Genomic DNA, 57,671 nt, shown 5'->3' with positions numbered 1-57,671 from the left:
ATAACCATATTAACCTCGTTACTTGCACCCTAAGTGGCGCCTTTAGTGCTCGGCAATAAGTGCTCGGCAATTTTGCGACAACACATGATCTGTCGTCTGAGTTTGTCGCATAAACCACGGGCAACGCATTAAATGGGTTGCTTTAATGGCTCTTACAGCGGGTTGTCGGCGGCAGTTTGTAGAACTTTAGTATTTTTTTCACCTTTTTACCTCGTTTCAACGGCTTATGGCTGGGCTGTTATGGGTTCCGACCCCTAAAACGGGACTTCAACATGGCCCTGTGCGATCACCTTGGCGCGCAATTTTCGGTTTGAACGGTCATTGCTGATGGGAATTTGCTCGCCCAGGCGCCCATTGCGCAACGCCGTTCCTGTCATCAGTACCTGAAGGCCCTCTGCGCGTGCTGCTATTTGCACTCTATCGCCGCGTTTAATGACCATGGGCTCAATTAGGTCTCTGATTTTGATAGGTTTTCCGGCCTCAAGGCCACGTCGTAGTTCTTTGCCGTCTGCGTCATCTGGGCGGTAAAGAACACCGGAACGGGCTTTGGTGATATTGATTTTAGTCAGTGTCATGTCGCTAGCTTGGAGCCGATGGCCGCGGGGTAGGGTGTGTCGAGCCACTAATATCGCGGTCCAAATGTTGACCTCGCCTTTCAGGTAGATTGCCCACGGGGTTTCGCCCGAGCAGCGCACGTGAATGGACAAATTTCCGCCGTTTTCCGGGGGATTGGAGAGGTCGATAGTCAAATTTTTGTCGCAGGCGCTTAGTTTGAGTCGGTCATCGGGCGCGCTAACTTTCAAGTCGATGTCGGCGGCGGGGTGTTGTCGTTTGTAGTATTGCGCCACTGTGGTTTCTGCCGAATCGACGACCGGTGTCCAGTCCTGCCACGGCCCCGCGGCGCTGGCGGCGGATGCGATCATTATCAAAGGTAAAACCCATCTACGTTTCATTCGGATTAGCCTATGCTTTTGTTAATGCTTGAGGTTCGGTGGCCGATAAGGGGTAAGTTGACCGTTGAGCCGGGCTTTAAGAAGAGTGACTGCAACATACATGCCGTCAGGCGAAGTAGCCCAATGTGGGCTATGTTTAGAGGCAGGCAATTGACTCAGTGCGTTTAAATGGGGGCCGCAATGGCAGGTGTGTTAGACAGTGTTAACCAGCGTACGCAGCTTGTTGGGCAAAATCGCCTTGAGTTGTTGCTATTCCGTCTGGCTGGCAAACAGTTGTACGGAATTAACGTATTTAAGGTTAAAGAAGTTCTGCAATGTCCTCCCCTCAATGAAATTCCCAAGCGCAACCCGGTAGTTCGCGGCGTAGCCCACATTCGGGGCGGCACCATTTCTATCATGGACATGAATCTAGCCACGGGTCACGGCGCGCTAAAGGATATCGAAAACTGCTTTGTGATTATTACCGAGTACAACCGTTCGACTCAGGGCTTCTTGGTCAAAAAAGTCGAGCGGATTGTCAATATGAACTGGGAGGATATACACCCGCCACCCAGAGGTTCCGGTAAGGCCAACTACTTGACCGCAGTGACTGAAGTCGAAGGGCAGTTGGTAGAAATTATCGACGTGGAAAAAATCCTGGCGGAAGTGTCACCGATCAGTGAAGAGATTTCTGCCGGTGTCATCGAGGACGGCATTGCTGAACGCGTGGTGCAGAAGCATGTGTTGATCGCTGATGATTCTACTATTGCACGCAAACAAATTCAGCGTGTGATCGAGTCCATGGGGCTTAAAACCACGCTGTGCAAGGATGGGCGGGAGGCATTGGACTTTTTAAATGGTCTTGCTGCATCTGGAAAAAGTGTCACGGAAGAGCTGTTGCTGGTGATTTCCGACATTGAAATGCCAGAAATGGACGGCTACACCTTTACGGCGGAAGTGCGTGCTACGCCTGCGCTTAAGGATTTGCACATTATTTTGCACACTTCGCTGAGCGGTGTGTTTAACCAAGCCATGGTTAAAAAGGTTGGCGCCAATGACTTTCTTGCCAAGTTCCACCCTGACGATTTGGCTCGGCGCGTCAACGATCGTGTGAAATCCATGTGCGGCGAAAGTATGCTCGACGAAGAATGATCCCAGTGCATGGAGGGCTTGTTGGTTGCAAAATCAGGTGGTCACAAAATTCGATGCCACGCAAGGTGCTTGCATGAATGCGTCATCTAGCAGTGGGCAGTCTGTACTTCAGGCTGCCCACTTTACCGCTTTCCGAGATTTTCTTGAGCAGGCTTGTGGCATTTATTTAGCTGAAAACAAGCAATATTTAGTGACAACGCGCATCATTCCCTTACTGAGCCACCACGGGCTAAAAGATCTTGGTGAACTGGTTCAGCAACTCACTGCTAATCGCTACACGGCGTTACGAGAGATAGTCATTGATGCAATGACGACTAACGAAACATTCTGGTTTCGCGATACATACCCCTTCGAACTGTTAAAACATCAAATATTGCCCGAACTCGCCGAGCAAAAAAGTAGTTTGAGTATTTGGTCAGCAGCCTGTAGCTCAGGTCAAGAGCCGCTGTCTATCAGCATGGCCATTGAAGAGTCTGCAAGAGCGAAGGGTGGCCGGCTAGGCTGTAACATCGATATTCTGGGCACAGACCTATCGCCTAGCATGTTAAAGTCGGCGCGCGAGGCGACCTATGACCGAAGCACGGTGATGCGAGGTCTTTCCAGCGAAAGGCTAAACACCTATTTCGATCAGTTGCCTGATGAGCTCTGGCGCGCCAAGCCACAAATATCCCAGCGAATTCGGTATAAACCGTTAAACCTTCAGGAAAGTTTTGGCGGTCTCGGTAAGTTTGACGTTGTATTCTGTCGCAACGTTTTGATCTATTTCAGCAATGAATTGAAGTTAGATATATTGACGCGCATCCATCGCGTGCTCAACCCAAATGGTGTGCTTTTTTTAGGTGCCTCAGAAGGGCTAGGTGGCGCGTCCGATTTATTTGAAATGGTGCATTGCAATCCTGGTATTTTGTACCGCGCAAAATAGCCTTCCCGTTTCCCGTTTCCCGTTTCCCGTTTCCCGTTTCCCGTTTTTTCATTTTTAGATTTATTTAGCTGTTGGCCTTTGCCGCACCGGACATTTGTTGCCGCTTAGGTTGCAGGTCGATGGTGATACTGAGTTGCTGTAAAAATATATTCCTTATAAATCAGTATGTTAAGTAAGTTTATGGAAGTGGCACAGCTATTGCTCTAGTCAATTGACGAAGTGAATAAGCCGCTCTTTGGCGATTACCCAGCAGTTGAGGTCAACATGGCAATCAGTTTTGCAGAAACCACCGGATTCTTTGAAAAGACATTGGATTTGCGTGCCCGTCGGGCCGAGGTCTTGGCGAACAATTTGGCCAATGCGGATACGCCTCATTACAAGGCGAGGGATATCGATTTTAAAGCGGCACTCCAACGTCAAATGCAAGGGGCAGAGCGCGGTTCATTTAACCTTGCGCGGACCCAAGGAACGCACATTGAGGGCCAATCTTCTGTTGGCCTGGAAGACTTACTGTATCGAACGCCCAATCAGCCCTCTGTGGATGGCAATACCGTTGAGGAGCAGGTTGAGCACAGCGCCTATATGCGCAACGCCCTGGCGTTCCAAGCGAGTTTTACCCTGTTGAATGGCCGCTTTAAAGGCCTGATGACAGCAGTAAGGGGAGAATAATCATGTCTTTAGATGCCATATTCGGAATTGCCGGCAGTGGATTAAACGCGCAAAGCCTGCGCTTGAACACCACGGCTAGCAACATGGCTAATGCCCAATCCGCGGCCTCCAGTACGGACGAAGTGTACCGCGCTCGCCATCCGGTCTTCACGACCGCTCTGAATCAGGCGCGGGGTGGCTTGATGCCCTTGTCAATGACCGAAGAAAGCGGGGCCGGGGTTCAGGTGCTTGGCATTGTAGAAAGCGATGCGCCACTTCAGCAACGGTACGAACCCAGCCATCCACTGGCAAATGCCGATGGCTATGTATTTTATCCCAATGTGAATGTTGTTGAAGAGATGACCAACATGATTTCTGCGTCGCGCAGTTTTCAAACCAATGTCGAAGTGCTAAATGCGGCTAAGCAAATGATGCAGCGCGTTTTGACAATGGGCCAATAGGAGGAATAGATCATGTCTGGTATAGGCAACATTGGCGGTGTGTTAGATCACTTAGATATTGGCAGTAAAAATAAAGAAAAGCCGAAGAGCAATGAACTTGGTCAGGCTCAATTTCTTGAGCTGCTGATGGTCAAAATGCAAAACCAAGATCCATTGAACCCACAAGATGACACCGAGTTCATTGCGGAGTTGGCCCAATTTAGCGAATTGGAAGAGATGGAAAAGCTCAACACAAATTTCTCTAGTTTTTCCAATGTGATGATGTCCAATCAGGCATTGCAGGCGTCCTCTCTGGTTGGTAGATCGGTAACCGTACCCTCGGAAACTGCACAACTAGCAACGGGTAATGTCATCAGTGGCAGTGTGGCGGTGCCCGCCAGCACCGGGGACGTCAAGGTCAATATCTATGGTGAAAACGGTGCGCTCGTCGAATCCATACCGCTTGGCTTTCAAAGCAAAGGCGAAATGGTGTTTCGGTGGGATGGGATGTACATGGAGGTCAATGGCGAGCTGACTGATTGGCAAAGCCAATTGCCCAGTGGCGCTGCACCCGGGCAATACAAATTTGAAGTGACAGCGAGTATTGACGGTGAGCCGACTCAGCTGGACACAGCGCTCAGTGCCAATGTCAACAGTGTGACAATTGGCACAAACGGAACCTTGACGTTGAACCTGGCAGGTATCGGGCCGGTCTCCATGTCGGATGTAAAACAGTTTAACTAGCCTAACAGCAGGGGATTACAATGCCATTCAATACAGCGTTAAGCGGCATTCGTGCAGCAAACTCCGATCTAAAAATCACGGGCAATAACATTGCCAACGCCAGTACAACGGGTTTCAAAAGCTCCCGAGCAGAATTTGGCGATGTGTATGCAACCACTATTTTGGGGTCGGGCGTCAACACCATTGGTGGCGGCGTGCGCCTGCAAGAGGTGTCTCAACAATTTAGCCAAGGCAATATTAGCTTTACAGAGAATGAATTAGACCTCGCCATCAGCGGCGCAGGGTTTTTTATTCTCAACCAAGGCGGTGACCAGCTGTACACGCGCGCGGGCACCTTTGGTTTGGATAAAGACGGGTATATTGTCAACAACACCAATGGGCGCCTGCAGGGCTTTGGCGCCGACATTAATGGTGTGATTGGTGGCGTAGTTGGCGACATGCAAATACAGACCGGCAATCAGCCTCCCCGGCAGACAACATCTGTGGAGTCGGCACTCAATTTGGATGCCAATGCCCCGGTTCTGCAACGATCCGGCACCACCATAACCACCGATGGTAACGCCATTGGCGTTACGCAAGTTGGGCTGCAAACAGCCACGACGTCGACGGCCAGTTCGGCAAGTTTCACGTTGCCCGGGGGCGGTTTTGATTTTAACGCGAACACCATTACTTTTGATTTACAGCTGACGGGCGCGAGCTCGGGTAATAACGGCACAGTGTCAATTACCTTGAATACGGCCAATGGTGTGCCGGCAAACATTAATAACTTTAATGACCTTCGCACACTAGAGGGGGTTATTAATGGTCAGATTTTCTCGCCAACGTCACCACAAACGCCCATTGATGTTTTAGCCGTGGCTGTCGATGACGGCGGGGGTAATTACCATCTTGAATTTCAAGCATTGCAGGATGGCGAGCCCGCTCAGGTGACGGTCACCAACGGCAGCGCCAATGCTGGCACTATAGGCTTGGCAGGTGCCATCGGCGCCGGGACAATCCAAGACAATTCCGGTACGCCCGCGGTAAGCAATGGCTATCCGCTGCAGTCCATTGATGTGGTGGGCCCCAATCAAACCATTACCTATACCAGTGCGGCGGGGCAGACGGCCTCCGAAATCGCCTCTGAAATGAATGGGCTTGCAGGGGTTACGGCTACCGCGACTACGGAGGCCCGCTTGCTGGCTGGCGGCTACAGTAATGTTGCTGGGAATATGGTGCTCACGTTAAATAATGTTTCCTTAAACGCGAATGATTTAGCAAGCCTCGAAATTGAGATTAATAATCTCTCTACGTCATCGTTGCCGGGCATAAGCGCCAGCTTAGATACCACCACCGGTGATTTGGTGGTGACCTCCAATATCGGTGACGATTTGTTGTTCACGATGACATCGACAGACGATGGTGACACGGTGGAAGTGCAGGGTAATCCTGCGGTGCCATCGCAAACCTTGGAGGCCGACCCGAGCAATGATGGCATTGGCGCCGGTAATTCATTGGCGTCACTCAACGGCATTGTGGTGGGTGGAGAAATTGATTTAGTGTTAGATGAAGGTTACATCATCAACAACCCAAATCCGCCTGCTATTGGTCTATACAGCCCCTTTACCACGACGTCCTTTCAACCGTTTGTGATTAATCAATTCGATCCCAGTGATCAAGGCACATACAACCATGCTACTTCTGTGACTGTTTACGATTCGCTCGGTAACAATCACGTAATGACACAGTATTTTGTGCGTCAAAATTTCGATCCCAACGATCCGCTTACGTCGCCAAATCATTGGTTGATGTATGTGCAAATCGATGGCGAGGATGTTGGTGACCCCGACACAACCTTGCCGCCACCCGGCAATCTTGCGCCGACGCGCGCTGGTTTCAATCTGCATTTTGATTCGAACGGTGCCCTGGACGCCCTATTAAGCGATGATATTCTTATCTCCAACTGGGTGCCCCTGGACCAGAATGGCAATCCCAACGGTGCCCAAGGCCCATTGAATCGATTGCAGGGCGGGGCATTGCCAATTGTGACGCCGCCGATGAATTCAAACTTTGAAATCTCCATGGACGGCACATCGCAGTTCGGTAGTGATTTCGCGGTGAACAACGTCGATCAAAATGGCTACGCTACCGGACGCCTGTCGGGTGTCGATTTGGATGATGAAGGCATTTTGTTTGCTCGGTTTACCAATGGTGAAGCGCAGGTACTGGGGCAGCTGGCTATTGCCGACTTTGCCAATGTGCAAGGGCTGCAGCCCGCGGGTGACACCATGTGGGCGGAAAATTTTGAATCTGGGATACCCCAGATAGGTACGCCGGGTACCGCCGCACTGGGTGTGATTAATGCCGGCGCGCTGGAGGATTCCAACGTGGATTTGTCTGAGCAGTTGGTCAATCTCATCATCGCGCAACGCAACTTCCAGGCCAGTGCCAAAACCATTGAAACCGCCGATGCGGTGACGCAAACCATCATTAACCTCCGTTAATCGGCTCCACCCAAAAAATAAAAAGGGCAGCAACGGCTGCCCTTTTTCATGTCTGGCATCTATTTTGCTCTTATTACCTCAATAGTAATGATTAACGATTTTTTGTCGTATTGAGGACGTGAGTATGGACAAGGCGCTTTATTTGTCGATGACGGCTGCCAAGCACAATATGCGAGCCCAATCCGCACATTCGAACAATTTGGCCAATATCAATACCCATGGCTTTAAGTCTGATTTTGCGCAGGCTCGGGCGATGCCGGTGTTTTATGGTGAAGGCCATCCCACCCGTGCCTACGCACTGACAGAGTCCCCGGCCACGGATTTTAGCCACGGTGCTTTTATGGAGACGGGCAGTGAGTTGGATGTGGCGATCAATGGCGATGGTTTTTTGGCGGTACAACTGCCCGATGGGCGGGAGGTTTACACGCGCGCGGGCAATTTGCAGATTGATGCTACAGGCATACTCCGCAACAGCGAGGGACTGGCCGTCCTTGGAGACGGAGGGCCCATAGCCTTACCGCCACAGGAAAAAGTGGAAATCGGGCTCGATGGCAGTATTTCCATTATCAACGCGGGCGAGGGGCCACAAACGCCCGCTCAAATCGCGCGCCTGAAACTGGTCAACCCAGATAGTGCGAACTTAGAGAAAGATGAAAGCGGCTATTTTGTTACCCGTGATGGTGTGCCGGCACCGGTAGATGCCACCGTTCAGGTCACCTCTGGGTTTTTAGAGGCCAGCAACGTCAACGCCATGCATGAATTTACCTCGGTGTTAACGCTCGCGCGGCAGTACGAACTACATATCAAGATGATGGGCAACGTACAGCAAAACTCGGAGGCTTCGGCCCGACTATTGCAAATAAGCTAACCCCGCATTGTATGAACCCAATGGATGATCAGATTATTTAGGTCTGAAATCTACGATTTTTTGCCAATTGATCGGTCTGATATATCGGCCGAAGGAGAGTCACCATGCACGCAGCACTCTATATCAGCAAAACCGGCTTAAGTGCGCACGATAAGCAACTCACGACCATATCCAACAATCTGTCTAATGCATCCACAGTGGGCTATAAGCGCGATCGCGCGGTATTTGAAGATTTGTTATACCAAGTGCAGCGTCAACCCGGGGCCCAGACCACCCAGGATACCCAGCTTCCCTCTGGCTTACAGTTAGGCACCGGTGTGAGAGTTGTTGGCACGCAAAAACAATTTACCACGGGTAGTTTGCAGGTCACTGATCAATCGCTGGATGTGGCGATTAATGGTCGTGGTTTCATGCAAGTGTTACAGCCCGATGGCAACATTTCCTATACCCGAAATGGCCAGCTGCACCTTAATTCAGATGGCCAAATCGTCAATGCGAATGGATTGCTGCTGGAGCCCGCTATTACCATTCCCAATGATGCCAATCGAATTACCATCGGTACAGACGGTGTGGTGAATGTCTTTATTCCGGGGGATCCAAACCCCCAGCAGGTGGGCAACTTACAATTGGTCGACTTTATTAACCCGGCGGGCCTGGAGGCGATTGGCGGCAATCTGTTTTTAGAGACTGCTGCCAGTGGCAACCCTCAGGCGGGTACGCCCGGTGAAAATGGGTTGGGCGAAGTGCTTCAAGGCACGCTGGAAAATTCAAATGTCGATATCGTGGAAGAAATGGTCAACATGATCACCACCCAGCGCGCCTATGAAATGAACTCAAAGGTTGTGTCCACTGCTGATCAAATGCTGCAGTTTATTACGCAGAATCTATAGCGCTTAAACGGAGTCGCGATCATGTATAAGCTGATATTTACCGCATTGTTGAGTTGCTATCTAACCGGTTGCGTCATATCTCAACCGGCGGCGCCCAATGACCCATTTTATGCGCCGGTATTAGGCAACGGCCCCGTGCCGCCGGCCCCCACAGATGGCTCTCTCTATCGGGGTGATTACAGTTTGTCGTTTTTTGACGATCGCAAGGCTACCCGAATTGGCGACATCATCACCATCGTGCTTTCTGAGCGCACCGTGGGCAGTAAAAAATCCGGTGTGAGTGTCAAGAAAGAATCAGATAACAGTTTTACGGGCACCATTTTAGGGGTCGAACCGCGTGTGGGCGAGTATTCATTGGACACCAGTACGCAAATTGACCGTGACTTCATCGGTGAATCTGACGCCGATCAAAGCAATAGCCTGCAGGGGAATATTACGGCGACAGTCACGGACGTATTGCCGAACGGAAATTTGGTAATACGGGGTGAGAAATGGATCACTCTCAATAAGGGAGAGGAGTTCATTCGTGTGAGTGGCATGGTGCGCCGAGAAGATATTAACTTGGATAACAGCGTACTTTCGACGCGGTTGGCCAATGCGCGACTGAGCTATGCAGGTAGCGGCGCATTGGCAGATGCGGGTGAAATGGGTTGGTTATCACGATTTTTTAATTCAGCGGTATGGCCATTATGAAATCTTTAGCGCTATTTTTGTGTTTGATGATGGCCGCTCCGCTAGTTGCTCATGCAGAGCGGGTTAAAGATATTGCCAGTGTAGCGGGGGTGCGCACCAATCAATTGGTGGGTTACGGGTTGGTTGTCGGTCTCAATGGCACGGGTGACCAAACGAACCAAACACCGTTTACCGTGCAATCCTTCCTCAATATGCTCAATCAGTTTGGCATAGCCATGCCGCAGGGCATCAAGTTGCAACTCAAAAATATTGCCGCCGTTACTGTTCATGCAGAGATGCCTGCGTTTGCTAAGCCGGGCCAAACTCTGGATATCACGGTGTCTTCCATCGGTAATGCGAAAAGTCTACGCGGTGGCAGTCTAATTATGACGCCTTTAAAGGGAATTGACGGAAAAGTGTATGCCATCGCACAGGGAAATCTGGTTGTGGGTGGTTTTGGGGGCGAGGGCAACGACGGCTCGAAAGTGACTGTGAATGTGCCCAGTGTTGGTCGCATTCCTTCGGGCGCGATGGTAGAGCGTCAAATTGCCACGCGGTTTGATGAAGGCCGCTCAATTGTTTTTAATCTGCATCGGCCTGATTTCACAACGGCCAAACGCCTAGCAGAGAGCATTAATAATATGCTTGGGCCCGATGTGGCTGCACCGGTGGACGCGGTATCTGTGTCTGTACAAGCGCCGGTAGATCCAGCTCAGCGTGTAAATTACTTGTCGTTACTTGAAAACATTGATGTAACGCCAGGGCGAGAACCCGCGCGCGTGGTGATAAATTCCCGAACCGGTACCATTGTTGTTGGCCAAGATGTTCGCGTCTCACCCGTGGCAGTGACCCACGGTAGTTTGACTGTAACCATTTCTGAGGCGTTAACGGTGAGCCAGCCCAATGCATTAGGTGAAGGGCAAACTGTTGTGGTGCCCCAAACTAATGTGGGCGTTGAGGAAGATATTAATCCAATGTTCAAGTTTGATACAGGTACCAGCCTCGACGACATTGTTCGCGCTGTGAATCAAGTCGGCGCGGCGCCTGGCGACCTCATGGCGATACTTGAGGCACTCAAGCAGTCTGGTGCACTGAAAGCAGAACTTATAGTGATTTGACTATGGAAACGCTCCCACCAAGACAAGCGGTTTTAGACAATTACACCGATCTAAATTCGCTCGACAGCGTTAAAAAAATGGGCCGCGAGGGCGATGAACAATCGCTGCGTGAAGTAGCGCGCCAGTTTGAAGCCATGTTTGTGCAGCAGTTGCTTAAAACAATGCGTGCTACCGAGGACGTTTTTGCTGACGGAAATTATACCCAATCCAGTGAAATGAAATTTCACCGAGATTTATTGGACCAGCAAATGTCCCTTTCTATGACCCATGGTAAAGGTATGGGGCTAGCCGAGGCGCTATTTGAACAAATGCGGACGCAATACGGCAAACTATTGCCGCAGGGCGCTGCCGGTACAGCAGCGGAACCGGCAATGGAAAAGCGTTCAATGACCTCGATTGAAGCCAGTCCGCTAGACGCTGTTCAGCCCGCTAATGAGATGCAGCGTTCGAGCGAAATTGCAAACAACCCAGAATCAAAGATTCGCCAATTCGTCGAAGGTGTTTTTGACGCGGCTAATGCTGCAGCGAAGGCGTTAGGTGTGGCTGTGGATGGCGTTATCGCTCAGGCGGCTCTTGAAACCGGTTGGGGCGAGCATATTTTGACGGATAGCCAAGGCGATGTGAGTAATAATCTATTTAACATCAAAGCCGACGCACGCTGGGCTGGGCCCACGGTAACCAAGGAGGTATTGGAGTATAGCGACGGAAGGCCGGTACAGATGTTTTCGGATTTTCGGAAATATGCGTCGCTTGGTGAAGCATTTGAAGACTTCACCCAGTTTCTTCAGTCCTCTAGCCGATATCAATCTGCGCTAAACAGTGAAAGTGTCAAAGAATACGCAAACGCACTACAGGCAGGCGGTTATGCCACTGATCCAAAATATGCCCACAAGATTGTGCAGATTGCTGAAAGTCCGCTTCTAAAAAAGATATTGGCTCAAAAATTGCTCTAATTATGTTATTCAATACACCTTAGTATTTTAGCGGTGTTACAGTTTTAATAGCATGGTAGAAAACGATGGCCGATCTTTTAGGAATCAGTATCAGCGGGCTTAAATTCAGCCAGTCCGCGTTAAAAACTACCAGTCATAATATCTCCAATGCGGATACCGCGGGCTATTCCCGCCAGCGTGCACTGGCCGGCACAAATAAAGCCACCTTTTTAGGCGGCAGTTTTGCAGGTAATGGCGTTCATTTACAAACCATTGAACGCATCGCTAGCCAGTTTGCAATCGACCAGCTCCGCTCAGATACCACTTTATACAATCAACTCGAAACCTTTAACGACAATATTCTGCAGGTCGATTCACTACTTTCAGACCCGGCTACCGGTGTTGCGGCCGCCATGCAATCCTTTTTTGCATCAATGCAAAATGGCGCAAACGATCCGACGTCAGTGCCTTCCAGGCAACTGATAGTCAGTGAGGCTCAAAACCTTGCAACCCGGTTTAATACCTTGTTCGACCGATTTGATGCCCTAAATGATGGTGTTACCCAACAACTTACAACTGCCGTCGCACAGGTGAATTCGCTAGCTGAAGTGATTGCAGAGTTAAACAGTAAAATTGCGCTAGCTTTTGGTGAGGGGCAGGGTGCAGAACCCAATGATCTGTTGGATCAACGGGACGAAGCGATGCGCCAGCTATCAGAGTTCGTGTCGGTGAGTACCTTCGACCAAGGTGATAATCAAATCAATGTGCTTGTTGGCAATGGCCAGCCGCTTGTAGTGGGGCATGACGCTCGCACATTGCGGGTTGAGGGTGGGTTATTAGACGCCTCAAAATCAGAAATTATATTTGATTCAGCAAAAGGCCCACAGCGCATTACCGAACTCATTAACGGCGGTAAAATTGGCGGGCTATTGGACTTTCGCGATGACGTGCTTGATCCCGCTATCAATGAAATTGGTCGTCTTGCCATTGCGTTGGGTGAATCCTTTAACGAGGTGCATAGGCAGGGGCTTGATTTAAACGGCGATTTCGGCGCGCGATTTTTTACTGATGCAAATGATGCGAATGTTGCACAATCTCGGGTAAAAGGCAGCTCTGGCAATATCCCACCTGATGATCGCAGATTGTCACTGGAAATCGTTGATAGCACAAAAATTACCGCCTCTGATTATGAGTTAGACATTGGCGCTAATGGCATCTATACCGTAACCCGCAATTCTGACGGTGTTATTGCGGCAAAAGGCATTATGGCCAGCAGTTTTCCCTTTGCCGTTGAATTCGATGGCTTAAGTCTCTCATTTGAGGGCGGTAGTTTTACTAATGGCGACAAATTTCTATTGCAACCCACACGATTGGGGGCGAGGGCATTTGGGGCTGAAATCAGTCGTACCGAAGAAATTGCCTTCGCGTCACCGCTGTTGACGGATGCCAGTCTTGCAAATCAAGGCAACGGCGCGATCACTGCGGGTGAGGTATTATCCGTGCATGATGCAAGTGGTAATCTGTTGCCGCTGTTTAGCCAAGGCGGCCAGTTTTCTCCACCTTTAATCGTAAAGTTCAATACCCCAACCAGTTACGATATCTTGGACAACAGCGATCCAGGAAACCCCATTCAGCTGAGTCCGCCAATCCGGAACCAGGTTTTTGTACCGGGGATGTCTAACAAGTTATTTTCCGAAGACCCCGGTTCTACACAGGTCAGCAGCGGCGGTCGTGCCATCGGGTTGCCTGTGGGCAGTCGGCCACTCCTGCAGGCGTCACTTAAGCCTACAGGGGCAACTACACCCAATTACGCGGTAACAGATTTTTCTGGTTCGGCCAATCAATTTTCATTTGATGTTGTGGTCAGCAATACGCTGAATGGATTAAATGATGCAACCTTGACGGTGACCATCAATAGTCCGGGCATCGTCGATGATACGACTTTGCTTGCCGATATTAACAACGACCTTGCCGGTTCCAATGTCGTGGCGTATATGGACGAAAATGGCGAGCTTGCCTTTCGGCTTCAGTCACTCGGCTACGGTGATATAACCGTACAAAACTACAACGCGGACCCCGATGGTGGTGCGGATAATGCACCTGTCGGCCAGGCCAATACACTGCTCGGGTTTAATGTGGAGGGCGCCAGTTTCACCACTGTGGCGGGAGCTAGCGGAACCTCTGGTCAGGGTGTGGTTGGCAATCGCTACCCATCTGAAATCGTACGCATTAGTCACTTAGATAGCAGTACTGGCTTGCCTGTCACAAAATCTGTTACCACCAGTCCAAACGGTAGCGCGCGTTTATTGGCAAGCACATTGTCGAATCTTGACGGTGTCAGTGCTAAGGCCTATACCACTGCCAAAATTGATAATTTTAATCTGACGCGCACAGAGCCGTTACAGCTGCAGTTAAATGGTGAAAATCTACTGGCCTACGAAATCGATCCCATTACAGGCGCCAACCTTTTGTCAGCAGAAGTGCCTGATCCGGCCATAGATTTTGACGCCTTTGTTAATTATGTGGCGCAGCAAATAAATGAAAATGGCAGTTTGAAAAATAACGGTATGTTTGCAACGGTTTATCAAGATGCTGCTACCGGCAGGAAAAGTATTTCGATAACCTCCAATCTGGGTGACGATATAGATATTCGCCTGACGGCACAGCCCGGTGAATCTGTAGATGTGGGGGATACCCTCAACCCCCAGCTACGCCTTTCAGCCAATGGGCCGGGCGTGCAAACGGGCGTGGTGATTGGTGGTCGCGTCGATGTCACGCTAGCGGAGGGCTTCACAATGGCGACCCTGCCGTCTACCAGTCAATTATTTGGTGATAGCAAAGCAGCGGATTATCAAAAAAGTAAGTACATGGGTATTCAAGCGGCCATCGATGGTCACCCTGTTGTTGGCGATCTATTCACACTTGACTTCAACCATGACGCCTCGGCTGACAATCGAAATGCGCTTAAAATGGTTGATCTAGAGTTAGCGAAAGTGGTCGATGGGGGTAAAAATACGTTTTCGGGAACGTATGGCAAGGTGGTAGAGGAGGTGGGCACGAAGGCTTCATCATCGCAAATTAACCGCGATGCCTCAGAAAAGATCTTGGCCCAAAGTCAAACGTTGCGGGATTCTATTTCTGGCGTAAACCTAGAGGAAGAAGCTGCGAGCTTGATTCGTTTCGAGCAGCTATACAACGCCAATGCTCAGGCAATTTCTGTTGCACGTGATTTGTTTGATCGTTTACTTAACAGTTTTTAGGTGATTTATGCGAGTTTCTACCAGTGAAATGTTCAATGTGGCGAATCGCGGTATTGGTAATGCCAACGCTGCAATGGTTAAAACACAGCAGCAGTTGAGCACTGGACTGCGCGTACTCACGCCTTCGGATGATCCCGTAGCCGCAACTAAAATCATGCAACTCAATGAAAATATCGCTCGTATTTCACAGTTTGGTAAAAACATCAATTCTGCCGAGAATGATTTGCAGCTTGAAGAAACGACCCTAAACGGTGTTTTGTCGCTCATACAGCGTATGCAGGAAATCAGTATTCAGGCGGGTAATACCGCCACACTCACTGCCTCTGACTATCTCGCTCTGGCAAGTGAGGTGGACGCAAGGTTGGATGAGATGTTGAATTTGGTTAATACGCGCAACGCAAACGGCGATTACATCTTTGCTGGCTATAAAGGCTCGACCCAGCCATTTGAGCGCTTAGGCGAAGGGCAGTTCGAGTATCGTGGGGACGACGGTCAGAAATTCGTTAAAATTTCAGAAAGTGTCAAAATAGCAGTTAGCGACAATGGTAAAGCGCTTTTTATGGACCTTGCTAGCGCAAACCCAACCATTCGCACGCGCATTAGCTCTGCCAATACGAGTAACCCACCCATCGGCATTAGCGTTGGGCAGGTTGTTGATCAAGATGCTTACAATGCGTTTTATCCTGCAGATATGGCAGTCTCGTTTAACGCAGACTCCGCAGTAACGCCGCCGGCAAAAAATTTCACCGTCACCAATCGAGCAACGGGTGAGGTATTGCTCGCCAATCATCCATTCGTCAGTGGACACGCAATTGAAGTAGCCGGGGTGTCATTCTCAATAGTGGGTGAGCCCAAATCGGGATTGCCTGCGGTTGCAGCAACTCGCCCCTTCGGTGTAGACGCTCCAGTTGCTTTCCCGTTCGATTTTAGCCCGCCCAATGATGAAACGTTTGAAGTCAATGTTGATGGCCGTGTTGAAAGTTTCGTGTTAGACGCCAATGTGACCAGCACGGCGGATCTCGCCACCATCCTCAACAGTGTTGGCAATGGCAATGCCGCTAAATTGGCCAATCTTGGGATATCTGTGGATGCTACGGGTTTTAGAATGCCCGCCGGCGTCAATTTTACGGTGCAAAGTGGTTCAGCCAATATCAATGGTGTGATGGGGATTGACACCGTCGCGGGCAGTGCTTCCTCTAACGGTGTGATCGCCAAGGTTGGTGATCAGGCATTTATTGAAGCCACTGATAACCAGGATATTTTGTTGACACTTGCGCGCCTATCAGATGCTATGAAGAACGTCACCAATAATTCGGAAAGTAAGATGATTTTGAAGGGCGTTGTTGATAGCACCCTGATCAACCTTTCCAATAGTCAAACGCGAATTCTAGAGAACGTAAGTCAGTTGGGTGCGCGTTTTAATACCGTTGAGAGTACCAAAGAGCTGCATTTAGACACCGAGTTAGTCAGTAAAGAAGTTTTGTCAGAATTACAGGATCTTGATTATGCTGAAGCCGCTAGCCGACTTTCTAAACAAGAATTGATTTTGCAGGCCGCTCAGTCCACTTTTGTTCGAATCAGTCAGTTAAGCCTATTTGATAGGTTGTAATGTCTAAGTGAGTGGGTGTGGAGTTGTTGCGTGGCAGAGCTAAGTAGTGCCAGTATTTTCAATTGTTCAGGTCAGCGCTGATATTTTTCGCTGATCTTTTTACGCTGGGCTTTCTCCAGTGAGGGTTGATTGAAATCACTCTTCGTGTACTGTTCCTGTACCTGTTTTGCCATCGTTTGTAGTGACGTATCAATTGCTGCGATTGCGGCCAGCGTCACGGCATGTCTTTTTTTATCGATATTTTCCCAGTCGATCAGACGAATCGCCTCGTCACGGGCGGTTGCCATTTTAGCGGCATTATCTAGATCGCTGGACATCAACGCGTCCTCTACGGATTTCGACAAGCTAATTAAGTGAAGTAGTTGTTTTGATGTTGCGGAATCTACTTCTGGATCGAGTATTGTTTTATTAATCATATTGCGCTCTGATCTTTTGAAATTTAAGCCAGTTAGTGTCGTAGAGTATAGCGCAATGACCGCGCCTGCGATTTATGCCAATGCGGCAACAGATTGCCGCAATGGGTGTCAAGATAGTACCAATTTTTTGCCTCCACCCTGAATGATCATGTCCATTGCACAGTAACGGGTTGAAAAACCGCATAAAAACAGCGGATTACGAATAAAATCCAATGTTGGCACAGCAGTTGCTCTAACACCTATGAGTTTTATATGGCGAGTCGAAACCAGCGTTTTGACAAGCTGGTTGGCAAAATACTCTGGGTAGAGGAGAAGCAAAATGCCATTAGTCATTAATACCAATGTGCAATCCCTGAATGCACAACGACAGCTGGTGAAGTCTGGCAACGATTTAAGTCAGGCAATGGAGCGGTTGTCCTCCGGCAAGCGCATCAACACCGCGGCGGACGATGCGGCGGGCTTGTCCATTTCAAACCGGATGACATCTCAGGTGCGAGGCCTTAATCAGGCGATTCGAAATGCTAATGATGGTATTTCGTTGATCCAAACGGCTGAAGGCGCGCTGGATGAGACCACCAATATTTTACAGCGTATCCGAGAGCTATCGATTCAATCGTCAAACGGAATCTACGATGACAGCAACCGCAAAACGCTAGATGCGGAAGTTCAGCAGCTTAAGCAAGAATTAGATCGCATTGCTGAGACCACATCCTTTAACGGCCAAAAATTATTAAATGGCAGTTTGGGGGATGTGACTTTGCAAGTGGGGTCGGCTGCGGGTGAGTTTATTGACCTGCGTGTGGGTGAGCTTAGTACCAATACCTTAGGTGCGGCCCTGGATGCGGGCTTAAGTAACACTAGCCGCTATTACGATGTGGTTGTCGCGGGGCCCACAGGCATTACCTCCGGTGATATTACGATCAACGGTGTCGCCGTCGGCGGTACCAGCTCCGCGGACGACTCGTCTTCAACATCTTTTGCCAATGTAAGTTCCATTGCGCTGGCGGCAGCAATCAATAATGTTTCCGATATCAGTGGCGTCGAAGCTACCGTGAATGCAACCACCATGGCCGGTGCCTCAATGGCCGCTGCCGGTGGTGTTACCGGCACGTTTACTATCAATGGCGTAACTACCGCATCGGTGACCACTTCTGCCGATGGTGCTAATACGCGCTCGGCCATTGTTTCGGCCATCAATGCCATCGCGTTGCAAACCGGTGTGTCGGCAGTCGACACCGGTGAAGATGCCACGGGTATTCGATTGGTGGCGGAGGATGGACGCAATATTTCTATCGCCGCGAGTGCCGCTGGTCTTACTGGCGCTGAAACGGGCTTGCGGCTTGCAGCAGTACCCACGGGCGAATCCTTACAAATTGGTTCCGTTACGCTGCTATCTGTCGATGGTTCTGATGTCACCATCAGTGGTGATGCCAGTTTAACTACGGCTACGGGATTTGTTGCCGGCGCTTTCTCTGGTGAATTGGCGCAAGCCACCAGCGCATCGCACGGTGGGGCAGACACCGCCACCACACAACTGCAAGCCGGTGATTTAGTCATTAATGGCATCTCTATTGGTGGTGCCAAGTCTACGGACGATACTGCGAGTTACCAAGGTAAAACGGGAAGCGCGATCGGTATTGTGGCATCAATTAACCGAGTGTCTGAGGCCACGGGCGTTACGGCAGAAGTTACTGGCACGACCATCACTGGTCAATCCAACACCACGGCTGCAACCCTGGGCGATACCCTTGACTTCGATATCAATGGCATTTCCATTGCAACGGTCACGTCTGTTGGCGAGTTATCGGCGGATCGCGTGGCACTGCGCGATGCGATCAATAAGATTTCGGGTCAAACCGGCGTTGTGGCGCGCGACACCGGCAGCGGTCTTGAGTTACTTGCAGAAGACGGGCGCAACATTAGCCTCGAAAGTTTGGTTGGTAATGCGTTTAACTTTGGACTCGGCGATGAAACGGGTGCGGCTGATAGTCAGGCCTTTACTGATGTGATCACCTACGGGGCAGTCACGCTCCAGTCGGGTAAGCAGATTGAGATTACCGCTGGGGCAAATGGTATTGCCGGCCTAGAGGGAATAGGGTTTAGAGAGGGTACCTTCGGCGCCACAGAAAGTGGACAACTGCTTAAAGATTTAAGTATCGCAACATTTGAAGGCGCGCAAGAGGCCATACAGGCTGTGGACAACGCGCTCGAAAAAATCAATGCAATTCGGGCGGATTTGGGTGCCATTAACAACCGGTTGGATTTCACCACATCGAATCTAATGAACGTGGTTGAAAACACGGCGGCCGCTCGGAGCCGGATCATGGATGCCGATTTTGCCGCGGAAACCGCGAACTTGAGCCGAGCGCAGGTATTGCAGCAGGCCTCACAGGCGATGTTGGCGCAGGCGAATGCCTCAACCCAGCAGGTGCTCCAGCTACTAAGTCAATAATACGAATAGTTGAAGCACTAGCCACCTACAAGGCCCTGATAGAACGTCAGGGCCTTTTCTATGCTGTTTTTAATACCAATTGATATAATCGATTGCCACTAAAGTGCGGGTTCTTGCGTCCAATAAATCCATATAAAACAATGACTTAACTTTTTCGGCCGCCAAGGCGGCAAACACTTGCCGCTTTACCCTAAAGAATTTCCTATCCTTGTCGATAACCCTGTCAGAAGCGCTTCGACCTGTTCGGGCCTTTTCATCAGGCTGGTTTACACCGGTCCTACTTATTGTGGAACTCGTGATAGGAGGCAATCATGCCCTTAGTCATTAACACCAACGTTCAATCGCTGAACTCTCAGCGCCAACTGGTGAAGTCCGGTGCAGACATGTCGAAAGCCATGGAGCGCCTCTCGTCAGGTATGCGCATTAACAAAGCTGCAGATGATGCAGCGGGTCTTGCCATTGCCAACCGAATGACTTCACAAATTCGTGGCTTAAACCAGGCCGTTCGTAACGCCAATGATGGTGTGTCTATGATTCAAACCGCTGAAGGTGGCTTGAACGAGATAACCAACATGTTGCAGCGTATGCGCGAACTGTCAATCCAGTCTGCTAACGGAATTTACTCCGACGCCGACCGCGGTACCTTGAACGCGGAAGTTCAGCAGCTAAAGTCTGAAGTTCAACGTATTGCAGATACCACCTCTTTCAACGGTCAATCATTACTTGATGGATCACTGGGTAACGTATTGCTGCAAATTGGTTCTGAGACAAACCAAACCATTGGCGTCAATATTGCTGAAATTAGCAATGAAAAATTGGGTGTTGCAGCCACCGCTGGTGCGAGCTCCTACTCACAAACTGATTTAACAACCAGTCTAAATGGTTTGGGTACGGGCGACTTAACCATCAATGGTATCGCCATTGATGCTGCGAAGAGCGCCGATGATACCGCGTCCTCACACAACAAAACCTCTAGTGCGCTTTCAATTGCAGCGGCAATTAACGCCAAAACTGATCTGTCCGGGGTAGAGGCCACAGTTGGCCAAACCACACTGGGTGGTACGGCAATGACGGTGGGCGCTGTTTCAACAACACTGTCAATTAACGGTGTTTCGTTTGGCACCTTAAACATGGTTGCCACCGATGATTTGGCGGCCAAGCGTGCTGAAACGGTTAATATTATTAATGCCAAATCAGACTTAACCGGTGTCACTGCAGTAGATTCCGGATCCGACAATGGCGGCATCACCTTAGTTGCTGCAGATGGTCGAAACATTGCAGTTTCAGCTGGTACTGCAGCTGCAGCAGATAATTTCGGTATCTCCTTTGGCCAGGCTGATGGCACTGTTGAAGTGACCACAGGTGCAGTATCACTGCGCTCTGTAACAGGTGCAGACATCGTTGTAGGTCAGGGCGCAACCGGTAATGCTGAAGATGCGGGCTTCTCTGTTGGTACCTATAGCGGTACACAGGCTCAAGTGTCTAGTGATCTCAACGACTCAACCACAGCAATGGCCTCTGGTGATGTCAAAATTAATGGCGTTATCATCGGCGCTTCTTTGGCGTCATATGACACCGCGTCTAGTGCGAGTAATGATTCGAGCGCCATTTCAAAGGCAGCAGCCATTAATCTAGTTTCGGATCAAACTGGCGTAACCGCCGAGGTGCGAGAAAACGTTGCGACTAATACTGGCACCCAAGTGTTTGCTGGTGCGGCAGTAAGTGGAACCATTAACGGTGTTTCAATTACGGGTTTCACTTCTACCGCGGGTGCAGCCAATGCGGCCTTAAACAGGCAGGCAATGGTTGATGCTGTCAACGCGATTTCAGGTCAGACCGGCGTAAGAGCTGTCGATACAGGTGAGAATGGTACGGCCAATGGTGGCGGTGTAATTTTAATCGCTGATGACGGTCGGAACATCGTCACTAACTTCACTAACGGTGAAGAAGGTGGCGTGTTATCGGGTGCTCAAACCTTTACCGGTGAGTTCACATTAGTATCTGATAAAGAAATTGTCGTAGAGCGTGGTACCACGGCGAATATTGCCAACTCAGGTTTGAAAGTAGGAACCTACGGTAACGCTGAAGACGGCCAATCGATTGCCAATGTTGATATTTCAACGGCTGCCGGCGCTCAAGCGGCCATTAAAGGCCTCGATAACGCTATCGATAGTATCAACAGCGTTCGAGCGGATCTCGGTGCGGTGAATAACCGTCTCGATTTTGCAGTAGCCAGCTTGCAGAACACATCCGAAAACACCTCTGCGGCGCGGTCGCGGATTCAGGATGCGGACTTTGCGGCCGAAACTGCAGCGCTGAGTCGTGCTCAGGTACTCCAGCAAGCCTCTACGGCGATGCTGGCGCAGGCCAACGCGCAACCACAGCAGGTTCTGTCACTGCTCCAGTAATGGCGCAGTAACAGATAACTGGAAGCAGGCGGGGTAACCCGCCTTTAGCTGAGAGGTAAACCCATGAATGAAGTTAGAGCAACACAAGTGGCTATGACGATAGCTACCGGGTCTGCTTCATCAAAAGGGACTGCTGGAGCACCAAGCAGGGAAGCCGGCAAAGCCTTGCCGGTGGAACAACCCGAGCAACCGCAAAAGCCGCAAATAGTGCAGGAAACCGTCAACTTAAAAGAAGTTGTGTCGGATATGAACGACTACATTCAGTCTGTTCAGCGCGATTTACACTTTGCGGTAGATGAAGATCTTGATCAAACGGTCATTAAAGTGATGGATCGAGATACTGGCGAGCTCATTCGCCAGATTCCCGAAGAGGTATTCCTGGACTTGGCACGAAAAATGAAGGCTGAACAAGAGCCGTTTCATTTAGTAAATGCACAGGGCTAGGTAGACCAAACGGTGACGAGGGTGTGCAATGCGCACCCTTTGTCACATTTATTCGTTTGGCCAGTTTTTAACGCGCTGCAAAAGCGCCCGTTGATACAGAGGTATATATGATTGATTCAAACATTCCCAATTTATTGGGAGCCGGATCAGGTATCGACTCGAAGAAACTGGTTGAGCAACTGGTAGCCATTGATAAGTCGGCCAAGCAGGGCCAGATCGACAGCAAGCGTGAAGGGCTTGAAACGAAGCTGTCTGACTATGGTTTATTCAAAAGCGCACTTTCTACATTGCAAGGTGCATTGGGATCGCTAAAAGATCCCGACACTTTTTCCGCCAAATCCGTTTCTTTTCCCGACAGTGAAGTTGTTATTCCCACAGCCATTGAAGCCGGTGCCATTAGCGGTACTTTCTCGCTGGAGGTGACTAATATCGCCCGCGCTCAAAGTCTGAGTTCTGGTGCATTTACCGCAGTGACCGATGCCGTGGGTAAGGGGACATTGACGTTTAGCTTTGGCGACTGGGATTCCCCACCTACAGCCTTTACTGCCAATGCCGAAAAAGCGGCGAAAACCATCACTATAGATGACAGCAATAACAGCTTGGAAGGACTGCGCGACGCAATTAATGACGCCGGCATGGGCGTGCAAGCAAGTATCGTTAATGATGGCTCAGGTTTCCGATTACTCATGAAAGCGGAATCCGGCGAGAACAATCAACTTCATATTGTTGCTGCGGAAGAGGGTGGAAGCCCCACCGATAATGATGCTAACGATCTCTCTCGGTTCACTTTCAATGAAACCGCGCTGCAACTTACGCAGCAGCAGGCGGGCCAAGATGCCAACCTTATTATGAATGGCCTCGCGGTAACCCGTACCACCAACGAAATTACAGATTTAATCGAAGGGTTTAGTTTTACCATTGCGAAAGATGCCCCCGGTGAAGTGGTCAATATTTCAATTTTGGATGATAAGGCGACTGCGGAGGAGGCCATTCGCAATTTTGTAGATATCTACAATGAATTCTTGGAAGTGGTCAAACCGCTGACTGGCTACAATGAAGAATCGAGCGAATACGGTAGTCTCTCACGAGATGCTCTAGCAAAGTCTATGCAGAGCAAAGTTCGGCAGCTCATTACCGAGCCTGTAACTGGCGTTCAGTCAGGCTTGAATGCATTAACCAACTTGGGTATTCGAACCGAGCTGAATGGGTCAATGAAGATCGATGAAAGCGTATTTAAAGCTGCGTTTGCCGACAATTTCTCGCAAGTAGCACAAATTTTTGCGCCAAAAACTGAGTCCAGTGCCGACAAAATTAAAGTGACAGGTTTTGGTAACGATACCATTGCGGGCAGTTATGACGTGGCTATTACCACACAGCCCACTAAAGGCAGTTTGATCGGTGGCGTTGCCCTGGGATTCCCCTTGGATACTACCGGTAAAGATTACAGCTTTACCTTTGAAGTTAACGGTCTTAGTACAGCGTCTCTCGCACTCCCCGATGGGGTAACTTACTCCACCAGTGATGAATTGGCTGACGCACTTAAACTGCTGGTTAACAGTGACGCAACCTTAGCGGCGGCGGGGACGACAATAGATGTTGAATTTGACACGGACCACTTTGTGTTTACGTCATCGAGCTATGGCAGTTCATCCTTGGTTTCTGTTACCGCCGCTGGCGCAGACGCCGGTGATTTAGGCATTGCAGTGGCGACCGGTACCGCGGGCACGAATGTGGCAGGCACCATCAATGGCGAAGAGGGCTTTGGCCTGGGTGATGTACTGCTACCGGCCATTGGGTCTAATGCTTACGGTTTGAAATTGAAAATATTGCCTGGTGCTTCCAGTGCGACAATCGATTTTTCGCGCGGTGTCGGCGATGGGTTAGATCAACTGATTGCAGACTTTCTCGGTTCGCAGGGCCCCGTTAAGACGCGAGAAAAAGGCATAAACGAAAGCCTAGATAAGCTCGATGACGATCAGACGAAATTAGATCGTCGCAGTGAAGCCTATCAAGCGCGATTACAGGCCCAGTTTATTGCCATGGAAGCCATCGTAGACCAGTTGAACTCTACCCGCGACTACCTTGGCAGCGTGTTAGATAACTTGCCGTTTACTGCAAAACGCAACTAAAGAAACGGGGAGTTGCGTCGATAACCTCTTAGATATTTAGACAATACCCAAAGTAGTCGTCAGAGGTTTCTATGAGTTTTCGCACCAGTGCCCATGCATACACCAAAGTTGGCAACGAAACTTCTGTCGAGGCGGCGGATTCGCACCGATTAATTGAGTTGCTTTATGAGGGCGCCTTGTCCCGCATTGCCCAAGCAAAAGGCGCGCTACGGCAGGGTCGTATCGATATCCGGGGCACTAAGATCTCACACGCAATCAACATAGTGCTGGGGCTACGCGATGCCTTAAACCCCGCGCAAGGCGCTGAGTTAGCGAATAATCTGGATGCGTTATACGACTATATCCAACGTTTGTTGATGGATGCACACAAAGAGGGATCCGAGGCCAAGCTCGATGAAGCGACCCAGTTATTGTCGCAGCTTGCTGGGGCTTGGCGAGAAATTGGCGCTAATAAGTCTGCCTTGCTTTAAATAGCTAATTTTTTTCTCGATTTACCCTAAGTTGGCACAATCTTCGCAGAAATTGATTAAGTAGTTTAGTTGATCATTTTTTGACATATGAGGATCGTGCGATGACAGTAGCCGCAACCCGAGCAGCAGAATGTATGGCTGCAGCGCCACAAGATATTTCCCCCCACCGCGTGATTGCGTTGCTACTCGATGGCGCGCTAGAGCGAATCGAACAAGCAAAGCAGTGCCTCTCTGAGGGTAACGCACAGGAATTTGACATTCTGGTGCTCAAGACAGTGGGCATTATCAATGGCCTGCGCGCGAGTCTGGACTTTGATCAAGGCGGAGAAATCGCAAACAATTTAGATGCAGTCTACGATTATGTGGCAGCAAAATTGGTCGATGAGAAAGACCACGTTGCGTTAGATGAAGCTGAAAAATTGTTGGCTGAAATCAAGCAGGGTTGGGACGGCATCGCACCAGCCAAATAGCGCGCTAAACTTTTAACGCAATTTTGCTTAAGTAGTCGGTGGCTGGGTCGATAACCTGAAGACGAAAACGTAGTCTCAGGAGTAGATCATGTCACTAGTACCTCATTCGCAATTGCGCTTAGTGCGTATCCGTAAAGCCCTCGAGGGCGCCTTGGCCGCACAGGAGTGGGATCGTCTACGCCAGTTAGATGTGGATTTGATGGCTGCGTTAGACCAGGCAAGCGATGACCCCAATCGACACCCAGAAACCCTGTTGAGTGAGTTGGCGGTGATTGTGGATCTGTATAAAGACCTGGTCTTGAGCAATGAGCTGCATCGCCAAACCGGTGGGATTTAAATTGAATCTGATGGTATGGTGAACAAGATGAATCAATTTCAAAGGGCAGGTGTATGCAAACGCAAAAGGGTGGCGAGCTCTACAAGCAATTGCAACTGGAATCTGTGGTTGCAGACGCAAGCCCGCACAAGTTGATTTCACTATTATTTAATCATACCCGTGCGCAATTAAAAGCAGCGTTAGTTGCGCATCAGGCGGACCGGGAAGCCATTCGACGGGATGCAATTTCCAAGGCTGTGGATTGCCTCAGTGGCCTTGCTGACTCGCTCAATTTCGATGTTTCATCGGAGCTTCCCTATAATTTACACAACCTGTATTTGTACATGCAGCGCACTCTGATCGGCTGTCAGCGCGATTTCTCTGAAGGAAAAGTTAACGAAGTGCTCAGTTTATTAGAAACCCTTGCCGACGCGTGGGCGCAAATTGAGCAGGCAGGAAATCGGTCGTAATTGACCCGCGTATTCCTCAATTCCCCTCCATGGTTGACCTATTTAGAACTTATACCCCTCTAACAGACTGATTTCTAGACGAAATTGATCCAAGCACCTACCGCCAACAATTTGACCGGTGGCATTCTTTTGACTATTACTTCCTTAGCTGAGGCGTTTTATTGACTTACTGTCAAAACAATCCGTCACACACAGAATGTCACTTTCGTCGGTGATGGTTAGCACCGGATTGCAGTAATCCTTAGGTGTAATTTAGGAAATCCACATGCTGTTAGAGCCCATCAAAATTTTGGTTGTCGATGATAACGCCAGCCGCCGCCATGACCTCAAGGTCATTCTCGATTTTATGGGCGAATCTGCCCTTACGGTCGATACCAGTCACTGGGAAGAAGAAGCCGATCTGGCTGACGCTGCACACCGCTATAGCGCTGTTCTTCTGGGTGAAAATAAAGATAACCCCTCGCTGTTGTCGCGCCTGCAGCGCGTTCACGATTGGGACCAGGGGTTGCCCGTGGTACTGGTGGGCCAGGAAGCCGAATTGCCCGAAGACTGCAACCCGTATCTCAAACACAAAATAATAGGTTTAGTGCCTGAAAATCCCACTTACAACCAGTTGTTGGACCTGTTGCATCGCGCACAGCGGTTCCGGGCAACCTTGAGCAGAAATGCAAAAGTGGGCTTGAAAGGCACGCCTCATTTATTTCGCAGTCTCGTGGGCTCTACTGTTGCCATGGATAAGATGCGAGAGATGATGGCACGAGTCGCGGACAAGGATGTGACGGTATTGATTACCGGTGAGTCCGGTACTGGTAAGGAAGTCGTCGCCCGCAATTTACACAACCATTCCGATCGACGCGATCGGCCTTTTGTGCCCGTCAATTGCGGGGCTATTCCAGCAGAATTGTTGGAAAGTGAGCTGTTTGGCCATGAAAAAGGAGCCTTTACAGGGGCCATTGGGTCGCGGGCAGGGCGCTTCGAAATGGCCGAAGGTGGCACGCTTTTTCTGGATGAAATTGGCGACATGCCACTCAATATGCAAGTAAAAATACTCCGTGTATTGCAAGAGCGCTGCTTCGAACGCGTGGGCAGTAATCGCTCGCAGCCCACGGATGTCCGTATTATTGCGGCAACGCACCGAAATTTAGAGTCGATGATTACTGAGGGCGAATTTAGGGAAGATCTATTTTATCGCCTTAATGTATTTCCTATTGAAGTGCCAGCCTTGCGTGAGCGCGCCGCGGATATTCCCATGCTCATCACCGAGTTGGTATCGCGGATGGAAGCGGAAAAGCGCGGCACCGTTCGTTTCAATTCCAATGCAATTTTGTCCTTAACCCGCCATGAATGGGCCGGTAACGTGCGGGAGTTGGCGAACCTTGTTGAGCGAATGGCGATTTTACACCCCAATTCCGTGGTGGGTTCTCAGGATCTACCCGCGAAATACCAGCACGTCGAAGCTGAGGAGTTAGCCGCTTTTGAGGAGCTGGTGGAGCAGGGTACTCAGCCCGTAATCAAAGTGGGCGAAAGCCCCTTGCTGCCAGCGCATGGTATTGACCTCAAAGAATACCTCACCAATCTTGAATGCAGTTTGATTCAGCAGGCGCTAGACGACACCGGTGGGGTTGTCGCACGCGCAGCAGATCGGTTGGCTATTCGGCGCACGACGCTCGTGGAGAAAATGCGTAAATACGGACTTAGCCGCTAACAATACACGGCTGCCGTCGACAATCCGCAAAGGGGCCGCAAGGCCCTTTTTTTATACGCCCTCACGTCTACTCAAATACTCACGGCTGTCTTTTCTGGCACTCGCTTTGCAATACCCAAGTACGCAAGATTTATTGTGGTTTTTTTGACACTTATACAGGGTAAAGGCATGGGGCAATTGGCCGGCACGCTAACCGAAAATCAAGCGCCGTCAGATCCAGAAGGGTTGAAGTCGGCGTTTGAGCTATTTAATGAAATGTCAGCTCAGTTGGCTGATTCTTACGATGCGTTGCAAACGCGGGTTAACCAGCTTAATCAAGAGCTGTCCGCCGTATCCGCACAGCGCTATCAGGAGTTGGCACAAAAAGAAGAGTTGGCAAATCGCTTAGAAACCCTACTGAATGTGTTGCCTGGTGGCGTCATCGTGCTGGATGCAAAGGGGCAGGTTACTCAGGCCAATCCGGCGAGTCGCGATATGTTGTTTGGGCCTCTGCTAAATTGCAGCTGGCGTCAAATTATTGAACGCAATTTTGCCCCCAAGGCAGATGATGGACACGAGGTGTCGACCCATGACGGCCGGCGCTACTCCATTGCCACGCGCTCTCTCGATGATGACGGCCAAATTATATTGCTGACCGATCAAACCGAAACCCGCCAATTACAGGCGCAACTGAACCGGCATGAGCGCTTGTCGTCTATGGGACGCATGGTGGCTGCATTAGCGCATCAAATTCGCACGCCCTTGTCTGCGGCATTATTGTATTGCAGTCATTTAGGGCAAACGGCAGGGGACCGCGTGCGCACTGAAGCTTGCGCGCAGAAAATTCATGGGCGACTGATGCACATGGAGCGCCAGGTGAAAGACATGTTGTTTTTTGTGCGTGGCGAATTGCCAATGACGGACCTTGTGACGCTCGAGCAATTCCACAATGCCTTGGCTGAAGCACTCGAGGCGTCATTGAATCGTGAGGGTATCCAGTGCCAGTGGACCCTGAGCGGTGAGTCGCAAGTGGTGTCAATTAATCAGGATGCGTTGATTGGCGCCGTGCAAAATTTGGTGGATAACGCGATCCAAGCCGCGCGCGGACCGGTGCAGTTGTCGATAGTGGTGGAACCTTTTGTCAATAATGCATTGGCTATCAGTGTGGTTGATGACGGTCCGGGCTTGCCCGATGCCATCGCCGATTCCGTCTGCGATCTTTTTGTGACCAGTAAGCCACAGGGTACAGGCCTTGGGTTAGCGGTGGTTCAGCAAGTTGCGAAAGCCCACGGCGGTAAATTTGTCATTCGTTCTATGGCTGGCAAAGGCACGCGCGCCAGTCTGTTAATTCCCGTATTAAAAGGCGACTCGGTCGCCCACCCCATGGAGAAGTCTGCATGAGTTCAGCACACGCCATATCAACACCGGCGCCCGCAGTAAGTACCGGTCATATTCTCGTGGTTGAAGATGATAGAGACCTGCGCGAAGCAATCAACGATACCCTGTGTTTCGCAGGTTTCGAGACTGAGGCGGTTAACTCGGCAGAAGCCGCAATTGCCTATATGTCGGAAGGTAACCCGGTTTCCATGGTGGTGTCCGATATCAACATGGGAACCCTGTCGGGGCACGACCTGTTGCGGCATGTGCGCCAACATTTCCCGCAAACCCCAGTACTGCTAGTAACGGCGTACGGCAGCATTGCCGATTCTGTAGATGCCATGCGCGAGGGGGCGGTCGATTATTTGGTGAAGCCCTTTGAATCTCAAGATTTAGTGGCATTGGTCCGCGAACACGTGGGACACAGAACATGGGCAAGCGATGCACCTGTAGCGGAAGCACCCAACAGCCGTCAGTTGCTGCAGTTAGCGGATCGGGTGGCGCAATCGGATTCCACGGTACTCATTTTAGGCGAATCGGGTACCGGTAAAGAGGTGTTGGCGCGCTACATTCACGAACACTCACCGCGAAAAGATCAGCCCTTTGTGGCGATCAATTGTGCTGCAATTCCAGAGAACATGCTTGAAGCGGTACTTTTTGGGCATGAAAAGGGTGCCTACACCGGTGCTCACGCCAGCAGTCCCGGAAAGTTTGAGCAAGCCAATGGCGGTACCTTATTGCTCGACGAAATTTCAGAGATGGCAATGGGGTTGCAGGCCAAGCTTTTGCGGGTTTTGCAAGAGCGAGAGGTGGAGCGATTGGGTGGCCGAAAACTGATCAAACTCGACGTGCGCGTCATTGCAACCTCTAACCGCGGCATGCGTGAGGAAGTGGCTGAGGGCCGATTCCGAGAAGATTTGTACTACCGATTAAGTGTGTTGCCATTGCAGTGGCAACCGTTGCGCGAACGCAAAGAAGATATTTGTCCACTGGCTGAGCGATTATTAGATCGGCACGCCCGCAGGCAGGGCCGCAAAGGGGTGTGCCTCAGTGAATCAGCGCGAACAACCTTAGAGCAGTACAGCTGGCCCGGTAATGTTAGGGAACTGGACAATGTTATGCAGCGCGCGCTTATCCTACAGCCCGGCTCCTGTATTGAAGCATTGGATCTGGGCTTAGAGTTTGGGTTGGGAGCTACGGATACCCCATCCAATGAGATTGCGCCGACGGCCATTCCCGTCAATAAGCCATTGGTATCCGATGGATTATTGGGCGACGATTTAAAACAGCGAGAATTCCAGGTCATCGTAGAAACCCTGCGTGCGTCTCATGGTAGTCGTAAAGATACCGCAGCCAAGCTGGGGATCAGCGCTCGTACACTGCGCTATAAAGTGGCGCGGCTCAAAGAGGATGGGTTGGATGTGGATGCCGCATGGAAGCGTTCACCCTACTAATCTTTTGCCCTGGCTAACGGGTTAGAAAATCTTCCGACACAGTAAAATAAACTATTGACCCGTCCCCACGTCCCGTATTATTTTCCGCCCCAAGCCTAGGCCGACACCGGCGCTACAGAGCCGGTGTCATCCGGTTCTATTGGCTTATAACCAATAAACCAGAAAAAATGGTTTTATTGGGTTTTTGATAACCAGATTTATTTCATACAGTGGGGTAGTCTATGTCTGGTATTGAATTGTCAGTGGGTTTTGACGATACCGATGAACTTTATGTGGCTGATTCTGACGACGAAACAGTGGATGCGAAGGTCGCTTCGTCCTCTATTGATCCCCGTCGACGACTTGAAGAGCGGTTAGAAGAAATGCGGCTTAAGCGCGAACTGCGTGAGTTAGACCTCGACTATAAGTTTTAATCATCTGCTCACATTCGGCGTCAGGCAGTGGCGCCGTTTTTCTCCTAGCCAAATTCTTGGCGATTTTTCCTCATCAAAACGCATTCATTCGCAACATCAACAACGCCCCTTAAATGGCCATTGGCCGGCTCTTAAAAAAGTCACTGTGGCAACACTTAGCCGAGCGGCAAGGTTTGACCTGTTGTAAGCAAAAATTGGCCTGTTTTATGCAGTAATCAGAGCGAACGCTGGATTCAGCAATAACAGTCAATTTTCTGTCGGGGCAAACAATGGTAGATCGAGTTGATATCAATCGATTACTGGTCGAAATGCGATCCATAAAACAACAGGCTATGCCGCCAGAGGCGCGTGCCGTTGGTGAAGTGAGCGAACGCATTAAACCGGGCACTGTGGTTGGGGCCACTGAGCCTGCTGCCAATGAGTTTGGCCAGCTTTTTACGCAGGCCATAGACAAGGTTAACGGTCTGCAAAAAGAATCTTCCGCATTGGCCAAGGCCTACGAAAGTGGTGAACCGGGTGTTGATATAACGGATGTGATGATTGCTTCACAAAAATCGAGTGTGTCTTTTCAAGCGATGGTCCAGGTTCGCAACAAGCTGGTAGATGCCTACCGCGACGTTATGAATATGCCTATCTAACCAGCCGAGGAGTTGACGGGGAATGGCATCTACCACTGCCGATATGAACGACGACCTATCCAGTGGTCGCGATAAGCCAGCCAACGATTTGGTTGAGGGCTTTAATAACCTGAACTTGGTACGGCAAGCGGGCTTAATGGTGGGACTGGCTGCCAGTGTTGCCATTGGTTTCGCCGTTGTATTGTGGACCCAGGGCGAAGATTATCGCCCCCTTTATGGCAGCCTCGATCGGCTAGATAGCAGTGAAGTGACACAAATCCTTGATCACAATGACATCCCATTTAAAGTGGATGGAGGTACGGGTGCGCTGCTGGTAGCTGCGGATCATATTCACAAAGCGCGTTTGAAATTGGCTGAAGCCGGTATTCCTGGTGACAAGTCAGTGGGCTTTGAGTTGCTCGACAAAGAGCAACCTCTAGGGTCGAGCCAGTTCATGGAAGGGACCCGCTATCACCGCAGCCTCGAGGGTGAACTGGCGAGAACCATAACCAGTATTAACGCGGTGCGTTCAGCCCGTGTGCACTTGGCAATTCCAAAGGCGTCGGTGTTCATTCGCGATGCTCGCAAACCTACGGCGTCCGTATTTGTAGAGCTCTATCCGGGTCGCATGGTAAAAGCCGAGCAGGTTAAAGCCATGGCCAATCTGGTGGCATCGAGTATTCCCGAACTCAAAATCGAAGACGTCACCATTGTTGATCAGCGTGGCAATCTCTTGAGTACGGGCGACGAAGATGTCGAGCTGGCGATGGCCGGAAAGCAGCGCAACTACACGCGCAAACTAGAGGGTGATTTAGTTGCCCGAATTAACAGTATTTTGGAGCCCATCGTAGGTTCGGGTAAGTACCGTGCGGAGGTGTCAGCGGAGGTCGATTTCACACAGGTGGAACAGGCGGACGAAATATTTAACCCGGATTTGCCCGCCATACGCAGTGAGCAGACAGTGGATGAAACTCAGGTGGGTTCTGGTGTGGTAGCGGGTATACCCGGTGCGCTCACTAATCAGCCGCCCAATGATGGCGCTGCACCCGAGCAAGCGGGCGCTGGCGGTGAAGGCGACGCTGAAGGCTCACCACGCCGGGCCACAAAGCAGGCGACCCGAAACTATGAGCTGGATAGAACCGTAAGTTATACAAAGCATCAGTTAGGCAAGTTGAAAAGACTTACCGTTGCCGTAGTGGTTGACGATAAACTGGTTGCAGGACCCGATGGCGAAGAGCGACAAGTCTGGACTGAAAATGAGCTAGAAAGACTCTCAATTTTAGTGCGCGATGCAGTCGGATATTCTGCCGCGCGGGGCGACAGTGTCAACGTGTTGAACTCAACCTTCATCGGGCGCGATGAAGTGGAGTTAGTAGAGCTAGAAATCTGGCAGCAAGAGTGGTTTTTGAGTCTCGCCAAACAACTTGCTGGCTTAGTGATCGTCCTTGTGTTGATTACCGGATTGCTGCGCCCAGTGCTGAAAAGCCTTGCTGTTTCAGGGCAAAAGGCGAAAGAGTTGGAAAACGCCAAGGAGATGGCGGCACTGGAAGAGGCGGGTCTCAGTGGCTTTGAAAATTTGTCTGACGAAACCGTGACGCTGACCGGCGGCGATGGCCTGGCTCTGCCAAGCCCGGAGGAGAGTTATGAACAGCAAATTAACATTATTAAGGGCTTGGTGGCTGAGGATCCCGGTCGCGTTGCTTTGGTCATCAAAGGCTGGGTGAATGAAGAATGAGTGAAGATAAAGCGGTGGATAAAGCGCAGGGCGATAAAAAAGCCGAGCTAAAAATGTCCAAGGTCGATCAGGCCGCAATTCTGCTTATGTCTATGGGCGAAGCAGATGCCGCTCAGGTGCTAAAACATCTAGGGCCAAAGGAAGTGCAAAGGGTTGGCACCTCTATGTCGCACTTAAATAACATTCAGCAATTTGAAGTCGAAGCCGTCATTTCAAATTTTTTGGACGAGGTGCGCACTCTCACCGGACTGGGCATGGGATCGGATGGCTATATTCGCAACATGTTAGTCAGTGCGCTGGGTGAAGATAAAGCAAACGGCCTAATCGATCGTATTTTGTTGGGCGGTAACACCACGGGCCTCGACACCTTAAAGTGGATGGAGCCGCGCTCCGTGGCCGATATCATTCGCAACGAGCACCCACAAATTCAAGCCATTGTGTTGGCCTATCTCGATAGCGATCAATCGGCCGAAATTATGGGCTATTTCCCCGATAAAGTGCGGCTCGATATCATGATGCGTGTGGCGTCGCTCGACACGGTACAACCCAGCGCGTTACAGGAACTCAACGATATTCTCGAGAAACAGTTCTCAGGTAATGCTGGGTCGCAGACCAAGGCGATGGGTGGCGTGAAGGTTGCCGCAGAAATTATGAATAATCTTGAGAGTTCGATCGAAGCCGATTTGATGGAATCTATTAAAGAGGTTGATGAAGATCTCGGCACGCAAATCCAAGACCTTATGTTTGTGTTTGATAATTTACGGGATGTTGACGATCGTGGTATTCAGGCACTGTTGCGTGAAGTGTCGTCCGAGATTTTAATTGTGGCGCTTAAGGGTGCTGATGAAAGTTTGCAAGAGAAAATATTTAAAAATATGTCCAAGCGAGCGGCTGAATTGCTGCGCGATGATTTAGAGGCGAAGGGGCCAGTCAAAGTATCCGAAGTCGAGGGGGCCCAAAAAGAAATACTTACCATCGCGCGGCGCATGGCAGACGCCGGTGAAATTATGCTCGGTGGAAGCGGCGAGCAGATGCTCTAACCGGTTTCACTCCTTGGGTATTTTGCCATGACAACTGCCAATAAAAATTATATTCCCGCCGAGCAAGCAGGTTCAGCTGTTACTTGGTTGTTGCCAGAAGTTGGGCGGGGCGAACGGGTGCCGAGCGCGGAAAAAGAAGCGCGTGATCGGGAGGCCAATGAGGCTGCGGCGGCAAAGGAAGTCATTGAAGATGTGCCGCCTTTAAAGTTACCCACGGCTGCAGAAATTGAAGCCGTTATGGATGCAGCGCGACAAGATGGATATGACGCGGGCTTTCAGGCAGGGTTGAACGAAGGCATGGCAGAGGGGCGCCAACAGGGAGAGTCTCGCGCCTATCAAGAGTCGCAACAACAGCTTCAGCGCTTGCAGGCGCAGTTATCTGAGCTGGTTGCGCAGTTTGCGCCACCGGCCTCTGCGCACCGCGAATCACTGCAATCAATATTGGTGAATTTGGTGCAGCGGCTGACCGCCAAATTGGTTCTTACAGAGCTCAACACACCCAGTCCACACATCGAAAATCTTGTCCAAAGCTGTCTTGCGAAGTTGCCTGTGCTGCAAGGCGGTACTCTCCCCAAAGTGTATTTACATCCCGATGATCTGGCGTATTTGCACGGTGAATCCTTGATGGCAGATATTGTGCAGCGTTGCGAGTGGTTGCCAGACTCGGACATCAGCCCGGGTGGGTGCCGGATCAGTACGCCGGCGAGCCATTTAGATGCCACCATTGAAGCGCGTTTAGCCGCGGTATTGGAAAGCTTTGAACAGGGCCAGCTGGCCGGGCCCGAAGGTCCTGGCGATCCGCTAGAGATCGATGCTGACGAGCCTCCTGAAATGGAATCGGACATGCCCAAGGTGGCAATGACGTCGCCTGAACCCTCTGCGGCTACGCCGCCACCGAGCGATCAAGATAGTGGATTAACGTCGAGTCATGACGATGAATTTCCTCCGTCGGAGTCCGATGATGTGGACTGACCTCATTCAGCATTTACATGCCATAAATCCTGGCGATGCCACACCTTATTTGCCCGCGGTTGAGGGTAGCTTAACCCGTGTCGTGGGTATGACCCTTGAGGCAGAGGGTATTGATGTGTCCATAGGTCAAGCGTGTGAGCTAATGACCAGTAGTGGGCCGGTCGCAGCAGAAGTTGTTGGATTCAGCGGCAATAAAGCCTTTTTGATGCCAATGGCCAAGGTGGCGAATTTGCGCGTTGGAACACGGGTGAGGCCATCGCAGCACGGCACCGGTATTTTGGTAGGCGATGGGCTACTAGGGCGTGTCATCAACGCCATGGGGCAACCACTCGATCGACGAGGGCCACTGACTCAGGTCCATATTTCTGAACTGGGACAGCAAGCCATTAACCCATTGGATCGACATCCAATCAGTGAGCCACTGGATGTGGGCATACGGGCAATCAACGGTTTGCTAACGGTGGGTAAAGGTCAGCGCATAGGCTTGTTTGCAGGCAGCGGTGTGGGCAAAAGCGTGCTGCTGGGGATGATGACCCGATTTACTAATGCAGATGTTGTCGTGGTGGGGTTGGTTGGAGAGCGTGGGCGCGAAGTTAAAGAGTTTGTGGATCATATTCTGGGTGAGGAGGGGTTGCGTCGAGCCGTCGTCGTGGCCTCACCGGCCGATGATGCGCCGTTACAGCGTTTACGGGCCTCACATCTCGCCACAGAAATTGCCGAATATTTTCGGGATCAAGGCAAAAATGTATTGTTATTGATGGATTCGCTGACACGCTATGCGCAGGCCCAGCGTGAAATTGCGCTGGCAATCGGCGAGCCACCAGCCACACGGGGTTATCCACCGTCGGTCTTTGCCATGTTGCCACAATTGGTCGAAAGGGCGGGTAATGGCGTTGAAGGCGGCGGCTCTATTACCGCGTTTTACACGGTGTTAACCGAAGGCGATGATTTACAGGACCCCATCGCTGATTCTGCGCGGGCCATTCTCGATGGGCATATTGTCTTATCGCGCCGGCTGGCGGATGAGGGCCTTTATCCCGCGATCGATGTGGAGGCGTCAATCAGTCGTGTGATGCCAAGCGTCGTGACTGAGCAGCACCTCGAGTTCGCCCAGCGCTTTAAGGGATTGCAGTCGACATTTACCCAAAATAAAGACCTGATCAGTATTGGGGCCTACCAAAAGGGCGCCGATACAGAGCTGGACGTGGCTATTGAAAAGCAGCCCCAATTGAAGCGGTTTATCCGGCAATCGCTAAGTCAAGCGGTCAGCTTCCAAGAGGCCAATCGACAACTCGCGCAGATTCTGCAAGACAAAGCCGATGCGCAACGCCCTTTAGCACCTGCTAGCTGATCATGAATACCCAGCAAAAACGGGCACTTTTGCTAATAAAATTGGCTAAGCGCAAAGAAGATCAAGCGGCTGAAGTGCTGGGGCATTGGCGTCAGCGAATGGCTGCACAAACGGAACAGTTGGCGGAGTTAGGTCGCTACCAAAGCGCTTATCTAGACGCTGCCCGCAAGCCCAGCCAAAGCGTCTATCAATTGCAGAGTTATCGGCAGTTTTTAACACAGTTAGATCACGTAATCGCAGAACAGCAGGCCCGCATGCTGCAAATAGAACAGCAGTTTGAGCACTATTGTCAGCAGTGGCGACTGTTACACCAACGGCGAAAGATGTTGGAAGACTACCAGTCGCGCATTGATCAGGAGGCGCAAAAGGCCATAAACAAGTTGTGGGATAAAATGTGTGATGAATTGTCTGCGCGCCCATCGGGTGAAGACAGCGCCTTACTCTAGCGCTAAGGTGCAGCGCTAGGGGCGCCTCCCGCCAAAACTTGACCAATGTAAGCAGGTTGGTCACTATTTGTTTGTAGTACCGCTATTAATGGCTATACAAAATAGCGGATCGAACATCGGTAAACGGTTTATTGGGCTATGCTTAGGCTGCAGCGGCGTGTAGCCCTCGTAACCGTCTTGAATAAGGGATTCATCTATGGGTATTCGTACCAGTTACTCTGCGGACACTAATTTTCTGACCATTGCCGTTGAGGGCCGCTTTGATTTTTCTGCGCATCAAGAGTTTCGTGCTGCTTACGAGGAAGCTGATCCTCAGCCAGCAGGGTTCAATGTAGACATGAGCGAAACAAATTATCTGGACAGTTCGGCGCTAGGTATGTTGCTGCTGTTGCGCGACCACGCCGGGGGAGATGGCGCGAATATCACCATTGAGAATTGCAGCGCCGATGTCAAAAAGATTCTGACGATCTCTAATTTTGAACAATTGTTCACCATCAAATAATCGCTAGGCAAGCGTATGACCGCTGCTAAACCCCTCACCGTTCTCATCGCCGATGATACAAAAACAGATCGTATGATCTTAGAAAGTATCGTCAAAAAAGAAGGGCATTTGGTGGTGAGTGCGGAAAATGGTGTTGAGGCCATCGAGGTTTACAACGCGGTGCGGCCAGATATCGTATTGCTCGATGTGCTGATGCCTGAATTAGACGGCGTTGGCGCCGCTAGAGCAATCAAAGAGGCCGCTGGCGATGAAATGGTGCCCATCATTTTCCTGACGTCCTTAAATGACACCGATTCTCTCGTCAGATGCCTAGAAGCGGGTGGTGATGATTTTCTTTCCAAACCCTATAATCGATTCATTCTGCAAGCAAAAATAAAAGCATTCTCCCGTATGCGTGATATGCATACCACCATGCGCAAACAGCGCAACCAAATACAACTCAATAATGATCACATGCTGCAGGAGCAAGCCGTTGCCAAGCAGGTGTTCGACAATATTGCACACAGTGGTTGCCTGCACGCTAGCAATGTTCGCTATTTTATGTCTCCGTTGGCGGTATTTAATGGTGACGTCTTGGTGGGTGCGTTACGTCCATCGGGCAGTATGTTGATTTTGTTGGGCGACTTTACCGGACATGGTTTACCGGCTGCCATCGGCGCCATGCCATTGGCATCGACCTTTTACGGCATGGCGCACAAAGGCTTTTCACTGTCGGATATTTTGCAAGAGATAAATCAAAAATTAAAATCGACGCTGCCTATCGGTTTGTTTTGTTGCGCCACCATGGTGGAGATGAACTTCAAACGGAATTATGTTCGAGTGTGGAATGGTGGGCTTCCCGATTGCTTCGTATACCGAGCGAAAGCGGGCACCATAGAAACGGTTAAGTCAAGTCACTTGCCGTTGGGGGTTGTCGGTGGTAAGGACTTTAAAGATGACAGCTGCTATTTAGAGTTAGAACCTGGCGATAGGCTATTTCTCTGGTCAGACGGTATACATGAGGCGCGCAATGCCAGCGGCGAGATGTTTGGGGAAGAGCGGCTGGTTAGTGTTTTTGACAAGGTGAGTGATGGCGAAGTTATCTTTGACAGCATTTTAAATGCGGTACAGAAGTTTGCGGGTGAAGGCGAGCGCGATGACGATTTGTCTCTGGTAGAGCTATCCATGGTGACGCCAAACAATATCGCGCAGCTGCAAGATCACTATGGTTCTACGTCCGCACGCGGCTTAACCGAGTGGTCCTTGAGTTTCGAGGTAAAGGCCGGCAGTTTCCGCTATTTTGATCCGCTACCACTGCTGTTGAATATTGTTCAAAGTGTGCCCAGTCTGCGAAAGCACGGCGGTAATCTCTATACCATTCTGGCAGAGTTGTATTCAAATGCGCTGGAGCATGGTGTACTTAAGTTAGACTCGGCATTGAAAAAATCAGCTGATGGCTTTCTTAAATATTATGAATTGCGCACTGAGCGATTAGAAACTACAACGGGATCAGTAACATTTGGCATAGCCCACAAGCTCACCAGCGAAGGTGGTGTGCTTACCATTCAGGTAAAAGACACGGGTGACGGTTTCAATTACAAAAAATACCAGCGAAAAGATGGCAACTTGACCTATTCTGGCCGAGGAATGAACCTGTTAAATGATTTGTGCCGCAGAGTAGAGTACAAAGGTAATGGCAATGAAGTGGAAATTGAGTTCGTTTGGCAGGATGATCATTAACACACACGCCTAGACCGGCTATTATACGGCCTAGCCTTTCGTTGAACGCAGCACTTGGAGCTTTTCATGAGCAATTTGGACACGGCCGCCATAGAAATGCTTAAGACTGTGATGGAAGATGACTTCGCTATGTTGTTGGATACCTTTTTTGAGGATTCACTTCAACGAATCGCAGACCTTAAGCGCCATGTCAATGATCGCGACCCAGAGGCATTTCGCAAAACGGCCCACAGTTTAAAGGGCAGTGCTTCGAATTTGGGGGCGCTGACAATGACACAGCTGTGCTTGCAGGCCGAAGAGATGGGCATGGCCAGCAATTTAGATGGCGCAGAGAATCTTGTGTCCGAAATTGATCGTGAATACCACGCAGTATCACGCAAGCTAGAAACCTTCCGCTAATTCTCCACAGTCTTGGCAATCTAATTGCATTATCCCACTTAGACATTCCAGTAGCCCTTAGCTGCCGTGTAACGCGCGGTAAATTTACGCTGAAAACTGCTGAAATTACAGGGACTTAGTCCTTTTATTGGGTATTTGAACTTTTCGGGTTGCTTGTAGGCCGGCAAGATATTGCCGGTGAGGCGGAGAAATATATGTCGTTAAACGTATCAAACCTCACAACGATTAATCAGTTGCTTGGCATGGGTAAAGTAGAGCCTGAGCCGGCCGCTGGCTTTCGAGACACTTTTAATGATGTGCGCCAATCAGCGACCAAACCGGATAGACCGGCAGATCGCCTGAATAATGAACACAAGCAAAGAGATGCTGCCAATGCTCGGTCTGGCGAGCGCTCTCATACAGAAGCATCTGCACCAACGCCTGAGGAACATACCACCAAGAAATATTCACAAAAAGACAGTGATGCCCCGTCCAGGGATTTTGGCAGCGGTACAAAGACAGATTTACCAGAAAAAACTGAAGAACCCGCTTTAGATGACGGTATTGACGTGGATGCACCGCTTGCGTCTGACGTTGCAACCGGCACCATTGAGGTTGACGTAGAGGGTGAAGAAGCCGTTATGCACCGCCTTTTTGGGATAGGCGAATTAGGCGCGATGTCGACACAGTCATCTGATTTATTGCAGGGTGCAGAAGGCGAGGTGATTCATGCCGGAGCCGTTTTGGGATCATTTACTTTGCTACCGAATTCGGTTGAGGGTACAACGATTTCTACAAGTCAATTTAGTATTGGGATCATCCCTAAAGACGCCACTGGGTTGCCCACCGATGTATTACCCGTTGGCTTGCAATCCCTAAATTTTGCCGTTGCGCAGGATTCTCAAAACCGATTGAAGATGCAAAACGCGCTTGGACAGGGTGCTTCCTGGACGGAAATCACTTTGGACACTGATTCTACAAAACTCAATCTGCCGTTAGCTCGGGCCGGTTCGGTGGAAAAGGCGACAGCGTCATTGATGATGTCGGCCCCAGCAGCGATGGCTCCGAATCCCACCGCAGCACTCTTGAACGTCAATTTGTTGGCGGAAGGAAAGGCGGGCGCGGAATCTTCGCTGTTGAGAGAGCAGGCTAAGGGAGCCCTAGAGCTTTCGACTAAGCCCCTAGCGCAGGCAGCGGGTTTGAATGTTGCCCAGCCGGCCTCGATTGCGAGCAAGCCCCTTGCAGTTACAGTACCTGTGGGGCAACCACACTGGGGACAGGCAACCGGTGAGCGAGTGCTATGGATGGTGTCGCAGAAGCTTCACAGTGCTGAAATCCAGTTAGATCCACCAGAGTTGGGCCCCCTGCAGGTGAAAGTGCACGTGCTCAATGACCAAGTGACCTTGAGCTTTGTGAGCCAGCACGCCCAAGTTCGCGAGGCGCTAGATACCCATGCCTTGCGCCTGCGTGAAATGCTGGAGGGGCAGGGACTTGATTTGGTGGATGTGGATGTCTCCGATCAATCCTTTCAAGAGCAGCGAGACCAGGCGCAAGCCCAAAATCAAAACGGCAATGGCGGTTCAGAGCCGGAAGTCGATGAAGATGGCGCGCAAATTACTCGCATTAGTGGTGCAAACATCCATTTGGTGGACGATTTCGCCTAGCCAGCCGGCGCATTAATCACACTTTAGCGATCCATTCCTGCCGAGCCTTGCGCTCGGTCAGTCCCTCATCCCCTGAACTACACTTACAGTAGGCAAGCGGCGTTCATGCATTCATGGCACGTCCTTTGCTGGAACCCCTGTATGGGGCATCCCATTGCCAAAATGACGGACTTTTGACATGGCAGAAGAGAACGAAACAGAAGAAATCACAGAGGGCGGTGGCAAGAAAAAGCTCATTATCCTGATTGTTGTGGGAATGGTACTGGTTGGGCTTTCCGTGGGGGGCACTATCTTTGCGCTGCAAATGTTTAGTGATGAGCCACCTGCCGCCGAAGGCAAAGCAGCGGAGGTCGTTGAAGAGGCGCCTAAGTTACCTGCAGTGTACTTCCCGTTAAAACCGGCGGTGATCGTTAACTTTCAGTCGCGCGGTCGCCAGCGGTACTTACAGGCTGAAGTCACCCTAAAAATTAGAGATCCAGAAGTTGTCGCAGCGGTAGAGCTGCACATGTCCATGATCCGCAATGCGCTGGTGATGCTGTTAAGTGGGCAAGTTTACGAAGATCTACAAACGCCAGAGGGGAAAGAATTAATGCGGCAGCAGGCGCTAGAAGAGATTCGCCAAATTATCGAAAATGAAATTGGCAAGCCCGGTGTGGAGCAGGTGTTGTTCACAAATTTTGTAATGCAGTAGGGGTAATTAGTGCAAGATCTACTCTCACAAGATGAAATTGATGCCCTCCTACACGGCGTAGATGATGGTGACATCGATACCGATTCGGATGAAGATCCCGGTTCGATAAAGTCCTACGACCTCACGAGTCAGGATCGAATTGTACGCGGGCGCATGCCCACGCTCGAGATGATCAATGAACGCTTCGCGCGTTACACCCGCATAAGCATGTTTAATCTTTTACGGCGTACTGCGGATGTGTCGGTCGGGGGGATACAAATTCAAAAATTTGGTGAGTATGTCCATACCCTATACGTGCCCACCAGTTTGAATATGGTGAAGTTCAGGCCGCTGCGGGGTACGGCGCTGCTTATTCTTGATGCCAAATTAGTATTCAAGCTGGTTGATAATTTTTTTGGGGGCGATGGTCGCCACGCAAAAATTGAAGGGCGCGAGTTCACACCTACAGAATTGCGCGTAGTGCAAATCGTTCTACAACAGGCATTCATCGATCTGCGTGAGGCCTGGAAGGCGGTAATGCCCATTGAGTTCGACTACATCAATTCAGAGGTAAACCCCTCGATGGCTAACATTGTTAGCCCCAGTGAAGTGGTCGTGGTCAGTACTTTTCATGTTGAATTAGACGGCGGCGGTGGTGATTTTCATATTACCTTGCCTTACTCAATGATAGAGCCCATACGTGAAGTGCTGGATGCTGGGCTGCAAAGTGATTCCGACGATCAAGATGAGCGCTGGGTGAAATCGCTGCGCGAGGATGTCATGAGCGCCAAGGTTCAATTGGAGTGCGATATTGCGCGTCGAAAAATCACATTGCGCGATATCGTGGAGCTGAAACCAGGCGATGTCATACCCATAGACATTCCCGATACCCATATCGTCACTGCTAATGGCGTGCCTATCTTTAAAGCAAAGTTTGGGCAGTCACGCAACAATCTTGCATTTGCAGTGGATGAATTTATTGATAGAAGTAAACCCGGTTATCTCAGCGATATCGGTTTTGAATAACCCGTAAACGGTAAGACAGGTATTAGCCATGAGTGAAGAATTACCCCCAGAAGAAGACGGTGCAGAGCCCGATCAGGAAGCGATGGCCGATGAGTGGGCAGCGGCAATGGCTGAGCAGGTTGACGAGGATGAGGACGATGACGACATTGATGAAATGGTGTCCTCAGCGCAAGCAATGCCACTTGAAGAGTTGGAGGAGCCGCCAGCAAAGCAAGGTCACTCTCAGGATTTAGACACGATCTTAGATATTCCTGTGAGTATTTCCATGGAAGTGGGCAGCACCTCAATCACTATTCGAAATTTGCTGCAGCTCAATCAGGGCTCGGTTATAGAGTTAGATCGCATCGCCGGCGAGCCCTTGGACGTATTGGTTAACGGTACGCTGATTGCACACGGTGAAGTAGTGGTTGTGAATGAAAAATTTGGTATCCGCATGACGGATGTTGTCAGTCCCTCTGAACGCATCAAACGCCTGAGGTAGTCATGACCGTGCTATTGGGTTTTACAGCGGCGCTTGCCGAAACTGCACATTCAGTGGCAGACCAAGCGCAGGCCACATCCGGCGTTGCGCTGGTCAAAGGCCAATCCGCAGCAGAGGTAGCGGTTCAGCTTGTTCAGTTGGTGTTGTCGCTAGGTGTAGTGATTGGATTTATCTTTGCTATTGCTTGGTTTGTTAAGCGTCAGCAAGGATTTGGCCTACAGCAGAAAAATATTCGCTTTGTAGAGCGACTCAGTCTAGGGCCAAAAGATCAATTGGTGCTGGTGGATGTGGCGGGTGAGCGACTGTTGCTTGGCGTCAATGCCGGCGGCATTCAAAAACTGCATGAATACCCAGTGCCGCAGGATGATGCGATGCCAGCGGATTCTGAATTCTCTGGATACCTAAATAAGATTATGCAAAAAAAGGTTGCCCAATAGATGCTCCGGTGGGTTATACAGTTCTGTTTATTCTTTCTGTTATTTTCAGGAACAGTGGCGGCACAGGAAATTGAAGGTGCCACCAACCTGTTGGATGGTTTGAGTAATAAGGGTATACCGGCCGTGACCCTTAACACCAATGCCGACGGCAGCCAAGAGTACACGGTAACCATCCAAATATTGGCAATTATGACGTCGTTGACGTTGTTGCCTGCCATTCTCATGATGATGACCAGTTTTACCCGGATCATCATTGTATTCTCGATACTTCGCCAAGCGTTGGGGTTACAGCAGTCGCCTTCAAATCAAATTCTCATTGGCATGGCGTTATTTATGACGCTATTCATTATGACGCCAGTATTTAATCAAGTGAACGATACCGCTTTGCAGCCGTATTTGGCTGAGCAGATTACCTCCTCGCAGGCGTTGACTGAGGCAACCAAGCCCTTCAGGGAATTTATGGTGGGGCAAACCAGAGAATCTGATCTGGATTTATTTCTCGACATTGGCCGTTATGGTGACGTAGATAGCATTGACGATGTGCCGATGACAGTGCTGATTCCAGCATTTGTCACCAGTGAGTTAAAAACGGCCTTTCAGATTGGTTTTATGCTATTTATTCCGTTTCTCATCATCGATTTAGTTATTGCCAGCGTGTTAATGGCGATGGGTATGATGATGTTGTCGCCCCTAATTATTTCTCTGCCCTTTAAAATTATGTTGTTTGTACTCGTTGATGGGTGGGCGATGGTGATCGGCACTCTTGCGGCGAGTTTTGGAGCCTAGCCATGACGCCAGAAGTGGTAATGGATCTTTACGCGGATGCATTTTTTCTAGCGGTATTAGTGATCTCAGTGATTGTTGGGCCTGCATTGATCGTTGGTTTAATTGTCAGTATGTTCCAGGCGGCCACACAGATTAACGAACAAACATTGAGTTTTTTACCGCGTCTGCTAGTGACTTTGATTACCATCATGATCGCCGGCGGCTGGTTGTTGAGAGAGTTTATGGATTTGTTCATGCGAACGTTTCAAAATATTCCTCTGTTGATCGGCTAGTCATGGACTTCAGTGCAGCGGTACTCACTGAGCAACTATTGCAATATTTTCTGCCTTTAGTGCGCGTGTCTGCCTTTATGTTGGCCGCGCCCATCTTTGGTTCTCGTTTGGTGAATGCGCGCGCACGCCTGTTATTGGCGCTGTTAGTGACGGCCCTCGTTGCGCCAGCCCTGCCCGAATTGCCCAAGGTATCTGGTTTTGGCTTAGATACGTGGTTGTTAGTTGTGCAGCAATCACTGATTGGCATGGCCGCAGGTTTTGCCATGCAGTTAGCGTTTCAGGTGGCAGTCTTAGCTGGGCAGTATATCGCTATGAAAATGGGGCTTGGATTTGCGTCCATGAATGACCCCTCCAGTGGATTAACGGTAACCGTCGTGTCTCAGTACTACTTAATGTTGGTGACGATGTTATTTGTGGTTGGCGATGGTCATTTGCTCATGATTCAACTGTTAGCTGAAAGCTTTTATACCACGCCCATCGGCGTAACCATGCCGTTGGCGCTGTTGTGGGATTTGGTGATGGCCGGTAGCTGGATGTTTGGCGCGGCGTTACTTATCGCACTGCCGGTGCTGACCAGTCTGATGATCGTAAACATTAGCTTTGGCGTCATGGGGCGGTCCGCGCCGCAAATGAATATATTTACAGTTGGCTTTCCCATTACATTAATTTTGGGCGCATTCCTCATTTGGTTTGGGTTTACCACGTTCTTGGGTAACTACAATCAATTTATGCAGGATGGCTTCAATATTCTCCGCCATCTTTGGAATATTTCCTGAGTAAGGGCTATGGCAGAAAATAACGATAGCAGTCAGGAAAAAACAGAAGAGGCAACCCCCCGAAAACTTGAAAAGGCCAGAGAGGATGGTCAGGTTGCCCGCTCCAAGGAGTTGACCACCACTATTTTATTACTCACTGGAACCCTTGCGCTGTTGGCGAGTGGCGAATTTCTGGGGCGCAAATTAATGGGTGTGTTCAGGGTTTCAATGACGTTGGAGCGGACTGCCGTTTTCGATCCTGTCTTGATGCTTACGCTCGTAGGGACTGCGGTGCGTGAGGCGATGGTCGGGTTAGCGCCACTGTTTGCCGCATTGATGGTTGCCGCATTCGTTGGGCCTATATCCCTAGGTGGCTGGTTGGTGAGTACAAAAGCGCTCGCGCCAAAGCTCAATCGTATGGACCCACTGGCGGGTCTTAAGCGCATGTTCTCCATCAAGTCTGTGGTTGAGTTGCTCAAGGCCATCGGCAAAGTAGGCATCATATTGTTAGTGGCGATCATGATGCTCAAGGCGCTGAAAGTGCAATTGTTAGGGCTCTCAAGCGAAGCTTTGGTGCCTGCTATTGGCCATGCGCTATGGCTGGCGGGAATATCCGCAGTGGTGCTTTCTGCGAGCACAATTTTTATTGCGATTATGGACGTACCCTTTCAACTGTGGGATCACGCAAAGAAATTGCGTATGTCTATGCAAGATATCAAAGATGAGTACAAGGATACGGAAGGCAAGCCCGAGGTCAAAAGTCGAGTGCGGCAATTGCAGCGGGAAATGGCCGAGCGACGAATGATGTCTGAAGTGCCAGAAGCCGATGTTGTCATTACCAACCCAACACACTACGCGGTGGCATTGAAATATGATCCCGCGACCATGGATACACCGGTGTTAGTCGCCAAAGGCGCAGACCAAATCGCGTTAAAAATACGAGAAATTGCGGCCGCCCATAATGTTGAAATTGTAGAGAGTCCCGCACTGGCACGTTCAATATTCAACACGACTGAGCTGGATTCGCCCGTTCCTGCTGGGCTGTTTGTCGCGGTGGCACAAGTACTGGCCTATGTTTTCCAATTGCGCAGTCATCGACAAGGGCAGGGTGCTAAACCCAAAAAGCCAGGCGGTATCCAAATACCTCCGAATCTACGATACGATTAACAAATTTAATCAGGATTGGCGTCATGACCGCGCGTTCATCAAGATCTATTTGGTTGGCCTTAATTATTTTTTTGGGGAGCCTTTCGGCGTATTTGCTGGCTTGGCCTGTGGCAGTGGAGCCAGTCGGGTGGCAGGCGCCAGCAGATAATGGCTATGTGAAAGAGTTTCAAGTTAATGCGCATTTGAGTCGTGCGCAGGCGCTTGCGCTTGGACCCTATTCAGGGCCCGAAGCTGCAGTGTTTGATCGGCAGGGGCAACTGTGGGTCAGTACGCATGAAGGGTGGTTACTTCGTTCACTTGATGCCGGTGAAACCTTTGAGTCGGTAGTGAATACCGGAGGGCGCCCGTTGGGCTTGGCAGTTGATCATCAAAATCGCTTGCTGATTGCAGATGCTTACCTGGGTCTGATGCGGTATAGCGATGCGCAAGGTCTCGAATCATTGGTTACCCAATTCAACGGGCGAGTTCTCGGCTATGTCAATGATGTTGCGCAGGCAGATTCAGGCGCGATTTACTTTACGGATTCGTCGTCTAAGTTTCACGCTAAGCCCCATGGTGGTACCTATGCCGCGAGTTTGTTAGATATCATGGAGCACGGTGGCCACGGGCGTTTGTTTCGATACCTGCCGAGCTCCGGTGAGCTCACCCAAGTTGTCGATGGGTTAAATTTTGCAAACGGTGTAGCCACCTTGCCGTCCAGCAGTGGGCAAGCCGATAGAGTGGTAGTTGTCGAGACGGGCGCATACCGAATATGGCAATACCTCATCAATAACGGGACGGTGAAAGAGCGCGAAGTAATTCGCGATAATTTGCCTGGCTTTCCTGACAATATCGCCCGTGCACCCGATGGCCATTTATGGTTGGGGTTGGTGTCCCCTCGCAGTGCGATACTGGATCGGCTTTCCAATAAACCGTGGCTGCGCCGTATGGTGCAGCGACTTCCAGCTTTCATTCGTCCCAAAGCGCAGCACTATGGAATGATTGTCAAATTAGGGGCTGAGGGCGAGGTGTTACAGCAACTGCAGGATCCGACTGGCCAGTTTTATACCACAACGGGGGTGGCGGAATCCGATACCTACCTTGTGGTCAGCCGTTTACACGGCACAGCTTTGCTTAGAATAAAAAAATAATCCATTGTGCAGGTTTCGGTACGGTTTTTGCGATATTCCCCTGAACTATACGGGAGTGTCAAAAAAGCGTTATGGCCTTACCAGGATTCGGTACCTTTTCCGGTTTTAATCGACAGCAATTAGTCAGCAATGTGACGCGCATGGGGCACGGGAACCTCGGTATTCCGCTGCTATTGCTTATGTTGTTGGGCATGATGACGCTGCCTATTCCCGCATTTTTATTGGATGTGTTCTTTTCCTTTAACATTGCGCTCTCCATTGTAGTGCTCTTGGTGGGCGTTTATGCGCTGCGGCCACTGGATTTTGCCGTATTTCCCACAATATTGTTGCTCGCTACTTTGTTGCGCTTGGCCCTCAATGTAGCCTCTACTCGAGTTGTTTTACTACATGGTCACGAGGGAGGCGATGCCGCAGGTAAGGTGATTGAAGCTTTCGGTGAAGTGGTCATCGGTGGCAATTATGCGGTCGGCTTAGTGGTATTTTTGATCTTAATGATCATCAATTTTGTGGTTGTTACCAAGGGCGCCGGGCGGATTTCTGAAGTGAGTGCACGTTTCACCTTGGACGCCATGCCTGGCAAGCAGATGGCCATTGATGCCGACTTGAACGCGGGCCTCATCAATCAAGAAGAGGCCAAGGTGCGGCGGGCAGAGGTTGCCGGGGAAGCCGATTTTTATGGTGCGATGGACGGTGCAAGTAAATTTGTTCGCGGCGATGCGGTCGCCGGCATACTGATCCTGCTCATCAATATTGTCGGTGGACTTATCGTTGGTATGGCGCAGCACCAGTTAGAATTCCAAGATGCGCTACAGAAGTACATATTGCTCACCATTGGCGACGGCCTCGTCGCCCAAATTCCCTCCCTCCTGTTGTCGACATCGGCCGCAATTCTGGTAACCCGCGTCAATACCTCTGAAGACATGAGCGATCAAATCATGCGTCAGATGTTTGACTCGCCCAAAGCATTGGCGGTGTCATCCGGGGTGTTATTCATTATGGGCTCCATTCCTGGAATGCCCCATGTGGCTTTTCTCGGGCTCGGGGCCGTCGCCGGTGGCATTGCATGGTACATCCAGCGAATGCGTTCGCAGGGCGAATTGGTGTCTGACGGTGACGATGCCAGTGGAGCGCCAACAAAAACGTCGGCCCCCTCGCCAGCTGGCGATCAGCTGCCGGCGCTGGAGCACCAAGCTGAGCCTACTGAAGTGAGTTGGGACGATGTCAAACCCGTTGACGTCATTGGGCTCGAAGTGGGCTATCGATTGATCCCCATGGTGGATAAATCACAAGGCGGTGAATTGCTCGGCCGGATTCGCGGTGTACGTAAAAAGATGTCACAGGAAATAGGTTTCTTGGTGCCCACGGTACACATTCGAGACAACCTTGATTTACTACCTAACCAATACCGAGTTACGTTAATGGGAGTATCGGTGGCGGAAGAAGAGATTCATCCCGATCGCGATCTAGCCATCAACCCCGGTCAAGTATTTGGTGATGTGGAGGGTATTGCCGCCAAGGACCCCGCCTTTGGCTTACCGTCGGTTTGGATAAAAAAATCGGAGCGCGATCACGCCCAAACCCTGGGCTATACGGTGGTTGATGCCTCAACTGTGGTGGCGACTCACCTGAATCAAATACTAAGTCAGCACGTGAGTGAATTACTGGGGTTAGAAGACGTTCAACAACTGGTAGATATGTTGGCAAAAACGTCCCCCAAGCTCGCCGAGCACCTGATTCCTGACAGTGTGTCTTTGAAAACCTTGCTCAAGGTGTTGCAGTTGTTGTTGCAGGAAAACGTTTCCATAAAAGACATGCGCAGTATTGCTGAGGCCATCGCCGCCAACAGCGATAAGAGTCAAGATCCTGTCACCTTGATGACCAGTGTGCGGCAGGGCATTTGTCGGCAGATAGTGCAGGCGCTGGTGGGTAACGACAAAGACATCCCCGTTTTCACCCTAGATCCTAGCTTGGAACAATTATTGCTGAAGACCTATCAGCAGAGTCAGAAAAGTGGCGATGGCGGCCCCGTCATTGAGCCCGGGCTGGCCGAAAAGTTGCGGGAGTCAGTGCAACAGGTAGCGAAACAACAGGAGCAAAGCGGTGCGCCCGCAATTTTATTGGTGTCCGGTCAGATCAGATATCAATTGGCTCGGTTTGTTCGCGCCTTTGTTCCAGATTTGGTGGTGCTCGCTTACAACGAGATCCCCGCTAGCAAGCAAATTACCATAGTGGGCAGTGTGGGCGCCTAGCCCAAGCCTAAAGGCAGGAGATAAACATGGCCATTAAGAAGATTGTGGCAGCCAATATGCGGCGCGCATTGGACATCGCGCGCGAGCAGTTGGGTCCAGAGGCAATTATCTTGTCTACTCGACGGCACCCAGATGGCATTGAGCTAATGGCCACTGTCGAAGAGCCGGGTCAACTACCGGAGGAGCAGAGGGCATTTGCCGGTCAGAGGTCAGAGCCGGATGCCGCCGCGCCACTGAACAGCGACAACGCCTGGCAGCATCAGCATTCTGTGACTGAAGCCCTTAGCGATGCCGGATCAACGCCGCGTCCGGCTGCTCGCGCCAGCATGCCTAAACCCGAAGCCGGTCGAACGCTCTTCGGAGGCAAGACGGGACCTCAGCTCGCGGCGGAAATTGAGGCCGCTCGCAAGCGCATGCTCGCAGAGCGTGATCAGTCTGCTGAGGCAAAGGCGCCTGGCGGTGCGGAGGGCGATCTGTGGGCATCACAATTGCAAAACCGGGCTGTGTCAACGCCCGCGCCACAGCCAGTAGCGAAACAATCTGATCCTTCGGTAGAAATGGCGCGTTTGCACGAAGAACTCAGTGAAATGCGCGAGCTGTTGCGGTTACAGCTCGAGCAGGGGCAAAGCCCACAGACCCGATCCTCCAATCCTTTAGTCAAGCGCTTGGCGTCATTGGGGTTGCCAGAATTTCAATGTGAGCGGCTCGTGGCTTCCGTGGATACCGATCACCAGCCAGATAAAGCGTGGCCAGAGGCGCTTGCGTTGTTATCTCAACGTTTGCCCGTTTCCGGTCGAGATATTGTTGCCAGTGGCGGTGTTTATGCCTTTGTGGGGCCCACTGGGGTGGGTAAAACGACCACTTTGGCAAAGTTGGCGGTACGCCATGTGCTCGCCCATGGTCCGGAAGGACTGGCATTGGTAACTACCGACAACTACCGGCTTGCCGCCCATGAGCAAATTTCCTCACTGGGTCGGCTCTTGGGAGTGCCCGTCAAGGTGGTGGGTGATGGTGAATCGTTAGAGCAGGTCTTGGTAAACCTAAGCCACAAGCAGTTGGTGCTGATTGATACCGCGGGTTTGCGTCATGGCGATGCGCGCCTAAAGCGCCAATTAAATCAACTGCGCAGCGCGGGCAAGGTCAATAGCCTGTTGGTGTTGGCCGCCAACAGCCAGAGCCAAATGTTAAAGGCCAGCTATCATGCCTACGGAGCTGCCCACCCGGTGGCAACCATTTTAACTAAGCTGGATGAAACACCGTCTTTGGGTGAAGCGCTAGGTATGTTGATGCAGCAGCGTATGCCGTTGGCGTATACCACCGATGGGCAGGAGATTCCCGCCGATATTCAGGTTGCAAAGGGCCATCAGATCGTGGCTAAAGCAGCTAAGAGCGCCGTTTCGGCAGTGCCTGAGCGAGCGAGCCAAAGCGCGCAACAAAGTGCCCTGCAGGTTCAGGCCGAGCAACTATAATCAAGGCAGGTATATTTGTGGGAGTCATCATGGGGCACCATCCAGTTCAGGTCATTGCAGTTACCGGCGGTAAAGGTGGTGTTGGTAAAAGCAACATTTCGGTCAATATGAGCATCGCGCTGGCCCAGCTGGGGCGGCGGGTAATGCTGCTTGACGCCGATTTAGGCCTCGCCAATGTGGATGTCCTGCTGGGCATTCGAGCCAATAAAACCCTAGCTGATGTGCTGTCTGGCGAATGCGAGCTGCGCGATGTGCTTATTCAAGGGCCGGGCGGCATTCGCATCGTGCCAGCCTCCTCTGGGGTGCAGCAGATGGCCAGTTTAACCCGCCAACAGCATGGGGCTTTGATTCGCGCGTTCAGCGATGTCTCCGACCAGCTAGATGTCTTGGTTGTGGATACCGCTGCGGGTATTAGCGATACGGTGGTGAGTTTTGTGCGGGCCGCGAACGAGGCGTTGGTGGTCGTGTGCGATGAGCCCTCATCAGTCACTGACGCCTATGCGCTGATTAAGCTCTTGCATCGAGATGCGGGCATGCAGCGCTTTCGGGTTGTGGCCAATATGACCCGCACCGCGACGGAAGGCAAAAAATTGGTACAGCGCCTCCAGCTGGTGTGCGACAAATTCTTGGATGTGGCGTTGCAATTTGAGGGCGCTATTCCCTTTGACGAAAATGTTAGAAAAGCGGTCCAGCACCAGCGAGCATTGATTGACTATGCACCGCAAGCCAAGGCGTCCAGTGCTATACGGGCGCTGGCAGAGCGGGTATCACAGTGGCCGCTGCCCACGGCGGCCACAGGAAACCTCGAGTTCTTTGTTGAACGCCTACTGGAAACCTCAGAAGCGGGCGCCTAACGATGGCAGCAGTAGAGGGATTAGCCATGTATGACGAGGCCAGCCGCAAAGCGGATCAACAGATATGCATAGAAGACTATGCACCGTTGGTAAAGCGGATTGCCTACCACTTAATGCTAAAGATGCCTGCCAGTGTGCTGGTGGACGATTTGATCCAAGCCGGAATGATTGGGTTGCTAGAGGCATCGCAAAAGTTCGATGCCAGCAAGGGCGCGAGCTTTGAGACTTATGCCGGAATTCGGATTCGCGGTGCCATCATGGATGAAACCCGCAAAGGTGACTGGGTGCCGCGCTCGGTACATCGCAATGCGCGCAAGATCAGCAAGGCCATAGGGCAGCTGGAAGGCCAGCTGGGTCGCGAGGCAAGTGAAAAAGAGATCTCTGAGTCTCTAGAGATGACCTTGGAGGAATACCGTGCCATTTTGCAGGATACCTCGAGCGCTCGTTTGTTCAGCTATGAGGAGTCTGCCAGCGACGATGAATCGCGCCCAGAGAAGCCGACATCTATCGGGCTGGAAGCGCCAACGGATGCCTTTGAGCGAGATGCACTTAAGCAATCACTGGCGCAGGCGATAACCCAATTGCCAGAGCGAGAGCAGCTTGTGCTTTCCCTCTATTATGACGAAGAGCTAAATCTAAAAGAGATTGGTCAAATACTGGGCGTCAGTGAATCTAGGGTATCGCAGATTCATTCTCAGGCCGCTGCCCGGTTAAAAGCTAAGCTATCTGGTTGGACTGGGACACCTGATTAGATCAGACAGTAATTAATTGGTCTATTTTATGACTAAAACTGGCTAGTAGTATTCCAGCTACTAGACTGAAGATTAACGGAGTCCGGCAGTTACGACGGAGGTTGCTTTGGACAAAAACATGAAGATCCTGATTGTTGATGATTTCTCGACCATGAGACGCATCATCAAGAACCTATTGCGCGATCTTGGGTTCAGCAATACTCAGGAGGCGGATGACGGTGCGACCGCACTCCCAATGTTAAAAGCCGGCGATTTTGACTTTCTGGTAACTGACTGGAATATGCCGGGCATGACAGGTATTGAACTGCTAAAGCAGGTTCGCGCAGACGAGAAATTGGCAGCTCTGCCAGTGTTGATGGTGACGGCTGAAGCTAAGCGCGACCAGATCATTGAGGCCGCTCAGGCAGGCGTTAGTGGCTACGTGGTTAAGCCCTTTACAGCACAGGTACTCAAAGAAAAGATCGATAAGATTTTTGAGCGCGTGGGTTAACACAGACAGCAGCAAAGGTGCCCATGGATAGCCAATCGGACGCACAGGGCAATCAAGAGTTCGTGGCAGAGCTCCGCGATTGCGCGACAATTCTTATTGAAAAGCTCGAAGGCGACAAGTTTGATGAAGCCTCTGCGCTAATCGAGCAAATCATTTCCAGCCGGGATCGCCACCTTTTTAATAAGGTGGGCAAGCTCACGCGTGGCCTGCACACAGCAATTAAAAACTTCAATGTCGATGGTCCCCTATCACAAGACGACAACCTTACCGATGCCAGTGATCGGCTGAACTACGTGCTCAAGCTGACACAGGATGCAGCCAATAAAACCATGGATAAGGTAGAGGCATCTGCACCTATCGCAATGGATTTAGGGCATGAGGCGAAGGCCCTAAAAGAGCAGTGGCAGGCGTTAATTCGGCGAGAGCTAAGCGCCGATGATTTCCGCGATTTGTATCGAAGAATTGAAACATTTTTGGACCAAATGGAAGCCGGTGCCGGCGCCCTGAACGGAAATTTGCAAGATATTATTCTCGAGCAGGGATATCAAGATCTCACCGGCCAGGTGTTAAAGAAGGTCATTGACCTTGTGGCGGACGTTGAAACTAGCTTGGTTGATCTCATGCGAATCGCCAGTCAGGTAGAGGAAATTACAGGAATTCAAAAACCCGTCGATAACATGGGAGCTAGCGGCGCTTCCAATACCGCCGGTGAAGGTCCACAAATCCACGCAGACAAGCGTGTCGATGTGGTTTCAGGCCAAGATGATGTGGATGACTTGTTATCCAGTCTTGGCTTTTGATGAAGAACAGCTGCCAGTTTAAGGAGCGCTGAATGGGTTTTGGCGATGACGAAGATATCTTGCAAGACTTCCTGGTGGAAGCCGGGGAGATATTGGAAAAATTGTCGGAACAGCTCGTTGAGCTGGAGCGTCAGCCAGATGACAAAGATCTGCTAAACGCTATTTTCCGTGGCTTCCACACGGTCAAAGGGGGCGCGGGATTTCTTCAATTGGGCCCAATGGTAGATTGCTGCCACGTCACAGAAAATCTTTTTGATATCTTGCGGACCGGTAAGCGAGCAGTCACGCCCGAACTCATGGACGTGGTGCTGCAAGCGCTGGATGCGGTAAATCTCCAGTTTGATCAGGTACAACAACGAGAACCGACGACACCGGCGAACCCTGAATTACTTCACCAACTTGAGCGTCTGGTTAATTTAGAAGACTTGAATGATCCTGCACCAGAGCCCAGTCAGACGCCTGAGGCAGCACCCGAGCCCGCTGCCGAAGCGCCCGTCGCTGGTGAGGACATCACCGATTCCGAATTTAATGAGCTGCTAGACGCTATTGCGCCGCCAGGATCTGACGCCGCACCTTCGCCCAGTGCGCCCGCAGCTTCGGGCAATGACGACATTAGCGACGATGAATTTGAAGCGTTGCTGGATGAGCTCCACGGTCAGGGCAAAGGCCCGAGCGCTGCTACACCAAGCGCTGCGCCAGCACCGGCTCCGGCGGGCAGTGGTGACGAAATTAGCGAAGATGAATTTGATGCCTTGCTCGATCAACTGCATGGCAAAGGTAAAGGGCCAGGCGTCGGCTCACCGCCTCCAGCACCAAAAGCAGCCGCCGCTGCAGGTGGTGGTTCAGGCGACAAAATTACCGATGATGAATTTGAAGCACTACTAGACGAATTGCACGGGAAGGGTAAAGGGCCAACTGTCGCAAGCACACCTGCAGCGGCACCGAAACCTACACCAGCGCCCGCGCCATCACCGACTCCCCAGCCAGCGCCAGCGGCAAAACCGGCGCCCGCCGCCGCGCCCGCTGCGAAAGCGGCGAGTCCAGCGCCGGCAGCTAGGCCTGCTGCTGCACCCGTTAAAGCGGCTGGTAAAGACGCGCCACCACCACCTGCGGCCGAAACCACGGTGCGCGTTGACACCCAGCGGCTCGATGACATCATGAATATGGTGGGTGAGTTGGTCTTGGTGCGTAATCGTTTGGTGCGGCTCGGTCTAAATACCAACGATGAAGCGCTCAGTAAAGCTGTGAGCAATCTCGATGTGGTCACTGCAGACTTGCAGACCTCAGTGATGAAGACGCGAATGCAGCCCATTAAGAAGGTATTTGGCCGCTTCCCGAGAGTGGTGCGCGATCTCGCGCGCAATCTGAAGAAAGAAATCAACCTCGAGTTACAGGGTGAAGAAACTGATTTAGACAAAAATCTAGTGGAAGCGCTCGCAGATCCACTGGTTCACCTGGTAAGAAATTCTGTAGATCACGGGATTGAATTGCCGGATGTCCGTGAACAAAAGGGCAAGCCACGGCTGGGGAAGGTCATTCTAGCTGCCGAGCAGGAAGGCGACCACATATTGCTTTCGATTACGGATGATGGCGGCGGGATGGACCCTGATAAACTCCGTGAAAAAGCTGTTGAGAAAGGTATTTTAGACGAAGATGCAGCCCAGCGTTTATCTGATCCAGAGGCGTTCGCTCTCATTTTCGCCCCAGGATTTTCCACGAAAACTGAAATCTCCGATGTGTCTGGTCGGGGTGTTGGAATGGATGTTGTAAAGACCAAGATTACTCAGCTCAATGGCTCCATAGAAATACTTTCCAAATTGAATGAAGGCACGCGAATTATTATTAAGGTGCCGCTGACCTTGGCCATTATGCCAACGTTGATGATTATGTTAGGCAAGCAAACGTTTGCCCTGCCTCTGGTCAGTGTCAATGAAATTTTCCACATGGATTTAACTCGTATCAATGTGGTTGATGGTCAAGAGTGCGTAACGGTACGTGAAAAGGCAGTGCCGGTTTTCCATTTAAAGCGCTGGTTAGTTAAAGATGCTAAAAAAGAGCAGCAACCCAAGGAGGCGCATGTCGTCATCGTCAATGTGGGTACGCAGCGCATGGGGTTTGTGGTTGACCAATTGATTGGTCAGGAGGAGGTTGTGATTAAGCCTCTGGGTAAAATGCTTCAAGGCACCCCAGGGATGGCCGGCGCAACAATAACAGGCGACGGTACTATCGCCTTGATTTTGGATGTGCCCAGCATGCTAAAACGTTACGCTGGCCAAAAGCGATAGATGATGTCTGCCTCGCCTAATGCGCCAGAGTGTCGTGGTTTTCTGGCTTCAAATATATGTGGGGGCGCCAGTGACCATTAAGGTGCTCATAGTTGATGATTCCAATTTCTTTCAGCAACGGCTGAAAGAAATTATCGGCGCAAATTCAAAGTTTTCCGTAGTCGGTATAGCCGCCAATGGTCGGGAGGCTATTGAAAAAGCGCAAGCGTTAAAGCCAGACGTCATCACCATGGACTATGAAATGCCTATGATGGACGGCGTCACGGCCGTACGGCGTATCATGCAGGAAAATCCAACGCCTATTTTGATGTTTTCCTCTCTGACCTATGAGGGCGCGAGAACTACACTCGATGCACTTGAAGCGGGAGCGGTCGACTTCTTACCTAAGAACTTTTCAGAAGTGTCGCGTGATTCTGAGTCGCTTAAGCAAAAGCTGTATCAAAAAATTATT

At 50.7% G+C, this 57,671-nt stretch carries 55 protein-coding genes (2 of these 55 cut by a window edge); 52 read left to right on the top strand and 3 right to left on the bottom strand.

From position 1 onward, the window contains the following. A protein-coding gene (gene flgM, locus FHS30_RS08025) for a flagellar biosynthesis anti-sigma factor FlgM (RefSeq protein WP_183909933.1) crosses the window boundary here: on the bottom strand, window positions 1-8 show its beginning. Its footprint begins 295 nt before the window's first position; only the first 8 of its 303 coding nucleotides appear in the window; the start codon lies at window positions 6-8; its stop codon lies off the left edge, out of view. A 246-nt stretch (window positions 9-254) separates the two neighbouring features. Next, a complete protein-coding gene (gene flgA, locus FHS30_RS08020; RefSeq protein ID WP_183909932.1) occupies window positions 255-953 on the bottom strand; it encodes a flagellar basal body P-ring formation chaperone FlgA in 699 nt (232 codons plus the stop codon). Between the two features lie 180 nt (window positions 954-1,133). Between flgA and FHS30_RS08015 the strand changes: the two genes are divergently transcribed. The 13 genes from FHS30_RS08015 (at window position 1,134) to flgL (ending at window position 16,670) form a co-directional block, all read left to right on the top strand. Next, a complete protein-coding gene (locus FHS30_RS08015) occupies window positions 1,134-2,084 on the top strand; it encodes a chemotaxis protein CheV (protein WP_183909931.1) in 951 nt (316 codons plus the stop codon). Between the two features lie 73 nt (window positions 2,085-2,157). After that, complete coding sequence (locus FHS30_RS08010; protein WP_183909930.1) at window positions 2,158-3,006, top strand: CheR family methyltransferase; 849 nt, start codon at window positions 2,158-2,160, stop codon at window positions 3,004-3,006. A gap of 264 nt (window positions 3,007-3,270) precedes the next feature. Then, complete coding sequence (gene flgB / locus FHS30_RS08005; RefSeq protein ID WP_183910273.1) at window positions 3,271-3,675, top strand: flagellar basal body rod protein FlgB; 405 nt, start codon at window positions 3,271-3,273, stop codon at window positions 3,673-3,675. Window positions 3,676-3,677: 2 nt separating this feature from the next. Continuing rightward, window positions 3,678-4,115 (top strand): flagellar basal body rod protein FlgC, encoded by a 438-nt coding sequence (gene flgC, locus FHS30_RS08000; RefSeq protein ID WP_183909929.1) that lies wholly within the window; start codon window positions 3,678-3,680, stop codon window positions 4,113-4,115. A 12-nt stretch (window positions 4,116-4,127) separates the two neighbouring features. Continuing rightward, the gene (locus FHS30_RS07995; RefSeq protein ID WP_183909928.1) at window positions 4,128-4,838 is read left to right on the top strand and encodes a flagellar hook assembly protein FlgD; all 711 of its coding nucleotides are present in this window, start codon (window positions 4,128-4,130) and stop codon (window positions 4,836-4,838) included. A gap of 20 nt (window positions 4,839-4,858) precedes the next feature. Beyond that, on the top strand, window positions 4,859-7,321 hold the full coding sequence (locus FHS30_RS07990) for a flagellar hook-basal body complex protein (protein ID WP_183909927.1): 2,463 nt from the start codon (window positions 4,859-4,861) through the stop codon (window positions 7,319-7,321). 124 nt (window positions 7,322-7,445) lie between these two features. After that, window positions 7,446-8,189: a flagellar basal-body rod protein FlgF gene (flgF, locus tag FHS30_RS07985; protein WP_183909926.1), complete on the top strand. Its 744-nt coding sequence runs from the start codon at window positions 7,446-7,448 to the stop codon at window positions 8,187-8,189. Between the two features lie 104 nt (window positions 8,190-8,293). Next, window positions 8,294-9,079, top strand: coding sequence for a flagellar basal-body rod protein FlgG (gene flgG / locus FHS30_RS07980; protein WP_183909925.1), 786 nt, complete (start codon window positions 8,294-8,296; stop codon window positions 9,077-9,079). A 21-nt stretch (window positions 9,080-9,100) separates the two neighbouring features. Continuing rightward, window positions 9,101-9,772: a flagellar basal body L-ring protein FlgH gene (gene flgH / locus FHS30_RS07975; RefSeq protein ID WP_183909924.1), complete on the top strand. Its 672-nt coding sequence runs from the start codon at window positions 9,101-9,103 to the stop codon at window positions 9,770-9,772. Further along, window positions 9,760-10,869 (top strand): flagellar basal body P-ring protein FlgI, encoded by a 1,110-nt coding sequence (locus FHS30_RS07970; protein WP_425502358.1) that lies wholly within the window; start codon window positions 9,760-9,762, stop codon window positions 10,867-10,869. Before flgH ends, FHS30_RS07970 begins: the two co-directional genes overlap by 13 nt. A gap of 2 nt (window positions 10,870-10,871) precedes the next feature. After that, window positions 10,872-11,822 carry a flagellar assembly peptidoglycan hydrolase FlgJ gene (flgJ, locus tag FHS30_RS07965; protein WP_183909922.1) on the top strand — a complete coding sequence of 317 codons (951 nt, stop codon included), beginning with the start codon at window positions 10,872-10,874 and terminating at the stop codon, window positions 11,820-11,822. A gap of 65 nt (window positions 11,823-11,887) precedes the next feature. Then, a complete protein-coding gene (gene flgK, locus FHS30_RS07960; RefSeq protein ID WP_183909921.1) occupies window positions 11,888-15,061 on the top strand; it encodes a flagellar hook-associated protein FlgK in 3,174 nt (1,057 codons plus the stop codon). A 7-nt stretch (window positions 15,062-15,068) separates the two neighbouring features. Next, window positions 15,069-16,670 carry a flagellar hook-associated protein FlgL gene (gene flgL, locus FHS30_RS07955; protein ID WP_183909920.1) on the top strand — a complete coding sequence of 534 codons (1,602 nt, stop codon included), beginning with the start codon at window positions 15,069-15,071 and terminating at the stop codon, window positions 16,668-16,670. Between the two features lie 71 nt (window positions 16,671-16,741). Here flgL and FHS30_RS07950 read toward each other — a convergent pair whose 3' ends face one another. After that, complete coding sequence (locus tag FHS30_RS07950) at window positions 16,742-17,086, bottom strand: hypothetical protein (RefSeq protein WP_183909919.1); 345 nt, start codon at window positions 17,084-17,086, stop codon at window positions 16,742-16,744. 319 nt (window positions 17,087-17,405) lie between these two features. Here FHS30_RS07950 and FHS30_RS07945 point away from each other — a divergent pair, with 319 nt between their 5' ends. The 39 genes from FHS30_RS07945 to FHS30_RS07755 all read left to right on the top strand — a co-directional run. After that, complete coding sequence (locus FHS30_RS07945) at window positions 17,406-19,538, top strand: flagellin N-terminal helical domain-containing protein (protein ID WP_183909918.1); 2,133 nt, start codon at window positions 17,406-17,408, stop codon at window positions 19,536-19,538. A 311-nt stretch (window positions 19,539-19,849) separates the two neighbouring features. Next, window positions 19,850-21,946 (top strand): flagellin N-terminal helical domain-containing protein, encoded by a 2,097-nt coding sequence (locus FHS30_RS07940; protein WP_183909917.1) that lies wholly within the window; start codon window positions 19,850-19,852, stop codon window positions 21,944-21,946. 63 nt (window positions 21,947-22,009) lie between these two features. Continuing rightward, entirely contained in the window at window positions 22,010-22,390 is a 381-nt protein-coding gene (locus tag FHS30_RS07935; protein WP_183909916.1) for a flagellar protein FlaG, read from the top strand. Between the two features lie 107 nt (window positions 22,391-22,497). Continuing rightward, window positions 22,498-24,519, top strand: a complete 2,022-nt coding sequence (fliD, locus tag FHS30_RS07930) for a flagellar filament capping protein FliD (RefSeq protein WP_183909915.1) — start codon at window positions 22,498-22,500, stop codon at window positions 24,517-24,519. Window positions 24,520-24,590: 71 nt separating this feature from the next. After that, window positions 24,591-24,989, top strand: a complete 399-nt coding sequence (fliS, locus tag FHS30_RS07925; protein ID WP_183909914.1) for a flagellar export chaperone FliS — start codon at window positions 24,591-24,593, stop codon at window positions 24,987-24,989. A 101-nt stretch (window positions 24,990-25,090) separates the two neighbouring features. Further along, window positions 25,091-25,459, top strand: coding sequence for a flagellar export chaperone FliS (gene fliS / locus FHS30_RS07920; protein ID WP_183909913.1), 369 nt, complete (start codon window positions 25,091-25,093; stop codon window positions 25,457-25,459). An 88-nt stretch (window positions 25,460-25,547) separates the two neighbouring features. Then, window positions 25,548-25,796, top strand: a complete 249-nt coding sequence (locus FHS30_RS07915; RefSeq protein WP_183909912.1) for a hypothetical protein — start codon at window positions 25,548-25,550, stop codon at window positions 25,794-25,796. A gap of 53 nt (window positions 25,797-25,849) precedes the next feature. After that, window positions 25,850-26,245, top strand: a complete 396-nt coding sequence (gene fliS / locus FHS30_RS07910) for a flagellar export chaperone FliS (protein WP_183909911.1) — start codon at window positions 25,850-25,852, stop codon at window positions 26,243-26,245. Window positions 26,246-26,513: 268 nt separating this feature from the next. Beyond that, on the top strand, window positions 26,514-27,950 hold the full coding sequence (locus tag FHS30_RS07905; RefSeq protein ID WP_425502367.1) for a sigma-54 dependent transcriptional regulator: 1,437 nt from the start codon (window positions 26,514-26,516) through the stop codon (window positions 27,948-27,950). Between the two features lie 144 nt (window positions 27,951-28,094). Then, the gene (locus tag FHS30_RS07900) at window positions 28,095-29,330 is read left to right on the top strand and encodes a sensor histidine kinase (protein ID WP_246341220.1); all 1,236 of its coding nucleotides are present in this window, start codon (window positions 28,095-28,097) and stop codon (window positions 29,328-29,330) included. Then, window positions 29,327-30,760, top strand: coding sequence for a sigma-54-dependent transcriptional regulator (locus FHS30_RS07895; protein ID WP_183909909.1), 1,434 nt, complete (start codon window positions 29,327-29,329; stop codon window positions 30,758-30,760). Before FHS30_RS07900 ends, FHS30_RS07895 begins: the two co-directional genes overlap by 4 nt. Before the next feature lie 221 nt (window positions 30,761-30,981). Further along, the gene (locus tag FHS30_RS07890; protein WP_183909908.1) at window positions 30,982-31,173 is read left to right on the top strand and encodes a PA3496 family putative envelope integrity protein; all 192 of its coding nucleotides are present in this window, start codon (window positions 30,982-30,984) and stop codon (window positions 31,171-31,173) included. Window positions 31,174-31,442: 269 nt separating this feature from the next. After that, on the top strand, window positions 31,443-31,811 hold the full coding sequence (gene fliE / locus FHS30_RS07885) for a flagellar hook-basal body complex protein FliE (protein WP_183909907.1): 369 nt from the start codon (window positions 31,443-31,445) through the stop codon (window positions 31,809-31,811). Window positions 31,812-31,854: 43 nt separating this feature from the next. Next, on the top strand, window positions 31,855-33,525 hold the full coding sequence (gene fliF / locus FHS30_RS07880) for a flagellar basal-body MS-ring/collar protein FliF (protein ID WP_425502366.1): 1,671 nt from the start codon (window positions 31,855-31,857) through the stop codon (window positions 33,523-33,525). Then, the gene (fliG, locus tag FHS30_RS07875; RefSeq protein ID WP_183909905.1) at window positions 33,522-34,565 is read left to right on the top strand and encodes a flagellar motor switch protein FliG; all 1,044 of its coding nucleotides are present in this window, start codon (window positions 33,522-33,524) and stop codon (window positions 34,563-34,565) included. Before fliF ends, fliG begins: the two co-directional genes overlap by 4 nt. Window positions 34,566-34,592: 27 nt before the next feature. Next, entirely contained in the window at window positions 34,593-35,537 is a 945-nt protein-coding gene (locus FHS30_RS07870) for a FliH/SctL family protein (protein WP_183909904.1), read from the top strand. Continuing rightward, window positions 35,527-36,888, top strand: a complete 1,362-nt coding sequence (gene fliI, locus FHS30_RS07865) for a flagellar protein export ATPase FliI (protein WP_183910271.1) — start codon at window positions 35,527-35,529, stop codon at window positions 36,886-36,888. The genes FHS30_RS07870 and fliI overlap by 11 nt, the downstream gene beginning before the upstream one ends. Before the next feature lie 2 nt (window positions 36,889-36,890). Continuing rightward, window positions 36,891-37,334: a flagellar export protein FliJ gene (locus FHS30_RS07860; protein WP_183909903.1), complete on the top strand. Its 444-nt coding sequence runs from the start codon at window positions 36,891-36,893 to the stop codon at window positions 37,332-37,334. Window positions 37,335-37,530: 196 nt separating this feature from the next. Continuing rightward, the gene (locus FHS30_RS07855) at window positions 37,531-37,836 is read left to right on the top strand and encodes an STAS domain-containing protein (protein ID WP_183909902.1); all 306 of its coding nucleotides are present in this window, start codon (window positions 37,531-37,533) and stop codon (window positions 37,834-37,836) included. A gap of 15 nt (window positions 37,837-37,851) precedes the next feature. Next, window positions 37,852-39,555 carry an ATP-binding SpoIIE family protein phosphatase gene (locus FHS30_RS07850; protein WP_183909901.1) on the top strand — a complete coding sequence of 568 codons (1,704 nt, stop codon included), beginning with the start codon at window positions 37,852-37,854 and terminating at the stop codon, window positions 39,553-39,555. Window positions 39,556-39,621: 66 nt separating this feature from the next. Further along, on the top strand, window positions 39,622-39,954 hold the full coding sequence (locus FHS30_RS07845) for an Hpt domain-containing protein (protein WP_183909900.1): 333 nt from the start codon (window positions 39,622-39,624) through the stop codon (window positions 39,952-39,954). A 194-nt stretch (window positions 39,955-40,148) separates the two neighbouring features. Further along, window positions 40,149-41,597, top strand: a complete 1,449-nt coding sequence (locus tag FHS30_RS07840) for a flagellar hook-length control protein FliK (RefSeq protein ID WP_246341219.1) — start codon at window positions 40,149-40,151, stop codon at window positions 41,595-41,597. A gap of 178 nt (window positions 41,598-41,775) precedes the next feature. After that, the gene (locus tag FHS30_RS07835) at window positions 41,776-42,288 is read left to right on the top strand and encodes a flagellar basal body-associated FliL family protein (protein WP_183909899.1); all 513 of its coding nucleotides are present in this window, start codon (window positions 41,776-41,778) and stop codon (window positions 42,286-42,288) included. 9 nt (window positions 42,289-42,297) lie between these two features. Then, on the top strand, window positions 42,298-43,293 hold the full coding sequence (fliM, locus tag FHS30_RS07830) for a flagellar motor switch protein FliM (RefSeq protein ID WP_183909898.1): 996 nt from the start codon (window positions 42,298-42,300) through the stop codon (window positions 43,291-43,293). Between the two features lie 28 nt (window positions 43,294-43,321). Continuing rightward, a complete protein-coding gene (gene fliN, locus FHS30_RS07825) occupies window positions 43,322-43,774 on the top strand; it encodes a flagellar motor switch protein FliN (RefSeq protein WP_183909897.1) in 453 nt (150 codons plus the stop codon). Between the two features lie 2 nt (window positions 43,775-43,776). Next, complete coding sequence (gene fliO / locus FHS30_RS07820; protein WP_183909896.1) at window positions 43,777-44,211, top strand: flagellar biosynthetic protein FliO; 435 nt, start codon at window positions 43,777-43,779, stop codon at window positions 44,209-44,211. Beyond that, complete coding sequence (fliP, locus tag FHS30_RS07815) at window positions 44,212-44,997, top strand: flagellar type III secretion system pore protein FliP (protein ID WP_183909895.1); 786 nt, start codon at window positions 44,212-44,214, stop codon at window positions 44,995-44,997. It begins immediately after the preceding gene. Window positions 44,998-44,999: 2 nt separating this feature from the next. Further along, on the top strand, window positions 45,000-45,269 hold the full coding sequence (gene fliQ / locus FHS30_RS07810) for a flagellar biosynthesis protein FliQ (RefSeq protein ID WP_183909894.1): 270 nt from the start codon (window positions 45,000-45,002) through the stop codon (window positions 45,267-45,269). 2 nt (window positions 45,270-45,271) lie between these two features. Continuing rightward, entirely contained in the window at window positions 45,272-46,045 is a 774-nt protein-coding gene (gene fliR, locus FHS30_RS07805; protein ID WP_183909893.1) for a flagellar biosynthetic protein FliR, read from the top strand. Window positions 46,046-46,054: 9 nt separating this feature from the next. Further along, on the top strand, window positions 46,055-47,191 hold the full coding sequence (flhB, locus tag FHS30_RS07800) for a flagellar biosynthesis protein FlhB (RefSeq protein WP_183909892.1): 1,137 nt from the start codon (window positions 46,055-46,057) through the stop codon (window positions 47,189-47,191). Window positions 47,192-47,214: 23 nt separating this feature from the next. After that, window positions 47,215-48,321 carry an SMP-30/gluconolactonase/LRE family protein gene (locus FHS30_RS07795; RefSeq protein WP_183909891.1) on the top strand — a complete coding sequence of 369 codons (1,107 nt, stop codon included), beginning with the start codon at window positions 47,215-47,217 and terminating at the stop codon, window positions 48,319-48,321. Window positions 48,322-48,392: 71 nt separating this feature from the next. Further along, window positions 48,393-50,570, top strand: coding sequence for a flagellar biosynthesis protein FlhA (flhA, locus tag FHS30_RS07790; protein ID WP_183909890.1), 2,178 nt, complete (start codon window positions 48,393-48,395; stop codon window positions 50,568-50,570). Window positions 50,571-50,596: 26 nt separating this feature from the next. Next, window positions 50,597-52,039, top strand: coding sequence for a flagellar biosynthesis GTPase FlhF (flhF, locus tag FHS30_RS07785; protein WP_183909889.1), 1,443 nt, complete (start codon window positions 50,597-50,599; stop codon window positions 52,037-52,039). Between the two features lie 29 nt (window positions 52,040-52,068). Continuing rightward, window positions 52,069-52,893 carry a MinD/ParA family protein gene (locus FHS30_RS07780; protein ID WP_183909888.1) on the top strand — a complete coding sequence of 275 codons (825 nt, stop codon included), beginning with the start codon at window positions 52,069-52,071 and terminating at the stop codon, window positions 52,891-52,893. A gap of 2 nt (window positions 52,894-52,895) precedes the next feature. Beyond that, a complete protein-coding gene (locus FHS30_RS07775; protein WP_183909887.1) occupies window positions 52,896-53,645 on the top strand; it encodes an RNA polymerase sigma factor FliA in 750 nt (249 codons plus the stop codon). A gap of 106 nt (window positions 53,646-53,751) precedes the next feature. Beyond that, a complete protein-coding gene (cheY, locus tag FHS30_RS07770; RefSeq protein WP_183909886.1) occupies window positions 53,752-54,135 on the top strand; it encodes a chemotaxis response regulator CheY in 384 nt (127 codons plus the stop codon). Window positions 54,136-54,158: 23 nt separating this feature from the next. Then, window positions 54,159-54,935 (top strand): protein phosphatase CheZ, encoded by a 777-nt coding sequence (locus FHS30_RS07765; protein WP_183909885.1) that lies wholly within the window; start codon window positions 54,159-54,161, stop codon window positions 54,933-54,935. 32 nt (window positions 54,936-54,967) lie between these two features. Then, the gene (locus FHS30_RS07760; protein ID WP_183909884.1) at window positions 54,968-57,220 is read left to right on the top strand and encodes a chemotaxis protein CheA; all 2,253 of its coding nucleotides are present in this window, start codon (window positions 54,968-54,970) and stop codon (window positions 57,218-57,220) included. A gap of 70 nt (window positions 57,221-57,290) precedes the next feature. After that, window positions 57,291-57,671, top strand: the beginning of a protein-coding gene (locus FHS30_RS07755; RefSeq protein ID WP_183909883.1) for a chemotaxis-specific protein-glutamate methyltransferase CheB. It continues 639 nt past the right edge of the window; only the first 381 of its 1,020 coding nucleotides appear in the window; the start codon lies at window positions 57,291-57,293; its stop codon lies off the right edge, out of view.

Origin of the sequence: Simiduia aestuariiviva, assembly GCF_014192475.1 — a bacterium.
GTDB classification, from domain to species: domain Bacteria; phylum Pseudomonadota; class Gammaproteobacteria; order Pseudomonadales; family Cellvibrionaceae; genus Simiduia; species Simiduia aestuariiviva.
This window is presented reverse-complemented; position numbering and strand designations above follow the sequence as displayed.

What these genes read in the sequence shown, in the direction of transcription:
- FHS30_RS07970 (WP_425502358.1), top strand. Translation starts at nt 9,760, where the DNA reads ATGGCCATTATGAAATCTTTAGCGCTATTTTTGTGTTTGATGATGGCC.
- FHS30_RS07890 (WP_183909908.1), top strand. Translation starts at nt 30,982, where the DNA reads ATGTCTGGTATTGAATTGTCAGTGGGTTTTGACGATACCGATGAACTT.
- fliG (WP_183909905.1), top strand. Translation starts at nt 33,522, where the DNA reads ATGAGTGAAGATAAAGCGGTGGATAAAGCGCAGGGCGATAAAAAAGCC.
- FHS30_RS07860 (WP_183909903.1), top strand. Translation starts at nt 36,891, where the DNA reads ATGAATACCCAGCAAAAACGGGCACTTTTGCTAATAAAATTGGCTAAG.
- FHS30_RS07765 (WP_183909885.1), top strand. Translation starts at nt 54,159, where the DNA reads ATGGATAGCCAATCGGACGCACAGGGCAATCAAGAGTTCGTGGCAGAG.
- FHS30_RS07950 (WP_183909919.1), bottom strand. Translation starts at nt 17,086, where the DNA reads ATGATTAATAAAACAATACTCGATCCAGAAGTAGATTCCGCAACATCA.
- FHS30_RS07775 (WP_183909887.1), top strand. Translation starts at nt 52,896, where the DNA reads ATGGCAGCAGTAGAGGGATTAGCCATGTATGACGAGGCCAGCCGCAAA.
- flgB (WP_183910273.1), top strand. Translation starts at nt 3,271, where the DNA reads ATGGCAATCAGTTTTGCAGAAACCACCGGATTCTTTGAAAAGACATTG.
- FHS30_RS07845 (WP_183909900.1), top strand. Translation starts at nt 39,622, where the DNA reads ATGAGCAATTTGGACACGGCCGCCATAGAAATGCTTAAGACTGTGATG.
- flgH (WP_183909924.1), top strand. Translation starts at nt 9,101, where the DNA reads ATGTATAAGCTGATATTTACCGCATTGTTGAGTTGCTATCTAACCGGT.
- FHS30_RS07850 (WP_183909901.1), top strand. Translation starts at nt 37,852, where the DNA reads ATGACCGCTGCTAAACCCCTCACCGTTCTCATCGCCGATGATACAAAA.
- fliR (WP_183909893.1), top strand. Translation starts at nt 45,272, where the DNA reads ATGGACTTCAGTGCAGCGGTACTCACTGAGCAACTATTGCAATATTTT.
- flhF (WP_183909889.1), top strand. Translation starts at nt 50,597, where the DNA reads ATGGCCATTAAGAAGATTGTGGCAGCCAATATGCGGCGCGCATTGGAC.
- FHS30_RS08010 (WP_183909930.1), top strand. Translation starts at nt 2,158, where the DNA reads ATGAATGCGTCATCTAGCAGTGGGCAGTCTGTACTTCAGGCTGCCCAC.
- flhB (WP_183909892.1), top strand. Translation starts at nt 46,055, where the DNA reads ATGGCAGAAAATAACGATAGCAGTCAGGAAAAAACAGAAGAGGCAACC.
- FHS30_RS08015 (WP_183909931.1), top strand. Translation starts at nt 1,134, where the DNA reads ATGGCAGGTGTGTTAGACAGTGTTAACCAGCGTACGCAGCTTGTTGGG.
- fliI (WP_183910271.1), top strand. Translation starts at nt 35,527, where the DNA reads ATGTGGACTGACCTCATTCAGCATTTACATGCCATAAATCCTGGCGAT.
- fliD (WP_183909915.1), top strand. Translation starts at nt 22,498, where the DNA reads ATGATTGATTCAAACATTCCCAATTTATTGGGAGCCGGATCAGGTATC.
- fliS (WP_183909911.1), top strand. Translation starts at nt 25,850, where the DNA reads ATGCAAACGCAAAAGGGTGGCGAGCTCTACAAGCAATTGCAACTGGAA.
- FHS30_RS07945 (WP_183909918.1), top strand. Translation starts at nt 17,406, where the DNA reads ATGCCATTAGTCATTAATACCAATGTGCAATCCCTGAATGCACAACGA.
- fliP (WP_183909895.1), top strand. Translation starts at nt 44,212, where the DNA reads ATGCTCCGGTGGGTTATACAGTTCTGTTTATTCTTTCTGTTATTTTCA.
- flgC (WP_183909929.1), top strand. Translation starts at nt 3,678, where the DNA reads ATGTCTTTAGATGCCATATTCGGAATTGCCGGCAGTGGATTAAACGCG.
- flgA (WP_183909932.1), bottom strand. Translation starts at nt 953, where the DNA reads ATGAAACGTAGATGGGTTTTACCTTTGATAATGATCGCATCCGCCGCC.
- fliO (WP_183909896.1), top strand. Translation starts at nt 43,777, where the DNA reads ATGACCGTGCTATTGGGTTTTACAGCGGCGCTTGCCGAAACTGCACAT.
- FHS30_RS07940 (WP_183909917.1), top strand. Translation starts at nt 19,850, where the DNA reads ATGCCCTTAGTCATTAACACCAACGTTCAATCGCTGAACTCTCAGCGC.
- FHS30_RS07840 (WP_246341219.1), top strand. Translation starts at nt 40,149, where the DNA reads ATGTCGTTAAACGTATCAAACCTCACAACGATTAATCAGTTGCTTGGC.
- FHS30_RS07990 (WP_183909927.1), top strand. Translation starts at nt 4,859, where the DNA reads ATGCCATTCAATACAGCGTTAAGCGGCATTCGTGCAGCAAACTCCGAT.
- flhA (WP_183909890.1), top strand. Translation starts at nt 48,393, where the DNA reads ATGGCCTTACCAGGATTCGGTACCTTTTCCGGTTTTAATCGACAGCAA.
- FHS30_RS07935 (WP_183909916.1), top strand. Translation starts at nt 22,010, where the DNA reads ATGAATGAAGTTAGAGCAACACAAGTGGCTATGACGATAGCTACCGGG.
- FHS30_RS07780 (WP_183909888.1), top strand. Translation starts at nt 52,069, where the DNA reads ATGGGGCACCATCCAGTTCAGGTCATTGCAGTTACCGGCGGTAAAGGT.
- flgF (WP_183909926.1), top strand. Translation starts at nt 7,446, where the DNA reads ATGGACAAGGCGCTTTATTTGTCGATGACGGCTGCCAAGCACAATATG.
- FHS30_RS07995 (WP_183909928.1), top strand. Translation starts at nt 4,128, where the DNA reads ATGTCTGGTATAGGCAACATTGGCGGTGTGTTAGATCACTTAGATATT.
- fliE (WP_183909907.1), top strand. Translation starts at nt 31,443, where the DNA reads ATGGTAGATCGAGTTGATATCAATCGATTACTGGTCGAAATGCGATCC.
- fliF (WP_425502366.1), top strand. Translation starts at nt 31,855, where the DNA reads ATGAACGACGACCTATCCAGTGGTCGCGATAAGCCAGCCAACGATTTG.
- FHS30_RS07855 (WP_183909902.1), top strand. Translation starts at nt 37,531, where the DNA reads ATGGGTATTCGTACCAGTTACTCTGCGGACACTAATTTTCTGACCATT.
- FHS30_RS07895 (WP_183909909.1), top strand. Translation starts at nt 29,327, where the DNA reads ATGAGTTCAGCACACGCCATATCAACACCGGCGCCCGCAGTAAGTACC.
- FHS30_RS07870 (WP_183909904.1), top strand. Translation starts at nt 34,593, where the DNA reads ATGACAACTGCCAATAAAAATTATATTCCCGCCGAGCAAGCAGGTTCA.
- fliN (WP_183909897.1), top strand. Translation starts at nt 43,322, where the DNA reads ATGAGTGAAGAATTACCCCCAGAAGAAGACGGTGCAGAGCCCGATCAG.
- fliS (WP_183909913.1), top strand. Translation starts at nt 25,091, where the DNA reads ATGACAGTAGCCGCAACCCGAGCAGCAGAATGTATGGCTGCAGCGCCA.
- flgL (WP_183909920.1), top strand. Translation starts at nt 15,069, where the DNA reads ATGCGAGTTTCTACCAGTGAAATGTTCAATGTGGCGAATCGCGGTATT.
- FHS30_RS07760 (WP_183909884.1), top strand. Translation starts at nt 54,968, where the DNA reads ATGGGTTTTGGCGATGACGAAGATATCTTGCAAGACTTCCTGGTGGAA.
- FHS30_RS07835 (WP_183909899.1), top strand. Translation starts at nt 41,776, where the DNA reads ATGGCAGAAGAGAACGAAACAGAAGAAATCACAGAGGGCGGTGGCAAG.
- flgK (WP_183909921.1), top strand. Translation starts at nt 11,888, where the DNA reads ATGGCCGATCTTTTAGGAATCAGTATCAGCGGGCTTAAATTCAGCCAG.
- flgG (WP_183909925.1), top strand. Translation starts at nt 8,294, where the DNA reads ATGCACGCAGCACTCTATATCAGCAAAACCGGCTTAAGTGCGCACGAT.
- fliQ (WP_183909894.1), top strand. Translation starts at nt 45,000, where the DNA reads ATGACGCCAGAAGTGGTAATGGATCTTTACGCGGATGCATTTTTTCTA.
- fliS (WP_183909914.1), top strand. Translation starts at nt 24,591, where the DNA reads ATGAGTTTTCGCACCAGTGCCCATGCATACACCAAAGTTGGCAACGAA.
- flgJ (WP_183909922.1), top strand. Translation starts at nt 10,872, where the DNA reads ATGGAAACGCTCCCACCAAGACAAGCGGTTTTAGACAATTACACCGAT.
- FHS30_RS07795 (WP_183909891.1), top strand. Translation starts at nt 47,215, where the DNA reads ATGACCGCGCGTTCATCAAGATCTATTTGGTTGGCCTTAATTATTTTT.
- FHS30_RS07915 (WP_183909912.1), top strand. Translation starts at nt 25,548, where the DNA reads ATGTCACTAGTACCTCATTCGCAATTGCGCTTAGTGCGTATCCGTAAA.